This window comes from Glycomyces endophyticus, assembly GCF_039531525.1.
Lineage (GTDB): Bacteria > Actinomycetota > Actinomycetes > Mycobacteriales > Micromonosporaceae > Glycomyces > Glycomyces endophyticus.
This window is the reverse complement of the sequence record NZ_BAAAQF010000022.1, coordinates 113,737-169,932: the sequence shown is the minus strand read 5'-3', so window position 1 is coordinate 169,932 and position 56,196 is coordinate 113,737. Positions and strand designations below refer to the sequence as shown.

The following is a 56,196-nucleotide window of genomic DNA, read 5'->3' as shown; positions in this document are numbered from 1 at the left end:
AGATCGGCGGCTACCAGATCGTCAAGGCGATCGCCTGCGGCGAGGTCAAGCCGCATCGGATCGTCCAGCGCGACGCGAAGAGCTACTGCGCGATCATCATGGACGACAACAACCGCAAGCCCATCGCACGACTGCACTTCAACGGGCGGTCGAAGCGGTACCTCGGCCTGTTCGACGCCGACAAGGTGGAGACCCGGCACCCGCTGGACTCGCTCGAAGACATCTACCTCCACTCGGAGGCGATCCGGGAGACCGTGCGGCGCTACGCCCAACCCCTCGACTGAGGCTCCACATCGCACCGGAACCGCCCTCGCAGGTCCCTGAACAGGGAGTCCGCGAGGGCTTTCCTTTTTGGTGAGTGCGCGGGCGGAGCCCGTGCTCGTGCTCTGAGACGGGCACTTTCGTTGACTGACAAGGAGGTTTTTAAACCTCGGAGTCGATGTATATTGAATGTTATGGCATAATGGACGCATGCTGAAGATGGCGATTCTCGGATTCCTGCGGGACTTCCCCCTGCACGGGTACGACCTGAAGAACCGCGTGGCGAGCCTGGCCGGGCATGTGCGGCCGGTCGCGGACGGCACGCTCTACCCCACCATCAAGAAACTCGAGGACGCGCAGTGCCTCACCCGGCGCACGGCGCCGGGCTCGGTCGCCGCGCCCAGGCACATGCTGGAGATCACGCAGGCCGGCACCGACCAGCTGCGGCGGTGGCTGCGCGACCCCGAACCGGGGTTCATCACCGACGACAACAAGTGGTACGTGCTCCTCGCGTTCCTCCACCACCTCGAGAACCCCCGCGAGCAGGCGCTCGTGCTGGCCCGGCGCCGGGAGTTCCTCGACCAGCCCGCGCAGCTGTTCTTCGACGCGAACGGGACCCCGATCCCGCCCGAGCAGCTCGACTCCCCGTTCCGCAAGGGCCTCATGCAGATCCACCGGTCCACCAACCTCACCGAGATCGAGTGGCTCGACCGCCAGATCGCCGACCTGAACAAGCGGGCCGGCTACGCGGTGCGCCAGCGCGGGGGCGACTAGCGGCGGGCGTCCCACGGGATGGCGGCGATGCATGCATCGTTGCATGCAAGTGGTAGCGTCCTGACCCGTGACGGGACAGGCGGCGGCCGAACGCGCGTACGCGTACACCAAGCAGCGCATCATCACCGGCGAGCTCGCGGGTGGCGCGCGGCTGAGCGAGGGGCGGATCTGCGAGGAGCTCGACCTCAGCCGCACCCCCGTGCACGAGGCGTTCCTGCGGCTCGCGGCCGAGCGGCTCATCACACTGTCGTCAAGGCAGGGCGCGACGGTGCACCCCGTGTCGGTCACCGAGGTCGCCGACCTCGTCGAGACGCGCGGGGTCCTGGAGCGGACCGCGGTCGCGCGCGTCGCCGCGCAGGGCACGGGCCTCGCGGAGGTCGAGGCGGCCCTCGGCGCGCCGCTGGCGCGGCAGGAGGCCGCGCTCGCGGCCGGGGACCTGGCGGCGTACGTCGAGGCCGACTGCGACTTCCACGCCGCCGTCGTCGGCCTGTCGGGCAACCCGATCGCCGCGCACTTCTTCGACCTGCTGCGCGACCGGCAGCTGCGGCTGGCGTTCCTGGTGCTCTCCAGCAGCGACGTGGTCCTGGACCTGTCGTTCCGCGAGCACCGCGAGATGGCCGCGTGCCTGGGACGGCACGACGCCGCCGGATACCACGCGGTGCTGGACCTGCACCTCTCGCGCCACCAGGGCCTGGCGTGAGCGCCGTCGCGGCGCTGCCCGAGACGCTCGCGCCGCCGCGCGCGCGCCCGTGGCGGACCCTGTTCGCGGTCATGTTCTTCACCAGCTGGGCCGGGAACCAGTTCAGCCCGCTGCTGCTGCTCTACCAGGAGCGCCAGCACTACTCGACGGCCGCGGTGAACGGGTTCCTCGGCGTGTACGTGCTCGGCCTGGTCCCGGCGTTCCTGCTCAGCGGGGCGCTCAGCGACCGGTACGGGCGGCGCCCGGTCATGTTCGCGGGCGTCGTCGCGGCGGTCGCGGCCAGCACCGCCCTGGCGTTCGGCGAGTCCGGGGCGCTCATGATCTGCGTCGGGCGGTTCCTGGCGGGGGTCACGGTGGGGACGGCGACGTGCGTGGGCACGGCGTGGATGAAGGAGCTGTCGCAGTGGCCGCACGACCCGGGGGCCGACACCGGGGCGGGGGCGCGGCGGGCGACGCTGGCGTTCTCGATCGGGTCGGCGGCCGGGGCCGTGGTCGCCGGGCTCATCGCCCAGTGGGGGCCGTGGCCCGAGCAGCTGCCGTTCGTCATCCACGCGGCGCTGACGCTGCCGTTCGCGTGGCTGGTCCTGCGCGCGCCGGAGACGGCGACGACCGGGGGCGTGCCGGGGCCGCTGCGCGCGCAGCTGCGGGTGCCCGCGGCCGGGCACCGGCGGTTCACGCGGGTGGTGCTCGTGGGCGGCCCGTGGGTGTTCGCGGCCTCGGCGATCGGGTACGGGTACCTGCCGGTGCTGGTCGCGGACGCGACGGGCGGGTGGGGCATCGCGTACGCGACACTGCTGACGGCCCTCGCCCTGGCGGCGTCGGCCGCGGTGCAGCCCTTGGCGAAGCACATCGACCGGGACGACTCGGCGCGCGGGCTCCTCGCGGGCCTGGCGACGATCGTCGCCGGGGTGGTGCTGGCGGCCGCGGCCGCGCACTGGCAGTCGTGGCCCGTCGGCGTCGCCGCGGCGCTGCTGGCCGGCGCGGGGATGGGCACGGCGATGGTGTCGGGCCTCCTGGAGGTGCAGCGGATCGCCGCGCCGCAGGACCTGGCGGGGCTGACGGGCGTGTTCTACGCGGTGTCGTACCTGGGGTTCGCCTCCCCCGCGCTGCTCGCGGCGGTCGCGGCGGCCACAGGCGCCCCCGCGCCGGTGCTGCTGCTGGCGGTGGCGGCGCTCGGCGTCGGGTGCGCGGTGCTGCTGGCGCTGCGGTACCGGCGGTACCTGCCGGGCGTGGCGCGGCCGTCCCGGCCCGCGGCCGCGGAGGCGGAACCGGTCCGGTCGGGCGTGTAGGGTGGCGCCCATGCGCTTCGGCATCTCCCCGCCCGTCCGCTAGGGCGGGCATCTGAGCACCGCGACCGGCCACGGGCCGGTCGCGTCTCCATGGCGTGCCCGCAGACGAGAGCACTGTTCCACGACTCTCCTCTGGAGTTCGCATGTCTGCAAGCGACACCGTCATCGACGCGCGCCCCGATTCGGGCTCGGCCCGGCGCGGGCTCGCGTTCCTCACCGTCACCGGCCTCGCCTGGGGCACCACCGGCGCCGCCGCCGACCTCGTCTACGGCGCCACCGAGATCGGGCCGGCGGCCGTCTCGTTCTGGCGACACCTCGGGGGCCTGGTGCTCCTGGGCGCCTTCTGCGCCGTGCGGCGGACGCGCGCGCCGCGCCGGCCGCTGCGCGGCCGGATCGGGCACCTCGTCGGCGCCGGGCTCGGCATGGCGGTCTTCCAGACCGCCTACTTCGCGTCCGTGGAGGCCGCGGGCGTGGCCGTCGCGACGCTCCTGACGCTCGGCTCGGGACCGGTGCTCACCGCGTTCGGGGCCCGGCTGGCGCTGGGCGAGCGGCTAGGGCGCGGCGGCCTGCTCGCCGTCGCCGGGGCCGTGGCCGGGCTCGCGGTCCTGGTCGGGGGCGACGCGAGCGTCGACCCGGCCGGGGCGGCGCTCGCGCTGCTGTCGGCCGCCGGGTACGCGGTCGTGACGCTGCTCGGCCGCAGCGCCGGGCAGCGCGGCGAGGACCCGTTCACGATCACGATGTGGTCCTTCGGGGTCGGCGCGCTCGCGCTGGCCGTGCCCGCGTGGTCCGAGGGGCTCCTCCCCCAGGGCGGCGACGTCGTGCGGGCGTGGGCGCTCATGGCGTACCTGGCGGCGTTCACGACGGCGCTGGCGTACCCGCTGTACTTCGCGGGCGCGGCCCGGGTGCGGGCGGCGACGGCGTCGGTGATGATGCTCATCGAGCCGGTCACCGCCGCGGCCCTGGCCGTCGCGGTCCTCGGCGAGCCGCTGACGGGCGCGACCGTGGCGGGCGCGCTGATCCTGCTCGCCTCGATCACCGCGCTCGCGGCCGCGGAGTCGCGCGGGGCCCGCGGATAGGCGCAGGGGCCGGTCCGCGCGCGGACCGGCCCCTCAGTTTGCGGCTCAGGTGGCCTGGAGGAAGCCCGTCTCCAGCATGATCACGACAATCACGCCGAGGATGCAGCGGTACCAGACGAAGATGAAGACGCTGTGCTTGGCGACCCACTTGAGCATCCAGTGGACGGCGCCGAGCCCGACGATGAACGCGATGATCGTGGCGACGAGCATCTGCGCGCCGCTGGGCACCGACCCCTCGGTGGCGGGTTCGAAGACGTCGCCGAGGCTGAGGATGCCCGCGCCGAACACCGCCGGGATCGCCAGGAGGAACGAGTACCGGGCGGCCACGGCCCGGTCGAGGCCGATGAACAGGCCAGCGGTGATGGTGCCGCCCGAGCGGGAGACGCCGGGGATGAGGGCGGCGGCCTGGGCGAAGCCGAGGATGAGGCCGTCCTTCATGCGGAAGTCGTCCCAGGTGCGGGTCTTCTTCCCGACCAGTTCGGCGAGGGCGAGCAGGAGGCCGAAGAAGATGAGGCTGAAGGCGACGAGCCACAGGTTGCGGGCCCCGTCGCGGATGGCGTCCTTGAAGACCAGGCCGAAGAACACGATGGGGAGCGTGCCGATGATGACGTACCAGCCGAGCCGGTAGTCGGTGCCGCCGCGCTCCTCCTTGTTCCACAGGCCCTTCCACCAGGCCGTGAGGATGCGGACGATGTCCTTCCAGAAGTAGATCAGGACCGCCGTCTCGGTGCCCAGCTGGGTGACCGCCGTGAACGACGCCCCCGCGTCCTCGTCGAAGAACAGCGCCGAGGTGAGGCGCAGGTGGGCCGAGGAGGAGACCGGCAGCATCTCCGTCAAGCCCTGGACGATCCCGAGGACGATCGCTTCGAACCAGGTCATGTCGACCATGCGGACGCCTCCGTCCGTGCATGGCAGGGGGGAATGTGCATTCGCGCTTCTTTCGTCACATCGACGGCCAGGCGTCGCTTCCGCCGCATTGCGGCTCCCGGAGCGACTGGGACATCTTGCCAGACTCGCCACGGTGACCGGTCGGTGTACGCACGCCAGTGAGACCCACCGTACTGGTGGTCCACTGTGTCGGGTCAGTCGAGCTCACGCGGGCAGCTGAGTCCCTGCGCCGGGACGGCGAGGTCGACGAGGTACGCGGTGACCGGGCCGTCGACGCAGGCGTGGCCGAGGGCGTACGCGGTGTGCCCGGAGCCCTCGTAGGTGACCAGGACCGCGCTGTCGAGCCCGGCGGCGACCTCCTGGGCCCACCCGTACGGGGTCGCCGGGTCGGCGGCGGTGCCGATGAGCACCGTCGTCGGCGCGCCGTCGCCGTCGACCGCGGACGGGTTCGGCTCGGAGGCCCGCCAGGTCGCGCACGGCAGGTAGCTCCAGGCGATCCCGGCCCCGAACAGGGGCGAGCCGGCGTAGGCGCCGGCGGCGGCGTCGCGGTAGGCCCCGAAGTGGCCGGGGTTGTCGCGGTCGGCGCACTGCACGGCGTAGAAGTCGGCGTCGGCGTCGCGCTGGGGCACCGGGATCGGCGGCGGCCGCCGGGAGGCGGGTGCGGCGCCCTCGTCGCCGGCGAGGTCGCGCAGGTCCCGCGCGAAGCGCTCCGGGGAGCCGTCGGCGGCCGCGAGGACGCGCGCGAGAGCCGTCCACTTCGCCTCGCTGTACAGGCTCCGGGCGACCTGGTCGAGCATGTCGGCGACGGCGGCCGACCCGCCGAGGCGCTCCTGGACCCGGGTGAGGATCGCGGTGAGCTCGGCGTCGGCGTCGCCCGCGGCGGTGAGGGGGCAGCCCGCGACGGTGCGGCAGTGGTCGGCGAACGCCCGCCAGGCGGCCGCGAAGCCGGCGGCCTGGCCCTGGGCGAGGTCCAGGACGGTGCCGGAGGTGCGCACGACCCCGTCGAGGACCATGGCGCGCACCCGTTCGGGGTAGAGGTGCAGGTACATCTGCCCGATGTAGGTGCCGTACGAGTAGCCGAGGTAGGTGAGCCCGTCGTCGCCGAGGGCCGCGCGCATGACCTCGAGGTCGCGGGCGACGTCCATGGTCCCGATGTGCTCGAGCAGCAGCGGGTCGGTCTCGCGGGCGCACTCGCCGGAGAAGTCCATCGCGCCCGCTTCAAGGGCGTCGGCCTGGTCGCCGGTGACGGCGGCCGGGTCGGCGGCGGCGACCGCGGCGACCGCCGCGTCGAAGGCGGCCTCGGAGCCGCACGCGAGGCCGGCGCTGGCGCCGGTGCCGCGGGGGTCGAAGCCGACGACGTCGAACGCGTCGGTGACGGCCGCGGGCAGGAACGGGTACCGGGCGAGCTCGATCCCGGAGCCGCCGGGCCCGCCGGGGTTGACCACGAGCGAGCCGGTGCGGTCGGCGCCGGCGGCGGGGTGGCGGATCATCGCCAGGCGGATCTGGAGGCCGTCGGGGTCCTCGTAGTCGACCGGGACGCGGATCGACCCGCACTGGAGGGCCTGCGCCCAGGCGGCCGCGGCCGCGTCGAGGTCCTCGCCGCCGTACAGGGCCTGGAGGTCGCACTCGCCCCAGTCGACGCCGGTGACCTCGGCCTGGACGTCGGCGACGCCGGCGCGGGCCTTGGAGGAGCCGTTCCCGTCGTAGTCGGCGCCGCAGGCGGCCAGGGCGGCGCAGGCGAGGAGGGCCGCGGCGGCGGGCACGGCGGTGCGCCTCATGTGGACTCCCTCGGGTGCGCGGCGCGTCGGGTCCGCCGCGGCCGGCCGGCCCGGTCGCATGGCAGGTACCGGGTCGGTCGGCCGCGGCGAGGCGCCGATGAGGGGGACTCTACGGGCCACGTTTCCGGGAGGGGGCGGATTCTCCCGATCGGCACCGTTCGGGTGATTTCCGGGGGACGACGGCGGGGGCCGGAGGGGAATCGCTCCCTCCGGCCCCCGCCCGGGGTCAGGTCACCGGTACCACTTCTGCGCGGCGTTGCCGCTGCACGTGACGATCTGGAGGTTGGTGCCGTCGGCCGAGTTCGCCCACGGCACGTCCAGGCACTTGTTCGCCTGTGGGTTCACCAGGTCGTTCGCGCCGGAGAACACCCACTGCTGGGCGCCGGAGCCGTTGCAGGTCCACAATCGCACCGCGGTGCCGTCGGCGGTGCCGCCGTTGGCGACGTCGAGGCACTTGCCGAGCGCGCGGAGGGTCCCGTCGCCGGGGGCGGTCCACTGCTGGGCGGCGGTGCCGTTGCAGGTGTACAGCTGCACGGGGGTGCCGTCGGCGGTGCCGGCGGCCTCGACGTCGACGCACTTGCCGGCCAGGCCGGTGATGGCCCCGCCCGAGGACGTCGACCCGGAGTAGACGCGCACGTAGTCGATCTTCATCGTCTGCGGGAACTGCGTGCTGCCGTCGGGGTAGCCGGGCCAGTTGCCGCCGACCGCGACGTTCAGGATCATGAAGAACGGGTGGTCGAACACCCACTCGTTGCCGCCGATGTCCCCGGTGGTCTTGGTCTGGTAGGTGGTGCCGTCGACCGACCAGCTGATCGAGTTCGGCGTCCAGTTGACCGCGAAGGTGTGGAACGCGTTCGCGAACGGCTCGCCGATGGTGTAGGTCCCGGTGGGGCCGGCGCCGCCGGAGTAGCCGGGGCCGTGGAGGGTGCCGTGCACGCTGTTGGGCTCGTACCCGACGTTCTCCATGATGTCGATCTCGCCCGACTGCGGCCACCCGACCGAGCCGAGGTCGTCGCCGAGCATCCAGAACGCCGGCCAGATGCCCTGCCCGCGCGGGATCTGGATGCGGGCCTCGAAGGTGCCGTAGGCCTGGGTGAAGGTGCCGTTGGTGAGGAGCCGCGCGGAGGTGTACTGGCACGAGCCGTACCAGCACTGGTACCCGGCGGGGTTCTCCCTGCGCGCGGTGATGACCATGTTGCCGGCCCCGTCGTGGGCGGCGTTGCTCGTCGAGTTCGTGTAGTACTGGTGCTCGTTGTTGCCCCAGCCTCCCCCGCCGATGTCGTAGCGCCACTTGGACGAGTTCGGCGCGGTCCCGGCGGCGGCGTTGAACTCGTCGCTCCAGGTGAGCGCCTGGGCCTGGACCTGCTCTTGGACCTGCACCTCGTCGGGCTCGTCGGCGCCGGCGGCGGTGAGCCCCACGGTGACCGCGGCGGCCGCGGCCACGGCGGCGGTCGCGGTCGCCAGGAGGCGGCGGATGGGTCGGTGGACTCGGGGTGGTCTCACGGAGGCGTCCTCTCGTTCCGCGGAGGAGCGCGGTCACGGCGGGACTACACCGAGAGAGCGCTCTCTCTAAATAGTCCTATCTTTTTAACATCGGGATAGATCATTGTCAATAGGGCAAGCCGGGCAAGGGGGCGGGCGGGGGTCCGGGAGCAGCGCCGGTCCCCCGCCCGCGGGTCAGCCCTTGACCGCCCCGCCCAGTCCGGCGCTGGAGAGGAACAGGCGCTGGAACACCAGGAACAGCGCGATCGGAATGAGCGAGGAGATCGCCAGCGCGGCCAGGAAGACGTCGAGCTCGACGAACTGCTGGAGGGCCGGCAGGCGCACCGACAGCGGCTGGAGCGCCGGGTCGGGCAGCACCAGCATCGGCCACAGGAAGTCCTTCCAGGACGCGATGACGGCGAAGACCGAGACGACGCCGATCACGGGCCTGGACATGGGCAGGACGATGGACCAGAACAGGCGGTAGGGACCGGCGCCGTCCACGCGGGCCGCTTCGAAGATCTCCCGGGGGAGGTTTGCGAAGAAGCGCTGCATGAGCAGGACGTTGAAGGCGTTGGCGCCGGCGGGGAGCCACACGGCCCAGAACGTGTTCAGCATGGAGGTGCCGACGACGGGCGGGTCGAGGATCGTCAGGTAGAGCGGGACGAGCAGGACCACGCTGGGCACGAACAGAGTCGCCAGGACCGCGCCGGATATATAGCGGCCCAGGCGGGGCCGCAGGACCGCGAGGGCGTAGCCGCCGGTGGCGGCGACCAGGAGCTGGACGGCCCAGGAGCCGGCGGCGAGGGCGATGGTGTTGAAGAAGTACTTGTCGATCTCGACGCGGGTCCACGCCTCGGCCAGGTTCGCGAGGTCGATGCCGTTGGGCCACAGGGACATGGGGTGGCGGAGGGTGTCCTGTGTGGGGGTGACGGCGGCCTTGGCGAGCCAGAGCATGGGCCCGAGCCCGGCGATCGCGAGGATCGCCAGGAGCAGGCCGTGGGAGAGCCGGGTGCTCCAGCGGACGCTGGGGCGCTTGCGGTCGGTGGGGGCGAGCAGGCCCCGGTCGGTGGTGCTCTTGACCGTCGCCATCAGCTGCTCCAGGTTCGGGTGAGGCGGAAGTACAGCATGGAGAACGCGGTGAGGACCAGGGCGAGCATGAGGCTCAGGGCCGCCGCGGCGCCGTAGTCCCCGCCGAGGGAGTTGGTGAACGCGTACCGGTAGATCAGCAGCAGCAGCGTCAGGGTCCGGTTCGCGGGCCCGCCGTCGGTGAACAGGAACGGCTCCAGGAACACCTGGGCGGTGCCGATGATCTGGAGGATGAAGGTGATGAGCAGGACGCCGCGCAGCTGCGGGAGGGTGATGTGCCACAGCTTGCGCCAGACGCCGGCGCCGTCGATCTCGGCGGCCTCGTAGAGGCTGGGGTCGACGCCGACGAGGGCGGCGAGGTAGATGATGACGGTGCCGCCGGCGGCGGCCCAGGTCGCCTCCAGGACCAGGGACGGCATGACGATGTCGGCGTCCTGGAGCCAGGCGACGGGCGCGATGCCGAACCAGCCGAGGATGGTGTTGAAGACGCCGTCCTCGCCGGCGTCGTAGAACAGGCGCCACAGCAGGACCGCGACGACCGGCGGGACGACCACCGGCAGGTAGGCGAGGGCCGAGAACAGGCCGCGCATCTTGCGGACCTCGCTCATGAGGATCGCGGCGACCAGCGGGATCGGGTAGCCGAAGACCAGGGCCAGGAGCGCGAAGTACCCGGTGTTCTGGATGGCGGTCCACAGCAGCGGGTCGGCGAAGACCTGCTGGAAGTTGGCGAAGCCCACGAAGACGGGGTCGGCGACCAGGTTGGTGCGCTGGAAGCTCATGACGATCGCGCGTCCGATGGGGAGCCACGAGAAGACGCCGAAGACGACGAGCATGGGCGCCAGGAAGACGAGCGTGTGCAGGCCGGCGCGGGCGCGGGCGAGGCGGGAGCCCGGGCGGCCGGGCCGGGCCGCTGAGCGCGGCCCGGCCTGGTCTCCCGTGACACCGGCGGGGCGGGTGTCGGTGGTGGTCATGTCGGTTCGTTGCCCTCGGTTAGGCGGCGGCGTCCATGGCGGCCTGGGCGTTCGTCTGGGCCGTCTCCAGGAGCGCGTCGATGTCGGCGTTCTCGTCGGTGAGGATGGACTGGACGACGGTGTCGAGCGTGGCGTAGACCTCCTGGGTGGCGGTGACCGGCTCGGTCAGCAGCGGCTGGGTGAACACCTGGGAGGTGTAGGGGGCCATCTGCTCGACGGGGACGTTGACGTACTCGGCGATCCAGGTCTGCTGCTCGTCGTAGGTGGCCTGGTCGAAGACGGGGAGCTCGGGGGCGCCCACGGGCTGTCCGGTCTCGGCCTTGACCTCGGCGTCGGCGACGGCGGCGGCCTGGTCGGTGAGCTTCTCCATGTAGTAGAAGTCGATCCAGGCGACCGCGGCCTCCTGCTCCTCGGCCTCGGCGTTCGGGCTGACGGCGGCGAGGGTGCCGCCGCCGAGGACGCCGGCGTCGGGACCGGTGCCCAGCGGGAGCACGGTCAGGCCGTAGTCGTCGGGGTTGAGGCCGTTCTGGGTGAACAGGTTGCCGTAGTTGCCGCCGCCGGAGACGTACATGCCGATGCGGCCCGCGGCGAAGTCCTGGTTGATGGTCGCCCAGTCGTACTGGAGCGTGTCGCCCATGGAGTCGTCGGTCCAGCGCATGGTCTGGAGCTGGGTGAGGGCCTCGCGCATCTGCGGGGTGTCGATGGTGGCGGTGGCGCCGTCCTCGGTGCGGCCGCCGAGGGCGTTGACGACGGTGGTGAGGATCCAGCCGCCGGTGTTGTCGTTGGTCATCACCGAGTAGCCGGCCTCGCCGGTGGCGTCGCTGATGGCCTTGGCCGCGGCCTGGACCTCGGCCCACGTGGTCGGCGGGGCGTCGGGGTCGAGCCCGGCGGCCTCGAAGAGCGTCCGGTTGTAGTGGAGGCCCTGGCCGTAGGCGGCGATCGGGACGGCCCACAGGTTCCCGTCGGCGTCCTCGCCGGCGGCGGCGATGTTCGGGTTGAACGCGTCGCGGTACGGGAGGGCGTCGGTGTACGCCGAGACGTCGGCGATCTGGCCGCGCTCGATGAGGCCGCGCCCGTCGGTGAAGGGGATGGTGAACACGTCGGGGAGGGTGCCGCCGGCGAGCTGGGCGGTGAAGGTCCCCGCGGTCCAGGTGTACTCCTGGGTCTCCACGTCGATCTCGGGGTTGGCGTCCTCGAACTGGGCGACGCGGGCCTCGAAGGCGTCGATGGCCGCCTGCTCGAGTCCGGCGTCGATGGTGACGGTGATGTGGGTCTTGCCGTCGTCGGGCTCGTCCGAGCAGGCGGCCAGGCCGAGGGCGGAGACGCCCAGGGCGGTGAGGGCGGCCGCGGTCTTCGCGGTGCGAGAGGTAAGCATCGTTGCTCCTTGTCGGTTTCCATTGCGGGTGGTGAGAGGGGTCGCGGTCAGTCCCGCAGCCACGCGGCGGCGTCGCCGGGCAGGCGGCCGTCGCCGGTCGGGGCGCTGGCGAGCAGCACCTCGGTGTGGGCGGGCAGTGCCGCGGGGGCGTCGCCGAAGTTGACGACGCAGGTCAGGTCGGTCCCGCGCCGGAACGCGAGGGTGCCGGGCGCGGTGTCGAGCCAGGCGAACCCGTCGCCTCGCAGTGCGGGTTCGGTGCGGCGCAGACGGATCGCGTCGCGGTACAGGGCCAGGAAGGAGCCGGGGTCGGCTTCCTGGAGGTCGGCGGCGCGGGTCCCCCAGCCGGCGGGCTGGGGCAGCCAGGGGGCGGCGCCGTTCGCGTTGAAGCCGAAGGTGTCGCCCTCGGCGGTCCACGGCAGGGGGACGCGGCAGCCGTCGCGGCCGGGGTCGACGCCGCCGGAGCGGAAGTGCATGGGGTCCTCGCGGGCGCCCTCGGGGAGGTCCTCGACCTCGGGCAGGCCCAGCTCGTCGCCCTGGTAGACGTAGAGGACGCCGGGGAGGGCGGCGGTGAGCAGGGCCGCGGCGCGGGCGCGGCGGGCGCCGAGGGCGAGGTCGGTGGGGGTGCCGAAGCGCTTGGCGGCGAACGCGAACGAGGAGTCCTCGCGGCCGTAGCGGGTGACGGGCCGGGTGACGTCGTGGTTGGACAGGACCCAGGTGGCCGGGGCGCCGATGCCGTCGTGGGCGGCGAGGGTGGAGCGGATCGACCGCTCGAGCGCCGCGGCGTCCCAGGGGCGGGTCATGAAGTCGAAGTTGAACGCCATGTGCATCTCGTCGCCGCGCAGGTAGCGCACGAACCGCTCGGTGTCCTCGAGCCAGACCTCGCCGACCAGGAGGCGGTCGCCGCCGTAGGAGTCGGCGACCTTGCGCCAGCCGCGGTAGACGTCGTGGAGCTCGTCGCGGTCGAGGTGGGGGTGCTGGCCGGGCTCGTGGTGGGCGCCGACCTCGGGGAGCTCGGGGTCCTTGGCGATGAGGGCCGCGGAGTCGATGCGGATGCCGGCGACGCCGCGGTCGTACCAGAAGCGCAGGACGGCCTCGTGCTCGGCGACGACGTCGGGGTGGTTCCAGTTGAGGTCGGGCTGCTCGGGGGCGAACAGGTGGAGGTACCACTGGCCGGGCTCGCCGTCGGGGCCGGCGGTGCGGGTCCAGGTGTCGCCGCTGAAGCTGGAGGTCCAGCGGGTGGGCATCTCGTCGCCGCCGGGGCCCTTGCCGTCGCGGAACCAGAACCGGTCGCGGGCGGGGTCGCCGGGGGCGGCGGCGAGGGCCTCCTGGAACCAGGCGTGCTCGGAGGAGACGTGGTTGGGGACGACGTCGACGATGGTGCGGATGCCGAGCGCGTTGGCGTCGGCGATGAGGGCCTCGGCGTCGGCGAGGGTGCCGAAGGCGGGGTCGATCTCGCGGTAGTCGGCGACATCGTAGCCGCCGTCGGCCTGCGGCGAGCGGTACCAGGGGGTGAACCAGAGCGCGTCGACGCCGAGGGCGGCGAGGTAGGGCAGGCGCTCGCGCACGCCGGCGAGGTCGCCGGTGCCGTCGCCGTCGGCGTCCGCGAAGCTGCGCGGGTAGACCTGGTAGATCACCGCGTTCCGCCACCACTCGGGGGCGGACTGGGGCTGCTGTCGCGATTGCAAAGGTGGCTCCGTTCGTGCGTCGAGCGCGGCCTAGGGAGGGGGTCAGGGCATGGTGAACGCCCTGTACATGCTAGGTTTAGCGCTATACCTTGGCCGGAAGCTTAGCTCTTGGATGTCACACTTGTCAACGGCGGGGTACCGGCATCCGCTTGCTTGATGGAAGGAGCCCTCTTGGGCGTCACGCTGAAGGACATCGCGGCGGAGGCCGGCGTCAGCCTCATGACCGTGTCCAACGTGGTCAACGGGAAGGAGGCCCGCGTCTCCGCGGCCACGCGCGAGCGGATCATGCGCATCGTCAAGGAGCGCGGCTACGTCCCCAGCGCCTCCGCGCGCAGCCTCGCGGCCCGCTCCTCGCGCCTGGTCGGGCTCCTCGTCCCCGCCGTCGGCGAGTCGAGCCTGACCATCGACCCCCACACCGTCGAGGTCGTCGGCATGCTCGAGCGCGAGCTGCGGCGCCTGGACTACCACCTCATGCTGCGCGGGATCTCCCGCGGCGGCGAGATCACCGAGGCCCTGCGGTCGTGGAACCTCGACGGCGCGGTCCTCCTGGGCTTCAACGACGTCGTCATCGACCGGCTCACCGCCGCCGACGTCGGCGACGTGGCCCTGGTCGCCATGGACTCCTACTCGGAGAACCCGCTCGCCCTGGAGGTCCGCTCCGACGACTTCGGCGGCGCCGAGCTCGCCGCCCGCCACCTCATCGGGCTCGGGCACCGCCGGATCGCCTTCGCCGGCCCCGCGTTCTCCGACACCGGCGTCGTGCGCCAGCGCTTCGAGGGGTACCGGAAGGTCCTGGCGGAGGCCGGGATCGCGTTCGACCCCGCGCTGGCGTCCGAAGTGGAGACCACGCACGCGGCGGGCCTGGCCTACGGGCGGCGGCTCGCCGTCGAGCACCCGGAGGTCACCGCGGTGTTCACCACCGCCGACATCCTCGCGATCGGCCTCCTGGAGGGCCTTGCGGCCGAAGGGCGCTCGGTGCCCGGGGACGTGTCCGTGGTCGGGTACGACAACGCCGAGATCGCGGTGTACGTGACCCCGAAGCTGACCACGGTCGCCCAGGACCTCCCGGGGAAGGCCGCCGAGGCGGTCCGCCTCATGATGGACCGCCTCGCGGGGAAGGACCGCCCCGGGCGGGCGGTCTCTTTGGACGTGAAGCTGATCGAGCGCGGCACCGCCGGCCCGGCGCCGGGGCGGTGAGGCCCGGTCCGCGGGGCCCGGCAGAGCCCGCGGACCGGGAGTATCACCAGTTCAGGGACGCGCCGTTGGAGGCGATGACGTCCCGGTACCACTCGGCGCTGCGCTTGGGCGTGCGGCGCTGGGTGTCGTAGTCGACGCGGACGATGCCGAAGCGCTTGGAGTAACCCTCGGCCCACTCGAAGTTGTCGAGCAGGGACCACACGAAGTACCCCTGGAGGTTGACGCCCTGCTCGATCGCGCGGCCGGCCGCGCGCATGTAGCCGTCGAGGTAGTCGACGCGGTCGGCGTCGTCGACCGAGCCGTCGGCGGCCACGGCGTCCTCGAAGGACGCGCCGGACTCGGTGATGTACACCGGCAGGTCGGTGTACTCGGTGGACAGTCGGGTGAGGACCCGCCGCAGGCTCTCGGGGTGGATCTCCCAGCCGAAGGCGGTCACCGCGTGCTGCGGGGGCAGGCTGCGGTTGCCCAGGTGCTCGTCGGCGGGGTCGGCCTCGACGACGAAGCGGTGGTAGTGGTTGACGCCCACGAAGTCCAGGGGCGCGGCGATCGACTCCATGTCGCCGGGCCGGACCGCCTCGAACGCGCCGGTGGGCGCGAAGTGGGCGAGCATGTCCTCGGGGTAGGAGCCGCGGAACAGCGGGTCGAGGAACAGGCGGTTGCCGCCGCCGTCGGACAGGCGCGCGGCGCGCACGTCCTCGGGCTTGTCGGTGGCGGCCTCGATGTCGGTCATGATGACCGCCGAGCCCACTTTGCCCGCGGGGGCGTGCTCGCGGATCGCGGCGACGGCGAGGCCGTGGGCGACGTTGAGGTGGTGGGCCGCCCGCAGGGCCGCGGTGCGGTCCTGGCGGCCGGGGGCGTGGACGCCCACGTGGTAGCCGAGGAACGCCGCGCACCAGGCCTCGTTGATCGGGATCCACTCGTCGACGAGGTCGCCCAGGGCCTGCGCGGTGCGGGTGGCGTAGTCGCCGAAGCACTCGGCGACGGCGCGCTCGGGCCAGCCGCCCTCGTCCTCCAGGGCCTGCGGGAGGTCCCAGTGGTAGAGGGTCACCGCCGAGCGGATGCCGCGCTCGCGCAGGTCGGCGAGCTGCTCGCGGTAGAACGCGACGGCCTCGGGGTTGAGGTCGCCGCGCCCGCCGGGCTGGATGCGGGCCCACGACACCGACAGGCGGTAGGCCTTGAGGCCGAGGTCGGCGGCGATGGCGAAGTCCTCGCGCCAGCGGTGGTAGTGGTCGCAGGCGGTGTCGCCGGTGTCGCCGTTCTTCACCTTGCCGGGGGTCGCGGCGAAGGTGTCCCAGATGGACGGTCCGCGGCCGCCCTCGGCGGCGGCGCCCTCGATCTGGTAGGCGGCGGTCGAGGCGCCCCAGAGGAAGCCGTCGGGGAAGGGACTGGTGCTCATGCGGTGCTCCTTGGTGGTGGATTACTTGTCCACGCCGGTGACCACGATCCCCTGGACGAAGACCCGCTGGGCCGCGAGGAAGATCGCGACGGGCAGGGCCAGCGCCAGGAGCGAGGCGGCGAGGATGAGGTGGGGCTCGGAGTTGTAGACGCCGCTGAAGTAGCTCAGGCCCACGCCGATGGGGACGATGTCGCGGTTGCCCGCGAGGTAGAGCAGCGGTTCGAAGAAGTCGTTCCAGGCGTAGAAGAAGTGGAACAGGCTCACGGCCGTCAGCGCCGGGACCGACTGCGGGACGATGACGCGCAGGAAGGTCCGGATCGGGCCGGCGCCGTCGATGCGGGCGGCCTCCTCGAGCTCCCTGGGGATGGTGAGGAAGTACTGGCGCAGCAGGAACACGTTGAAGGCGTTGGCGAACAGCTGCGGGACGATGAGCGGCAGGTAGGTGCCGACCCAGCCCATCTGGAGGAACACGGCGTACTTGGGGACGAGGGTGACCGCCGGGGGCAGCAGGATCGTCGCCATGAGGAGGCCGAAGAGGAGGCCGCGCCCGGGGAAGCGGAAGCGGGCGAAGCCGTAGGCGACGACCGCGGAGGAGACCACGGTCAGGGCCATGGTGACCAGGGCGTACATGAGGGTCCAGCCGGTCAGGCGCAGGAACGAGATGGTGTCCCAGGCTTCGCCGAAGTTGCCCCACTGGGGGTTGAGGCCGGTGACCGGTTCGAGGGTGCGCCAGCGGCCCTCCCATTCGAGGGTGCCGGCGCCGGGGTCCTCGGGGTCGACGAAGACGCTGGACTCGCGGCCGGGCTCGACGAGGGCGAGGTCGCGGGTGGTGCCGTCGGGCATGGGGACGGCGTAGACGTCGTGGACCTCGCCCTCGTACTCGAAGGTGAGGGCCGAGACGGGCAGGATGCTGGCGTTGGGGTCGGAGACGCCGTCCTTGTCCTTAAGGGCGGTGGCGGCGCCGTAGCCCAGGGGCATGAGGAACACGACGGCGAGCAGGAGCGCGCCGAGGGTGGTCACGATGGTGGCGGTGATGCCGCGGCGACGGCGGCGCAGGGCCCGCTCGGCGGGCGGGAGGGCGTCGGCGGCCTCGGCGGGCCGCGCGGTGGCGGTGGCGGTCACTATCGCTCCGTTCCGTAGTGGACCCAGTACCGGGAGGTGCCGAAGAGCACGCCGGCGAAGACGGCGACGAGGATGAAGATGAGCCAGGCGAGGGCGGCGCCGTAGCCCATGTCGCCGAACACGAAGGCCTGCTGGTAGAAGTGCACGAGCAGGAAGCGGCTGGCGCCGCCGGGCCGGCCGGTGGCGCCGAAGAGGACCCACGGGACGACGAAGTACTGGAGGATCGCGACCGATCCGATGACCAGGTTGTAGAAGATGATCGGGGACAGCATGGGCAGCGTGACGCTGCGCAGCCGCCGCCACCAGCCGGCGCCGTCGATCTCGGCGGCCTCGTAGAGCTCGGTGGGGATGCCCTGGAGGCCGGCGAGGTTGACCATCATGGCGTTGCCGATGCCCCACAAGCCGATGAAGCTGAACGCGAACAGGACCAGGATCGGGTTGTCGAACCAGCGGATGCCGTCGGTGCCGGTGGCGTCGATCCCGCTGAGGCCGATGAGCCGGTTGACCCAGCCGGTCTGGGGGTTGAGGACCTGCTGCCAGATGAGGACGCCGGCGACGAGCGGGATCATCGAGGGCGCGTAGAACAGCAGCCGGAAGAAGCCGGTGAACTTCAGGTGCTTGGAGTTGAGCAGGAGCGCGAGCCCGAGGGCGACGACGACGCTGAGCGGCAGGAACAGCACGGTGAAGCGGAAGGTCGCGGCGAGCGCGGTCCAGGTGTCGGGGTCGGACAGGGCCCGCTCCCAGTTGGAGGTGCCGACGAAGCTGGTCGCGTCGGGGTCGGTGAGCTGGAAGTCCAGGGTGGAGAAGACGAGGGACGCGCCGATGGGGACGGCCCAGAACAGGACGAAGCCGATGAGCCAGGGGCTGATGAACGCGTAGCCCCAGCGCGCTTCGCGGCGCTGCATCGGCCCGGCGGGGCGGGTGGGACGGCCGCCTTTCCGCCGCCGCGCGGTCAGGACCGCGTCGGTGAAACCGGACATGGGTGTCGCCTTTCGAGAGGCTTGGAGGGAGGCGTGGGTGCCGGGCGGGCGGGGTGGCGCCCGCCCGGCGGGGAGGCGAGGCCCGGGGTGCCGCGGGCCTCGGGTGCGCGGCTACTCGGCGGCGTCGAAGACGGCCTGGAGGTCGGCTTGGAGGGCCGCCAGCTCGGTGGGGATGTCGAGCCCCTCCTCCTGGTTGAACCTGGTGGCGTACTCGGCGAGGACCGCCTCGGACTCCAGGAAGTTCGGCATGCCGCCCTCGTGGGAGGGGTTGTCGACGTAGGTCATGCCGTTGACGGCGACGTCCCAGTTGATGTCCTGGCCCTCGAAGTTGGCGGCGCCGACGCGGTCGAAGTACCCGTCCTGGAGGCTGATGCGGGCGGGCATGCCGCCGTAGGTCTGGGTGAGCTCCTCGGCGGCGTCGCCGATCAGGTGGGTGAGCACCTCGAACGCCTCGTCGGGGTGCTCGGTGTCCTTGGTGATGGAGAAGGTGTCGGCGTGGAGCTTGGCGGTGGTGGTGCCGTCGTAGGACGGGGCGACGGCGGTGTCCCAGGTGCCTTCGAACCCGGCCATGCAGCAGGTGGCGTACCACAGGTGGGTGTAGCCCATGGCGAGGTTGCCGGACTCGAACCAGGAGCCGGCGTTGAGCATGTCGGAGTCGCCGTAGGGGCCGTTGGGGATGAAGTGGTCGGTCCACATGCCGTCGTAGTACCACTGCTGGGCCTCGGCCCAGTGGGCCGGGATCTGCGCGTTGCCCTCGGCGTCGACGAGGGACCCGGCGCCGAAGAGCGTGGACTGGGCGCGGATGTCGGCGAAGACGTTGCCGAAGCCGAACTGGACGATGTTCGCCGGGTCGAAGTCGGGGCTGGTGGCGTCGTTGCCCTCGGCGTCGACGGTGAGCTGCTTGGCGAGCTCGGTCATGGTCGCGATGTCCCAGACGTGCTCGACGCCGTCGGCGTCGACGTAGGGGGCGCCGTACTCCTGGGGCGGGTAGGGCAGTCCGGCCTCGTCGAACAGGTCGAGGTTGATGTACATGAAGGACGGGAAGACCGCGAAGGGCAGGCCGATCTGGCCCTCCTCCTCGATGCGGTAGAAGTCGACCAGCGCGGGGTCGAAGTCGGTGAGGTCGTACTCGTTTTCCTCGATGTACGGGGTGAGGTCGAGCCAGGCGCCGGGGAAGGTGGAGCGGCCGCGGATGCCCATGGGGCCGACGATGTCGGGGGCGTCGCCGGTGGCGATGCGGGTGGAGAGGATGTTCGGGGCCTGGTCGGCGTCGACGATCTCCAGGACGAGCTCGATGTCGTCCTGGCTCGCGTTGAACGCCTCGACGACCGCTTCCTGGGCGGGGATGGTCGGGGCGTCCGAGCCCGCGCCCATGCCGACGAACCAGGTGATCTCGACCTTGTCGGAGGCGCTGGAGCCGCCCCCGTCGAGGCAGGCGGTGGCGGCGAGGAGGGCGGCGCCGCCGACGGCGGCGGCCTTGGCGGCTGCGGCGCCCCGGCCGCGGAGGGGAGGTGTGATCCTCATTGGTGCTCCTTGCTGCGGCCGCCGGAGGACGCCGGCGACCGGGAGGGATTTCGGAAGGTCCTGTTCGGAGGATCCTGGGTTCGGGGAGCGCTCTCCGACATGGCGCGGAGATGCCCCCCTGCGCCGACCGGGCCCTTGGGAGACCCGAATTCGGCGCGCTCCGGGCGGTGGCCCGGATGTAGGCTGGAGCAGTAGGTCTACGACTTACTGTTAAGACTTAGATTAAGTACGCTGACACGTGCCGTCAATCTCCCCGCAATAACGGCATGGTCCCGGACAGGTAACGACACGGAGTGGTGGACAGATGGAACGCCCCAAGCGGATGACCACGCGCGACCTCAAGCTGGGCAACCGGATGCTCCTGCTGCGAACGCTGTACTTCGACGGCCCGCTCACCCGCCGCGACCTCGCCCCCGCCACGAACCTGAGCACCGCCACCGTCTCCAACGCCACCGCCGAGCTCATGGCCGAGGGCATCCTCCGCGAGGCCGGGAAGGTCGACTCCGACGGCGGCCGCCCCCACATCCTCCTCGACGTCGACCCCGGGCACGCCCTCGTCGTCGGCGTCGACGTCGGCGAGACCCACGTCCAGGTCGAGCTCCTCGACCTCAAGCTCACCGCCCGCGCCGCCGCCCGGTACGCGCTCGAGACCGGCCGCCACGACCCGGCCACCGTCATCGAGCACGTCGCCGCCGGCGTCAAGGAGGTCCTGGCGGCCGCCGGGGGCGCCCCCGTCCTCGGCGTCGGCGTCGCCGTGCCCGGCATCGTCGAGTACGGCCCCGACGGCGTCGTCCACGCCCAGGCGTTCGGCTGGGACGCGGTCCCCCTGGGGCGCCTGCTCGCCGACCGCCTCGACCCCCTTCCCGTCCACGTCGAGAACGGCGCGATGACCCTGGGCCAGGCCGAGCTGTGGTTCGGCGCCGGCCGCGGCGCCGAGAACGCCATCATCGCCCTCATCGGCTCCGGCGTCGGCTCCTGCGTCATAGCCGAGGGCGCCCTCTACCGCGGCGCCGGCTCCAGCGCCGGCGAATGGGGCCACACCACCATGCGCGTGGACGGACGCGCCTGCCGGTGCGGTTCCCGCGGCTGCCTGGAGGCGTACGTCGGCGCCGAGGGCATCCTCGACCGCTACCTCGCCGCCGCCGGGGCCGTCGACCTCGCCGGCGGCGAGGAGGCCGCCCTCACCCGCCTCCTCGACGACCCCTCCCCCGCGGCAGCCGCCGTGGTCGACACCACCGTCCAGTACCTCGGGGCCGGACTCGCCGACCTCCTCAACCTGTTCAACCCCGAACTCATCGTCATCGGCGGCTGGGCCGGCCTCATGCTCGCCGGCCGCCACCTCGACGACATCACCGCCGCCACCGGCGAATACGCCCTCAAGCAGCCCTTCGCCAGCGCCCGCGTCGTCCCCGGCCTCCTCGGCCCCGACGCCGTCGCCAAGGGCGCCGCGACCCCCGTCATCGCCCAGTTCCTCGGCGGCGCCTGACCCGCCCGGAGCGGGCCCTGACACCTTTGACGCGTTCTTGACGGCCGATCCGGCGAAACGCGTGAATGATTAGCAGGTGCCACGTGGACAACTCAGGATCTACCTCGGCGCGGCCCCCGGCGTCGGGAAGACCTACACCGCGCTCGAGGAGGCCCACCGCCGCGCCGCCCGCGGGACCGACGTCGTCATCGGCTACGTCGAGACCCACGGGCGCGGCGCCACCGCCGAGCTGACCGGCGGCCTCGAGACCGTGCCGCGCCGGACCATCGAGTACCGCGGGGCGGTCTTCGAGGAGTTCGACGTGGACGCGGTCATCCGCCGCGCGCCCGCGGTCGCGCTCGTCGACGAGCTCGCGCACTCGAACGTGCCCGGGTCGCGCAACGAGAAGCGCTGGCAGGACATCGACGAGCTCCTGGACGCAGGCGTCGACGTCATCTCCACGGTGAACGTGCAGCACCTCGAATCGCTCAACGATGTGGTCGCCCAGATCACCGGGGTGCCGCAGCGGGAGACCGTGCCCGATGAGGTGGTGCGGCGCGCCGACCAGGTGGAGCTGGCCGACATCACCCCGGAGGCGTTGCGGCGCAGGATGGTCCACGGGAACGTGTACCCGCCGGAGAAGGTGGACGCGGCCCTCGCCAACTACTTCCGGGTGGGGAACCTGACGGCGCTGCGGGAGATCGCGCTGCTGTGGCTGGCCGACAAGGTCGAGGACCAGCTGGAGGCGTACCGGGCGGCGCAGCACATCACCGCGGTGTGGGAGTCCAAGGAGCGCGTCGTCGTGGCGCTGTCGGGCGGCGACGAGGGCGACACGCTCATCCGCCGGGCCGCGCGCATCGCCGCGCGATCCGGGGGCGCGGACCTCAAGGCCGTGTACGTGGCGTCCGGCGACGGGCTCACCAGCGCGAAGTCGGCGCGGAACCTCGCCCGCCAGCGCAACCTCGTTGAGGCGCTCGGCGGCTCGTACCACCAGGTGGTGGGCGACTCGATCCCGGACGCGCTGCTGGAGTTCGCGCAGGGCGCCAACGCGACCCAGCTGGTGCTGGGGGCGTCGCGGCGGGGCCGGTTCGCGCAGGCGATCTCGCGCGGCGTCGGCGTCACGACCACGGCCCGGTCGGGGAAGATCGACGTGCACCTGGTCAGCCACGAGCGCGTGGCCCCGGTCAAGCGGGCCCGGTCGGGGCGGTACCTGATCGGCGCGGCCCGGCGGCGGCTCGGGATCGGCCTGGCGTTCCTGGGCATCCCCGCGCTGGTGGTGGTGCTCATCCCCTTCCACGAGGAGCTGTCGCTGACGACGATGATCCTCATCGTCCTCACCGCGGTCATGGCGTTGACGCTGACCGGCGGCATGTGGCCGGCGCTGCTGGGGGCGCTGCTGGGGTTCTTCCTCCTCAACTACTTCTTCGCGACCCCCTACTACGAGTTGAAGATCCACGACCGGGAGCAGCTGATCGCCCTGGTCATCTTCGTGGCCCTGGCGCTGGGTGGGGCGGCGGTGGTGAACCTGTCGGCCGCGCGGGCGCGCCTGGCGGCGCGGGCCAGCGCGGAGGCGCAGACCCTGGCGACCCTGGCGGGCAACGTGCTGCGCGGCGGGAGCCGCCTCGACGACCTCCTGGAGCAGCTGCGCGAGACGTTCGGGCTCGAATCGGTGACGCTGCTGGAGCGGAGCGAGCCGGGCGCGGGCCCGGACGAGCGGCGCGATCCGCGGGCGTGGCGGGTGGTCGCGCACGCGGGGGCGGCATGCGGGTCGCCGGGCGCGGCCGAGAACGACCTGCCGATCGACGACGAGCTGGCGATGGCCCTGCGCGGGCACACGCTGGAGGCGGCGGACCGGCGGATCGCGCAGGCGTTCGCGATGCACGCGGCCGCGGCGCTGGAGCGCGAGCGCCTGGAGCGGCAGGCGGCGACGGTGCAGCGGCTGACGGACGCGGACAAGCTGCGGACGGCGCTGCTGGCGGCGGTCTCGCACGACCTGCGCACGCCTTTGGCGTCGGCGCGGGTGTCGGTGTCGAGCCTGAAGTCCACCGGGGAGCTGTTCACGCCCGGTGAGCGCGAGGAGCTGCTGGACTCGGCCGAGCAGTCGCTGGCGCGCCTGACGGGCCTGGTGGACAACCTGCTGGACATGAGCCGGCTCCAGGCGGGCGTGCTGGGTGCGGACCCGGTGCCGATCGCGCTGGACGAGGCGGTGCCGTGGGCGCTCGACGAGATCGGGGAGCCCGCGGCGGACGTGCGCCTCGACGTGGCCCCGGACCTGCCGGAGGTGCTGGCCGATCCGGGCCTGCTCCAGCGGATCCTGGTGAACGTCATCGCGAACTCGCTGCGGTTCAGCCCCGAGGACGTGCCGCCGCGGGTGACCGCGGGCATCCACGGCCCCGCGGTCGAGCTGCGCGTGGTCGACCGCGGGCCGGGCGTCCCCGACGAGGACCGCGAGATCATGTTCCGCCCGTTCCAGCGGCTCGGGGACCGGGACAACACGACGGGCGTCGGCCTGGGGCTGGCGCTCTCGCGCGGCCTGGCCGAGGCGATGGGCGGCACGCTGACCGCGGAGGCGACTCCCGGCGGCGGGCTGACGATGGTGCTGGCGCTGCGGATCGCGGCGTCCGACGGAGAGGGTGCCGAGTGATCAAGGTCCTGGTGGTGGACGACGAGCCGCAGATCGCGCGGGCGTTGCGGATCAACCTGTCGGCGCACGGGTACGAGGTGACGACCGCGGCCGACGGCGCGCAGGCGCTGCGGGCCGCGGCGGCGGTCGTGCCGGACCTGGTGGTGCTGGACCTGGGGCTGCCGGACATGGACGGCTCGGAGGTCATCGAGGGCCTGCGCGGCTGGTCGAAGGCGCCGATCCTGGTCCTGTCGGGCCGGGCCGCGAGCGCCGAGAAGATCGCGGCCCTGGACGCGGGCGCGGACGACTACGTGACCAAGCCGTTCGACATCGGCGAGCTGCTCGCGCGCGTCCGCGCCGCGACGCGCCGCTCGGGTCCGGGCTCGGACTCGCCGGTGACGGCGATCGGCCCGGTCACGGTGGACCTGGCGGCGCGGGAGGTCCGCAAGGACGGCGACGAGGTGCGCCTGACCCCGACCGAGTGGCAGCTCCTCGAAGTGCTGCTGCGCAACCCGGGCAAGCTGGTGAGCCAGCGCGAGCTCCTCCACCGCGTGTGGGGCCCCAACTACGACCGCGAGACGAACTACCTGCGCCAGTACATGGCCCAGCTGCGCCGCAAGCTCGAAGCGGACCCGGCCCGCCCGGTGCACCTGCTCACCGAACCCGGGATGGGGTACCGGTTCCGGCCGTAGGGGGCACAGTGGACCGGAGGTCCCGGTCCGCGGGGGCGGCACGGCGCTCCTAGAGTGGGGTGCTCACCGAGAGAGCGGAGCGGGACATGAGTGCGTCGGAGCGCATCGGGGAGCAGGCGGGGTCGCGGGCGGCGGTGGCGCTGTGGGCGGCGGCGGTGCTGTTCCTGGCCGTTGGGGTCGCGAAGCTCGCCCTGTACGCGGACTTCACCGCGGACTCGGGCGCCGGCTGCCGGTCCGAGCAGAACCCGGGCTTCACCGCCGCGTGCGAGCAGTTCGCGCCGGTCGCCTGGTACGGGCCGTACTGGCTGGCGGTCGCCGGGTCGATCGTGTTCGCGCTCCTGTTCGCCGCCGCCGCGGTCCTCGCCGACCGGGGCCGGCGCCCCGTCCGGTTCGCCATGGCCGCCACGCTCCTCGCGATCGCGCTCGCGGTCGTCCCCGGGGTCTTCGACCTCGACTGGCGGTTCGCGGTCGCGGCCGCCTCCGAGGCCGACGCGTGGGTCGCCGAGTACGTGCGCGACGGCGTGCCGTCCTGGTACGGCCCGGTCGAGACCGCCCTCCTGGTCCTCGCCGCGGTCGCCGCGCTCCTGGGCGCGGAGTGGCTGCGCCGCTCCCCCGCCCGTCAGTAGCCGATCGTCGCGGCCACGGTCTGCCCGCCGGACTCGGCGAGGTCGACGGTGAGGCGCGGCCGGTCGCCCGTTGCGCTGCACGGGGAGTCGGGCCGCGGTGCGCGGTTCAGCGGGGGTCGGGGACCAGGTCGTCGGCGCGGGTGCGGCAGCGGGCGACGTAGGCGGTGGTGTGGCGGTCGAGGGCGGCGGCGAGGCGGGGGTCGGGCTGGGCGTCGCGGGCGGCGGTGAAGCAGGCGAGGGCGGCGGCGGCGATGGGGCCGTCGCGGAGGGCGGCGGTGGCGGCGCGGAGGTAGAGGTCGGCGGCGGTGGCGCCGTGCCAGAGCGGTTCGAGGGCCGCGGTTGCGGCAGCGGCGGCCGCGGGGTGGTCGAGGAGGGTCGCGGCGAGGGCGACGGGGACGATCCAGTCGGGGCCGGGCTGGGCGTCGATCATGCGCAGTTCGAGGTAGCGGCCGCGGGGGCGCACGGGCGGGAACAGGGTCGTCAGGTGGTAGTCGAGGTCCTCGCGGGTGGGCGGGCGCAGGTGGACGGCGTGGAGCCAGTCGCGGAAGGTGAGGCCGCGGGGGACGGTCCAGCGGCCGGGGCCGCGCACGGCCATGACGCGGGCGTCGAGGGCGTAGCGGGCCCAGGCCTCGCGGGGGTCGCCGGGCGGGACGGGGCGGGCGCGGGTGGGGTCGATCGCGGTCCACACGTGCTGGCGGGTGGAGCGCCACAGGCTCGGCTCGCCGCGGCGCAGCGGGGAGTTCGCGAACGCGGCGATGAGGACGGGGGCGAGGCGGTGGGCCAGGGCCCAGCGCTCGGCGAGGCCGTGCGGGCCGGACCCGTCGTGCCCGGTGTCGAGGCAGACCTGGACGGAGGCGGTGTTCGCCATCATCCAGCGCCCGGCGCGGCCGTCCTGGTCGAACAGCTCCTCCATGGCCTGGTAGCGGGGGCTGCGGATCACCCTGCGGGGCAGGCGGACCGGGTCGAGGCCGAGGCCGATGAGCTCCAGGCCCTCGGCGGCGAGCGCGGCGGTGACGCGGGCGCGGTCAGCCTCGAGCTCGTCGAAGCACTCGCGCAGGCCCGCGGGCCTGGTGCTCAGCTCGAGGGCGCCGCCGGGCTCGAAGCTGAGCCGGGTACATCGCGGCAGGGCGTCCCGGACCCCGAGCAGGGCGGTGACGGACTCGGGGTCGGGGCGGCGGCGCCGGTCGGCGGTGCTGGTGAGGTGCCACTCGACCTCGGCGCCGACGCGGGCGGGGGCGACGGGCTCGAAGGCCCGGGAGGCGATGCGCTCGAACGCCTCGTCCTCGGTGAGGGGCGCGGTGGTGCGGTCGCGGAGCGTGGCGTCGGACATGCGGTCTCCTCGTCTGAGGCGGCGGGCCGTCGGCCCGTGCGAGTATTCCTATCGGATCTATAGGATATGTGGATGGTACGGCCCGCGGGCGATCAGCGCAACCGCAACCGGGCGAAGTGGACTACCGCGGCATCCAGGCCTCGTCGGCGTCGGTGAGCTCGTTGACGCGGACCGGGAACTCCCCGGACGCGGCCTGGGCCAGGGAGACCTCGTCGAGGACCGAGCGCACCGCGGCCCGCGCGGCGACCCACAGCCGCGGCAGGTTCACCGCGGCCCCTTCGTAGCTCGTCTCCTCGGGGCGGCGGCCGCGGACCCCGGAGAGGGGGCCGTCGACGGCGCGCAGCACCTCCCCCACCGAGACCTCCTCGGGGTCGCGCGAGAGCCGGTAGCCGCCCTCCACCCCGCGCGCGCTGTCGACGAGGCCGGCCCGGCGCAGGTCGCCGAGGATCACCTCCGCGAACTTGCGCGGCAGGGCCTGCGCGGCGGCGAGCGAGCTGGCGGAGACGGTGCGCGGATGGCCGGTGGCGAGCGTGACGGCGATGCGGACGGCGTACTCGCCGCGAGCGGAGACCTGCATGGCAGGCGGCTCCCTTCTCGTGAACTGGGGCGAACGGGAACGTGTACTTGAATCCTACTTGATAGATAGGATATGCTGTCGGCGTGAACCGCACCAGCGAACCGGTGAGACCGAGGTGGACCAAGAGGCGCCACATCGATTTCGCGCGTTCCGATTCCGCGCTGTGTCGCCCGGGCGGCGCCGCCGCGGGGGTGCGCTGAATCCGCACCACCCGACGACGCCCGCCCGTCCCGGAATCCTCTGTCGAGAACGAACGAAGGCGCCGCCATGACTCCCGTCCAGACCCGCACCCGCCCGCCGGCCCACCGCCGCGCGGGCACCGCCGTCATCACCGTCACCGTTGAGATCCCCGCCGACGACCCGCGCCTGGCGCGCCGCCTCACCGCGGCGCTCGGAGTGCTCGCGCAGGGGGGCGGGCGGGTCGCCGTCACCGCCGAGGGGGCGCCGCCGGCCGCGCCCGAGCCGGCGCCCGAGGCCCCGGTCCCGGCGCCCGCGCTCGTGATCGACACCGCCGGCCGCGAGGTCACCGTCCACGGCGAGGTCGTCCCGCTGACCCGCCTGGAGTTCGAGCTCCTCGCCTTCCTGGCCCGCCATCCCGGGATGGTCCACACCCGCACCGAACTCCTCCAGTACGTCTGGGACACACCGGACACGGGCCTGCCGGGCCGCACCGTCGACGTCCACGTGCGGCGCCTGCGCGCCAAGCTCGCCGAGTTCGACGCGCTGGTGGTGACCGTCCGCGGGGTCGGCTACCGGTTCACGCGCAGCCGCGACGTGGAGTACCGGACCGCCCCGGCCGGGTCCGGCGCGGACCGGCTTCTCACCATCTAAGATATCCTAGTATTTCTATAGGAATACTGGTAGTGTTGTCCTCATGACGACCGCCGGCCTGCTGACGCGGCGGCGCGAGATCGACCAGATGCGCGCCGCCAGCGCCCTCTGTCGACCCCGAATGCCGTAGTCGGGACCCGCCCCCCGAGGGCCGCTCCCGACCCCGCGCACCTCCACCCGGCCGCTCCGAGGCCGATCCCCCACGGGCGCAGAGCCCTGTTCCAGCACGCCCTCCAGCGGCGTGCCCCCGCACCCTCCCCACCGGAAGGACCGCACCGTGACCGACACCTTCACCGTGACCGCAGTGGTCGGCAACCCGAAGCGCCTCTCGCGCACGCTGACCACCGCCGAGGCCCTGGCCGCGGCCGTGGCCGGCCCCGGGGCGCCGACCGCCTCGACCGACCTCGCCGAGCTCTACCTCGACGGGATCGAGCCGCCGCACGACGGCTTCGACCACGCCCTCGCCCGCCTCCGCGCCGCGGACGTGGTCGTCGTGGGCACCCCCGTCTACAAGGCCTCCTTCACCGGCCTGCTCAAGCTCTTCCTCGACCAGCTCCCGCCCGGCGCCCTCGACGGCGCCGTCGCGGTCCCGGTGACGATCGCGGCCTCCGCCGAGCACCGGTTCCTCGCCGACCTCCAGCTGCGCCCGGTCCTGGCCGAGCTCGGCGCGAGCCTGCCCGTCCCCTCGCTCACCCTGCGGGAGAACGAGCTCCCCGAACTGGACGCGCACCTGGCGAAGTGGACCGGCGCGCACCTGCCGGCGCTGCGGGCGGGGGCGGCGGCATGAGCACGCAGCTGCACGCCGGCGTCGAGGCGGCCTCGTTCCGGTCCCTGTTCCGCGCCCACCCCGCCGGCGTCACCGTGGTGCTCGCCGACCCCGGGGACGGCCCGGCCGGGTTCACCGCCACCTCGCTCACCTCGGTCTCGCTCGACCCGCCGCTGGTGTCCTTCGCGATCGCGTCGGGCTCCTCGGCGTGGCCGGCGATCCGCGAGACCGCCAGCCTCACCGTGAACTTCCTCGCCGCCGAGCAGCACGCCATCGCGACCCGGTTCGCCACCAGCGGCATCGACCGGTTCGCGGGCACCGCGTGGTCGCGGCTGGACACCGGCGAGCCCGTGCTCGCCGACGCCCCCGCGCACCTGCGCGCGGTCGTCACCGACCGCATCCCGGCCGGCGACCACCACATCGTCCTGGCCCTGGTGGTCGGCGCCTCCCCCGGGGCCGACCACGAGCCGCTGGTGTACCACGCGGGCGGCTACTGCGCCGCCGCCCCGCTCGACTGACCTCCTTCCACCCCATCGCTTCGAAAGGCCAATCCCCATGCCGTCCAAGACCACCCGACGCACACTCCTGGCGGGCGCACCCGCCGTCGCCGCACTCGCCCTCGCCGCGTGCTCCCCCGAGGACGCCGGCCCCGTGCTCGCCGCCGACGCCGACCTGCCGACCGCGGTGCCCGAGGGCACGAAGCTCGTCATCGGCGACCCGTCCCAGCAGCTCGCGTTCGAGCTGTCGGGGCTGGCGTCCCTGCTCACGTTCGACGTGGAGTGGGCGAACATCTCCGGCGGCCCCAAGTCCGCCGAGGCGTTCCGCGCCAAGTCCCTCGACATCTCCTCGGTCGCCGACATCCCGCCGATCCACACCAACTGGACGGGCCTGCCGACGCGGATCGTGGCCGCCGCCGGGCGCATCGACCCGCTGGAGCACCCGATCTACGACCTCGGGGTCGCCCCCGGCGCCGGCGTCGCGTCCCTGGAGGACCTGGCGGGCAAGCGGATCGCCTACTCCCCCGGGCAGGCGCAGGGCGCGCTGATCCTGCGGGTCCTCGACGCGGCCGGGCTGAGCCAGGACGACGTCGAGCTCGTGGAGCTGCCGTCCACCGCCGACACCTACTCGAACGCCTTGGCGGGCGGGGAGGTCGACGTGGCGCCGATCGGCGGCACCCAGGTGAAGTCCTACCTGAACAAGTACGGCGCGGACGGGGCGACGACCATCGCGCACGGCCTGCGCGACGACCCGTGGGTGCTGTACGCGCCCGTGGAGGTCCTCGAGGACGCCGACAAGGCCGCCGCGATCGCCGAGTACGTGCGCCTGTGGGGCGCGGCGAAGCTGTGGACGCGGGCGAACCGCGAGGAGTGGGTGAACGCCTGGTACGTCGAGCACGAGGGACTGAGCGCCGAGGACGGGGAGTACCTGTTCGACCGCGAGGGCGAGCCGGACTTCCCCGAGACGTGGGACGAGACCATCGCGCGCCACCAGGAGACGATCGAGGTCGTCGCCGAGGGCACCGGCAACGAGGTGCTCGACGCCGACGACCTCTACGACCGGCGCTTCGAGCCGCTGGTGGCCGAGGGCATCGCCGAGTACGGCGACGGCGGCGCGTGATGACCGCCGTCAGCGCCGAGCAGGCGCGCACGACCGCCGTACCGCCGGTCGACGACGAGGAGCTGGCCGCCGGCCGCGCCTCGCGCCCGAGGGGCAAGCGCCGCCTCGGGCCCGGCAAGCCGATCAAGCTGGGGTACCTCGTGGGGCCGCTCCTGCTGCTGGGCGTGTGGATCTGGGGGTCGGCCCAGGGCTGGATCGACCCGCGGGTGCTCACCGCGCCGTGGACCGTGGCCACCACCGCGTGGGACCTGTGGGAGTCCGGGCGCCTGGGCCCCGACCTGCTGGTCTCGGCCCGCCGCTTCGCGCTCGGGCTCGTGTTCGGCGTCCTCGCCGGGCTCGTGCTCGCGCTCGTGTCGGGGCTGAGCCGGTGGGGCGAGGCCGTGGTGGACGGGCCGGTGCAGATCAAGCGGTCCATCCCCAACCTCGCGCTGCTGCCGCTCCTGCTGCTGTGGTTCGGCATCGACGAGCGGATGAAGATCATCACGATCGCGCTCGGCGTGCTCATCCCGATCTACATCCACACCCACAACGGGCTGCGCTCGATCGACGGGCGCTACGCCGAGCTGGCCGAGACGCTGCGGCTGCGGCCGGCCGCGTTCGTCGGCCGGGTGGTCCTGCCCGGGGCGCTCCCGGGGTTCCTGCTGGGCATGCGGTTCGCCGTGACGTCCTCGTGGCTGTCCCTGGTGGTGGTCGAGCAGGTCAACGCCACCAGCGGCATCGGGTACATGATGCTGCTGGCCGGCACGTACGGGCAGACCGACGTCATCATCGTGGGCCTGGTCCTGTACGCGCTCCTGGGGCTCGCCTCCGACACCGTCGTCCGCTTGATCCAAAGGAGGGCCCTGTCATGGCGCCGCACCCTGGAGGACTGACGGCCACCGCGGCCGTGCAGATCCGCGACCTGCACCGCTCCTTCACCGACGACCGCCCGGTCCTGTCGGGACTGGACCTCACCATCGAGGCCGGCGAGTTCGTGGCGCTCCTGGGCCGCTCCGGCTCGGGCAAGTCCACACTGCTGCGGGCCCTGGCCGGGCTCGACCAGGACGCCTCGGGGACCGGCGACATCGACGTGCCCGAGCAGGTCTCGGTGGTGTTCCAGGACTCCCGCCTGCTGCCGTGGCAGCGGGTGCTGCGCAACGTCGTCCTGGGGCTCGAGGGCCCCGGGGCGGTGGCGCGCGGCCGGGAGGCCCTGGCCGAGGTCGGCCTGGCCGGACGCGAGCGGGCCTGGCCCCGGGAGCTGTCCGGCGGCGAGCAGCAGCGCGTGGCCCTGGCCCGCTCGCTGGTGCGCGAACCCGAACTGCTGCTCGCCGACGAGCCGTTCGGGGCCCTGGACGCCCTGACGCGCATCAAGATGCACGGGCTGCTGCGGGCGCTGTACGAGCGGCACCGCCCCGCGGTGCTGCTGGTGACGCACGACGTGGACGAGGCGATCGTGCTCGCCGACCGGGTGCTGGTCCTCGACCACGGCGTGGTCAAGACCGAGCGGCGCATCGACCTCGACGGCACCCGCGACCCCTCCGACCCCGCGTTCGCGGCGGTCCGGACCGAACTGCTCGCCGCGCTCGGCCTCGCCGGCGGCGCCGCGATCACCGAGGAGGAATCATGAGCACCGAGCCCAAGCGGCTGCACCTGAACGCGTTCCTGATGAGCACCGGGCACCACGAGGCGTCCTGGCGCCTGCCGGAGTCCGACCCGTACTCGACCACGTCGATCGCGCACTACGCGAAGCTCGCGCAGACCGCCGAGCGCGGAAAGCTCGACTCGATCTTCTTCGCCGACTCGCCCTCGCTGTGGGGCACGATCGGGCGCCGGCCCTCCGGGTCGCTGGAGCCGACGGTGGTGCTCGCCGCCATCGCGGCCCTGACGACGCACATCGGACTCATCGCGACGGCCTCGACGACCTACAACGAGCCGTACAACCTGGCGCGCCGGTTCGCCTCGATCGACCACATCTCCGGCGGGCGGGTCGGGTGGAACATCGTCACCACCGCGACGCTCGACGCGGCGCGGAACTTCAACCTGGACGAGCTGCCGTCGCACGCGGCCCGGTACGCGCGGGCCGAGGAGTTCCTCCAGGTCGCCAAGAAGCTGTGGGACTCCTGGGACGACCGGGCGGTCCTGGCCGACAAGGAGGAGGGCCTCTGGGGCGACGACCGGCTGCTGTACCCCGCGGCGCACGCGGGCGAGCACTTCCAGGTCGCCGGCGCGCTCAACGTCCCCCGCACCCCGCAGGGGCACCCGCTGCTGGTGCAGGCCGGGTCCTCGGAGGACGGGAGGTCGTTCGCGGCCAACCACGCCGAGGCGATCTTCACCGCGTGGCAGACCATCGAGGAGGCGCAGGCGTTCTACGCCGACGTCAAGCGCCGCGCGAAAGACGCCGGGAGGGACCCCGACGGCGTGCTGGTCCTGCCGGGCATCGTCCCGGTCCTGGGCTCGACCGAGGCCGAGGCGCGGCTGCTGGAGGAGGAGCTCGACCGGCTCATCGTCCCCGAGTACGCGCTGGGCAACCTCGCCAAGCAGCTCAAGCTCGACCCGTCCGAACTCGACCTGGACCGGGAGCTGCCGGCGGTGCTGCCCACCGAGGACGAGATCGAGGGCGCCAAGAGCCGGTTCACGCTCATCGTGGACCTGGCCCGCCGCGAGCACCTGACGGTGCGCCAGCTCATCGGCCGCCTCGGCGGCGGCCGCGGGCACCGGACGTTCACCGGGACGCCCGAGCAGGTCGCCGACGCGATCCTGGACTGGGCCGACCACGGCGCGGCCGACGGGTTCAACATCATGCCCGCCGTCCTGCCCTCGGGCCTGGAGGCGTTCGTGGACCAGGTGGTGCCGATCCTCCAGGCCAAGGGCCGCTTCCGGACCGAGTACGAGGCGACGACGCTGCGGGGCCACTACGGGCTCGCGCGGCCCGAGAACCCGCGGCGGGCCGAGGCGGTCGAGTCGGCCGTCCGCGGCGTCCTCGCCCACACCCGCTAGGGCATAAGGGACGGAACCGTCCCAATTATCGGAACGACCGCGGGACGGCTCGCGTTTCGCGAGCCAGACCGCGGTCCTCCCGCCCACATGGCGGGACCCGGGTTGCCTCGGAACGCGAGGCAACCCTACAATTCCCACTAGATTAGTCGGAGTAATCGGACTACTAGGAAAGCCTCCTTCCCGATCGAACCAGAAAGCATCCCCATGAGCTCTGCCAGCCCGCGCCCCCTCAAGCGCCGCAGCGTCATCGCGGCGGCCGCCGCCCTGCCCGCCGTCAGCGCGCTCGCGGCCTGCGGCACCGACGACGAGAACCCCGACGAGGCCGCGGCGGACGCCGACAGCGCCACCGCCTCCGGCACCATCCGCCTCGGCTACTTCGGGAACGTCACCCACGCCCCCGCCCTCGTCGGGCTCGAGGCCGGGGTCTTCGCCGACACCCTGCCCGAGGCCGTGACGATCGAGGAGACCGTCTTCAACGCCGGCCCCTCCGCGATCGAGGCGCTCTTCGCCGACGCCATCGACATCTCCTACATCGGCCCCAACCCCGCCATCAACGGCTGGGCCCAGTCCGGGGGCCAGGCCCTCCACATCATCGCCGGATCCACCTCCGGCGGCGCCGGCCTCGTCGTCAAGCCCGAGATCACCGTGGTCGAGGACCTGCGCGGCAAGGCCCTGGCCACCCCGCAGCTCGGCAACACCCAGGACGTGGCGGCCCGCTACTGGCTCAAGGAGCAGGGCTTCGCGACCGACGAGAACGGCGGCGGCGACGTCTCGGTCACCCCCATCGACAACTCCGAGGTGGCCGCGGCCTTCGACGACGGCACCGTCCAGGCCGCCTGGGCCGTCGAGCCGCGCTACTCGGACCTGCTGCTCAAGCACGGCGGCGTGGAGTTCCTCAACGAGCGCGAGCTGTGGGACGGCGGCGAGTTCGTCACCACCCACATCATCGTCTCCAAGACGTTCCTCGACGCCCAGCCCGCGCTGGTCAAGGCGTTCCTCGAAGGCCACCTGGCGGCCCTCGACTACATCGCGGCCAACCCCGACGAGGCCCAGGTCAAGTCCAACGACCGCATCGAGGCCCTGACGGACAAGCGCCTCGACGACGAGGTCATCGCCGCGGCCTTCGCGAACCTGAGCTTCACCGCCGACCCCATCGCCGCCTCCCTCCAGGGCAGCAAGGAGCACGCCGTCGAGATCGGGCTCCTCGACGAGGTCGACCTCACCGGCATCTACGCGCTCGACGCCCTCAACCAGGTGCTCGCCGACCGCGGCGACGCCGAGGTCTCGGCAGGTGACCTGGCATGAGCCCCACCCGCACGGTGAAGCCGAGAGGCGCCGGTGCGGCCGACGACACCGCCCGGGCCGCGGGCGCCGTGGTGCTGACCGACGTGGTCAAGCGCTACGGCCGCGGCCCGGGCGCCGTCACGGCCCTCGACGGCGTCTCGCTCGCCGTCGAGCCCGGCAGCTTCGTCTGCCTCCTCGGCGCCTCCGGCTGCGGCAAGAGCACCCTGCTCTCGCTGGTGGCCGGGCTCGACGAGATCTCCGGCGGCCGGATCGACCACGTCGACCAGCCGGTCGCCATGATGTTCCAGGAGTCGGCGCTGTTCCCGTGGCTGACGGTCCTGGGCAACGTCGAAATCGCTCTGCGCGTGCGCGGCGTCGGTCGGGCTGAACGACGCCGTCGCGCGCTGGAGCTGCTGGAGACGGTGCGGCTCACCGGGTTCGCGCACAAGCGCCCCCACGAGCTGTCCGGCGGCATGCGCCAGCGCGTGGCCCTCGCCAGGGCCCTGGCGCAGGACGCCTCGGTGCTGCTCATGGACGAGCCGTTCGGCGCGCTCGACGCGATGACCCGCGACCTCCTCCACGACGAGCTGGAGCGGATCTGGCGCGAGCGGGGCCTGACGGTGCTGTTCGTGACCCACAACGTGCGCGAGGCGGTGCGCCTGGGCGACCGGGTGGTGCTGCTGTCCTCGCGTCCGGGCCGGGTGCTCAACGTGTACGACGTGGAGCTGCAGCGGCCGCGGCGCATCGACTCGGCGCCCGTGGCGGCGCTCGCCGCCCGGATCACCGACGCGCTGCGCGAGGAGGTGGGCCGCCATGCCAACTGAGACGGTGAAGTCGAAGACCGAGGACACCTCGCGCGACTGGGTGTCGGGCCTCGACGAGCTGGAGAAGACGCCGATCACCGAGACGCGGTGGGGGCGGTTCGCGTCCCGGCTGTGGGCGGGGACGTGGCCGAAGGTCCTGGCCCTGGTCCTGGTGGTCGGGGGCTGGCAGCTGCTGTTCCTCAGCGAGTGGAAGGCCCCGTGGGTCCTGCCGGCGCCGCTGACGGTGTGGGAGGACCTGGTCGCGTACGCCGCGACGCCGGACTACCTGCAGGCCATCGCGATCACGCTGCAGCGGGCCCTGACGGGGTTCGCGCTGTCGGTGGCGGTCGGGTCGGTGCTGGGCATCGCGGTGGCGCGGTTCAAGCCGCTGCGGGCGGCGATCGGGTCGCTGATCACCGGGCTCCAGACGATGCCCTCGATCATGTGGTTCCCGCTGGCGATCCTGCTGTTCAAGATCTCGGAGTCGGCGATCCTGTTCGTGGTGGTGCTGGGGGCGGTCCCGTCGATCGCCAACGGCATCATCTCGGGGATCGACTACGTGCCGCCGGCGTGGAAGCGCGTGGGGGCGGTCCTGGGCATGAAGGGCTTCCAGCTCTACCGGCACGTGATCCTGCCGGCGACGCTGCCGTCGTTCGTGTCGGGCCTGAAGCAGGGCTGGGCGTTCGCGTGGCGCTCGCTCATGGCCGGCGAGCTGCTGGTGATCGTGGCCGGGCAGGGCTCGATCGGCGCGCTCATGCAGGGCGCCAGGGAGTTCAACGACTCGGCGCGGGTGCTGACGTGGATCGTCACGGTCCTGGTGATCGGCATCCTGGTCGACACGGCGTTCAAGGCGGCCGACAACCGCATCAGGAAGTCCTGGGGCCTGGCGGCCGACCGCTAGCCCCTCCAACTGCACACGAGTCTCCCCGCGCAGGGTGTTCGCACCTTCCCCCTGCGCGGGGACCCCTACCGGAATACCCTGGGGCACTTCATGACCACAATTCCCATTAAACGCATAGGACAACTAGATATTCGTGGTGCGGCCGCCCAGCTGCGCCTGGACCGGCTCCGCATCCTCATCGGACCGGTCGCACTGGTGGCGCTGTGGCAGATCGGCTCGGCCACCGGGCTCATCCCCGAGCAGACCCTCGCCGCCCCCTCCACCGTCATCGCCGCCGGCGCCGAACTGGTCGAGACCGGGCGCCTCCAGGAGCACCTGCTGGTGTCCCTCGGCCGGGCGGCGACCGGCCTGGCCCTGGGCGTGGCGATCGGCGCGGCTCTAGCGGTCGTGGCCGGCCTGTTCCGCCTCGGCGAGGACCTCATCGACGGTCCCATGCAGATCCTGCGGGCCATCCCCGCGCTCGCGCTCGTGCCGCTGGCGATCGTGTGGTTCGGCATCGGCGAGGAGGTCAAGGTCTTCCTCGTGGTCTTCGCGACCGCGTTCCCGGTGTACGTGAACACGCACGCCGCCATCCGCGGCCTGGACCCGCGCTACGCCGAGCTCGCGCGCAGCGTCGAACTGGGCCGCATCGGCCTGGTGCGCACGGTGATCCTGCCCGGCGCGCTCCCGGGGTTCTTCACCGGGCTGCGGTTCGCGACCGCGATCTCCTGGCTGGTGCTGGTGGTCTCCGAGCAGATCAACGCCACCAGCGGCATCGGCTTCCTCATGACCCAGGCCCGCAGCTTCGCGCAGACCGACGTCATCGTCGTCGGCCTCGTCGTCTACGGCCTCCTCGGCCTGGTCTCCGACCGGCTCGTCCGCTTCACCGAAGGGAGGGTCCTGCCGTGGCGACGGACCTTCGACGCGCGGTAGCCGCCCCGGCCGCCGTGGCCGTCACCGCACTCGACAAGTCCTTCGGGACCCAGCACGTCCTCACCGGCGTCGACCTGCGCATCGCCCCCGGCGAGTTCACCGCGCTCCTGGGGCGCTCGGGATCGGGCAAGTCCACGCTCCTGCGCATCCTGGCCGGCCTCGACGAGGACTACGACGGCGAGGCGACCGTCCCGAACCGGCGCGCCGTGGCCTTCCAGGACGCCCGCCTCCTGCCGTGGAAGCGGGTCCTCGACAACGTGCTCCTGGGACAGAAGGGCAAGGCCGCCAGGGCACTGGGCCTGGCGACGCTCGACGAGGTCGGGCTCGCCGACAAGGCGCGGGCCTGGCCCCACACGCTCTCGGGCGGCGAGGGCCAGCGGGCCGCGCTCGCCCGGGCCCTGGTGCGCGAACCGGAGCTGCTGCTCCTCGACGAGCCGTTCGGCGCGCTCGACGCCCTCACCCGGTTGAAGATGCACGCGCTGCTGCGCCGGCTCTGGGCCGCGCACCGCCCGTCGGTGCTGCTGGTCACCCACGACGTCGAGGAGGCGATCGCGCTCGCCGACCGGGTCCTGGTCCTCACCGAGGGCCGCATCTCCCTCGACGCCCGCGTCGAGCTGCCCGCGGAGGCGCCGCGGCGCTCCCGCGAGTTCGCCGACCTCCGCGACCGGCTCCTGGCGGAGCTGGGCGTCGCCGAATCCGAACGCTGAGAAGGAATCGCACATGACCATCCCCGAGCACGCCCGCGGCTACGAGGGCTTCGGCGGCGAGATCGGCCGCACCGCCGCCGAGTCCACCCCCTGGTGGCCCCAGGAGCCGACCGCGCCCGCCGGCGCCCCGAACATCATCGTGGTCCTCCTCGACGACATGGGCTACAGCGACATCGGGCCCTTCGGGTCCGAGATCGACACCCCGAACCTCGACCGGCTCGCCGCCGGCGGCGTGCGGCTGACGAACTACCACACAACCCCCGTGTGCTCCCCCGCCCGCGCGGCCCTGCTCACCGGCCTGAACCCGCACCGGGCCGGGTACGGGTCCGTGGCGAACTCCGACCCGGGCTTCCCCGGGCTGCGCCTCGAACTCGCCGACGACGTGCTCAGCCTCCCGGAGGCGCTGCGCGCCAACGGGTACGCCACGTACGCGATCGGCAAGTGGCACCTGGCGCGGGACGCGAACCTCGCTCCGGGCCGCACCAAGGACTCCTGGCCCCTCCAGCGCGGCTTCGACCGCTACTACGGGTCCCTGGAGGGCCTGAACTCGTTCTTCCACCCCAACCAGCTCACCGTCGACAACGACGCGTCCACCGTGGAGGAGTACCCCGACGGGTACTACCTCACCGACGACCTCACCGACCGGGCCGTCGCCCTGCTGAAGGACCTGCGCGCCCACGACGCCGAGAAGCCCTTCTTCCTGTACTTCGCGCACGTCGCCATGCACGGGCCCCACCAGGCCAAGGCCGAGGACATCGCCAAGTACCGCGGCCGGTACGGGCACGGCTGGGACGCGGTGCGCCGCGCCCGCTTCGCCAAGCAGCTCGCCGAGGGCCTGTTCCCGGAGGGCACCGAGGCCGCGGCCAACACCGAACCGGGCTTCGACGTGCCCGCCTGGGACGACCTCGACGCCGACGAGCGCGACCGGTACGCCCGGTACATGGAGGTGTACGCGGCCATGGTCGACTCCGTCGACCAGTCCGTGGGCAGCCTCCTCGACACCGTCGAGGCGCTCGGCGAACGCGACAACACGATCGTGGTCTTCACCTCCGACAACGGCGGCACCGCCGAGGGCGGACCGGTGGGCACCCGCTCGTACTTCTCCCAGTTCGTGCACCACCCCGTGCCCGCCGACTGGGAGCGCGACGTCGCCCACGACCCCGGCCTCATCGGCTCCGCGAAGCTCGGCGTCCACTACCCGCGCGGCTGGGCGCAGGCCTCCAACACGCCGTTCCGGTTCTACAAGGGCCAGACGTTCGCCGGCGGGGTCCGCGTGCCGCTCATCGTGTCCTGGCCCGCCGGGCTCGCCCGCGCCGACGGCGACGACGGCGTGCGCCACCAGTACGGGTACGTCACCGACCTGTTCCCGACCCTGCTCGACCTCGCCGGGCTCGACGCGCCCGCGCAGCGAGCCGGGCGCGACGCCCAGGACCGCGACGGCGTCAGCCTCGCCGAGGTCCTGCGCAAGCCGGAGCTCGCCAGCCCCCACACCGAGCAGTACGCCGAGTTCGGCGGCCACCGCGGCTACTACCGGGACGGCTGGAAGCTCGTCACCCTCCACCGGGCCGGGACCCCGTTCGACGACAACGAGTGGGAGCTGTACGACGTCGCCGCCGACCCCACCGAGATCCGGAACGTCGCCGCCGACCACCCCGGCCTGGTGCGGGAGCTGGCGGCGGCGTGGGAGGCCGCGGCCTGGAGCAACACCGTGTTCCCGCTCGGCCAGGGCTTCGGCGCCCCGCGCCGCCGCCCCGCCCACGCCCGCCTGGCCGAGCCCGTCCGGCTCCTGCCCGGCACTCCGGTCCTGGAGCGGTTCCGCTCCGCGCAGCTGATCCAGTATCGGTCCTTCACCGTCGACGCCGAACTCGCCGACGACGGCGGCGACGGCGTCCTGGTCGCCCACGGCGACCCCCAGGGCGGGTACGTCCTCTACGTCGAGGACGGCCGCGTCCACTTCGGGTACAACCAGTTCGGGCGCGTCAGCGCGGTCAGCGCCGACCTCCCCGCCGGGACCCGCCTGATCCGCCTGCGCGCCGAGGCGACCCCCCGCCTGCGCTGGGACTTCCACGTCGCCGTCGGCGACGGCGTCCGCGAGCCCGTGCCCGTCGCCGAGCTCCCCGGCCGCTTCCAGCTCGTCGGCATGGCCCCCTGGACCGGCATCTCCGTCGGCCGCGACGCCCGCGGCCCCGTCCTGTGGGACCTGCGCGAACGCCGCGGCCTGTTCCCCTTCAACGGCGAGCTCACCGCCGTCACCTACACCCCCGGGCCGCTCGCGTTCGGCCCCGAGGAGATCAAGGCCATCCAGCGCGAAGCCGAACTCGCCGCCGACTAGCACCCCACGACCACCTTCGAAAGGCACCACCGATGACCACTCGCAGAACCCTCCTCGGCGCCACCGCCGCCGCACCCCTCGCCGCGCTCGGCCTCGCCGCGTGCTCCGACGACGGGGGCGGCGGGGTCGTGCTGCGGGTCGGCGAACTCGGCGCCACCCCGGTCACGCAGGAGCTGTTCAAGTCCGCGGGCCTCGACACCGACCTGCCTTACACGATCGAGTGGAAGCAGTTCGTCAACGCCGGACCCGAGTACGTCGAGGCCGCCGGCGCGGGCGCGGTGGACGTCGGCTTCACCGCCGACACGCCGCTGATCTTCGCCGCCTCCAACGGCGTCCCGCTCAAGGCCGTCGCCGCGACCACTGTGGACGACCCCGCGACGTCCTTCAACGCGATCCTCGCCGCACCCGGCGCCGGCATCGCGACCGTGGCCGACCTCAAGGGCCGCAGAGTGTCCTTCCAGGAGGGCACCATCACCCAGTACCACGTGGTCAAGGCCCTCGAATCGGTCGGCCTCGGACTCGACGACGTCGAGACCGCGAACCTCCCGGTCGTGGACGCCAACACCGCGCTCGCCAACGGCGAGATCGACGCGGTCGCGACCCTCGGCATCTACTGGTCCCAGGCCGAACTCGCCGGGGCGACCCTGATCGCCACCGGCGCCGACTACTTCCCGAGCATCGGCCTGCTCTCGGCCCGCACCGAGATCATCGAGGACGCGGCCTACACCGACGCCCTCGCCGACTACATCGACCGGTACGGCCGGGCCCAGCAGTGGCGCTACGCGAACCTCGACGCCTGGACCGAGCAGTACGCCGCCCTCACCGGCCTCCCCCTCGACGTGGTCGCCGCGACCGAGACCCGCGCCCCGGTGACCCTCGGCCCGGTCACCGACGCGATCATCGCGTCCCAGCAGGACCAGGCCGACGGCTACGCCTCCCTCGGCATCATCGACCCGCTCGACGCCGCCGACCAGTTCGACACCGCGTTCTCCGGCGCCTTCGAGGCGTAGAAGCGCCGCGCGGCGCCTCGCTCCCGACGTCACCTGAACCCCCTCCCCGCGGACACCGGGGCCGGGTCCCCGATCAGCTCGCGGGGACCCGGCCTCGGCACCACCACCGAGGTGAACGGCGGCCGAAGGGACGGGGACGGTTGTGTGAGGTGCCGCCGCGCCGGTGGTTCCAGGTGCTTCGCGGCGGTTACGGTTGGCGCGGGCGCAAGGGGGCGCCGCGAATGCCCGTGCGAAGGGAAGGCCCGCCGTGATCTACAACCTCTTCGACTCCGCCGCCGCCTACCGGCCGACCGAGGCCGAGCAGGCCGGGCCGGTGCCGCCGATCGAGGCGGTCCTGTTCGACTTCAGCAACACCATCTTCCAGCTCATCGACGTCCCGACCTGGCTGCGCCGCGTCGCGGCGGCGACCGGGCGCGCCCTCGACGCCGAGACCCTGGAGAAGACCGCCGGGCAGCTGTACGAGACCTACCGCATCCCCGAGGTCCTCGCCGCGCAGATCGGGCGCGACGAGTCCGCCGCCCGGCACCGGGCCGCGCTGTACGCGTGGTTCGAGCGCGTCGACTACCTCCAGGGGATCGAGACCGCCGCCTACGAGCTCATCGCCGCCCCCGACGCGTGGGTGCCGTACCCCGACACCGAGCCGCTCCTGCGCGAACTGCGCCGCCGCGGGATCAAGACCGGGATCGTCTCCGACTTCCCGTGGGACGTCGGCGTCCACATGGAGCACTTCGGGCTCGAGGAGCTCGTCGACGTGCGGGTCGTGTCGTACCAGTACGGCACCGAGAAGCCCGACCCCGTGCTGTTCCGCGCCGCCTGCGAGCGGCTCGGCGTCGACCCGCGCGCGACGCTCATGGTCGGCGACAACCCCGCCAAGGACGGCGGCGCCGCGGCCTCGGGCCTGCGGGCGTTCATCCTCCCCGGGGAGGCCCGCACCGGCGAGCGCGGGCTGCGGCACGTCCTCGGGTTCCTGGACTAGTCCTTCGCCTTCGGCTTAGCGCGCAGGTGCGCGCGCTCGCCCTGCGCGCCGAAGAGGCTGAGGAACTCCACCGACTCCTCCCCCGCGCGCCCGAACCAGTGCGGGGTCCGCGTGTCGAACTCCGCGGCCTCGCCGGGCTTCATCACGAAGTCGTGCTCCCCCAGCACCACCCGCAGCCGCCCGTTGAGGACGTACATCCACTCGTAGCCCTCGTGGACCTGCGGGTCCGGTTCGCTCGGTTCCCCGGCGGGGATGATGAGCTTGTACGCCTGGATGCCGCCGGGCCGCCGCGTCAGCGGCAGGTGGACCATGCCGTGGCGCACGACCGGGCGCATGTGGATGCGCGGGTCGCCCGTCGGCGGGGCGTCCACCAGCTCGTCGAGCGTCACGCCGTGGGCCTTGGCGAGCGGCAGCAGCAGTTCGAGCGTGGGCCGTCGCGCGCCCGACTCCAGGCGCGAGAGGGTGCTCACCGAGATGCCCGTGGTCGCGGCGAGGTCGGCCAGCGTCGCCTCCCGCTCCTTGCGCAGCGCCCGCAGACGCGGCCCCACCGCGTCGAGCGCACCGTCCAGATCCATGTCCCCCATGTTGCCATACCGGCAAGAACGTTTGCCAATATTGCAGGGTCCGTTCTACGGTTCAGGCAGGAGGTGGTCGAGATGACCGATGAACTGCAGGACCGCTACGACGTGGTGGTGATCGGCGGCGGCGCCGCCGGACTCAACGGCGCACTCATGCTCGGACGGGCCCGCCGCACCGTCGCCGTGATCGACGCGGGCGAGCCCCGCAACGCCCCCGCCGACGGCGTCCACGGGCTCCTCGGCCGCGAAGGCGTGCCGCCCGGCGAACTGCTCGCCGCCGGCCGCGAGGAGGTCCGCCGCTATGGCGGCCACATCGTCGCCGGCCGGGTGTCCAAGGCGCTCGAGCGCGACGGGGCGTTCACCGTGGCGCTGGAGGACGGCCGCGAGATCGCCGCGCGGCGGCTCCTCGTCGCCGCCGGGGTCGTCGACCGGCTCCCCGACATCCCCGGCCTCGCCGAACGGTGGGGCCGGAACGTGATTCACTGCCCGTACTGCCACGGCTGGGAGCACCGCGACCGGGCCATCGGCGTCATCGGATCGACTCACATGGCCGTCCACCAGGCGCTCCTGTTCCGCCAGTGGACCGACGACCTGGTGCTGTTCACCCACACCGCGCCCGAGCCGACCGCCGAGGAGCGCGAGCAGCTCGCCGCCCGCGGCGTGCGCGTCGTCGAAGGGGAGATCGCCGCGATCGAGGCCGGCGGCGCCCGCATGCAGGACGGCCGCCTGGTCGAACGCGAGGTGTACGCGACCGCCACCCGCATGGAGGCCCGCGCCGGGTTCCTCGCCGGCCTCGGGCTCGAACTCGTCGAGCACCCCTCGGGGGCCGGGGTCCACCTCCCGGCCGACGGCTTCGGGAAGACCGCCGTCCCGGGCGTCTACGCGGCCGGGAACGTCACCGACCTCATGGCGCAGGTCGGGCCCGCGGCGGCGGCCGGGGCCATGGCCGGCGCGCTCATCAACGCCGACCTGATCGAGGAGGAGACCGCCGAAGCGGTGGCACTGCACCGCCTCGGCGCATAAGAGGGGGCGCCGGACCGGCGCCGTCTAGCCGTCCGCCCGGCCGAGCTCGTCGCCGAGCACGAACGCACCGCCGGTCGGGTCCTCGGCGAGGATCTCGGCGGTCTCGATGACCTCGGTGTGCTCCACCGGCGGATGGATCGGGTACTCGGGGACGTTCATCAGGTCTCGGTCGCTCATGGCCGCGCCTTTCGATCGGGAGGTCCGCCTCCAATGTATCCGGCGCACGCGAAGGCCCCGGTCCGCCACCGCGGACCGGGGCCCCTCCCGGTCTACTCCGGACGCGGCGGCTTCGCCGCGCCGCCGGTCGCCAGCCGCATCAGGTCCGAACCGAGGTCGATGTCCAGCTCCGTGCCCCCGGCCGACCCGTACTCGTGCTGGTAGGACCGCCACGACTCCGTCCGCACGTGCTCGGCGAACCCGGACTCCATCAGCAGCACCAGCTCGATCGCCGCGCGCCCGATCCGGTCCCCCAGCTCGGAGGAGTTCCAGTCCTCCGTCGCCGCGAACACCGACGTCGGCACCGTCAGCGTCCGCAGGTACGCGAACAGCGACCGCATCTGCTCGTCCACCACCAGCGCGTGCCGCGCCGTCCCCGCCGTCGCCGCCAGCACCACCGGCTTGGCGATCAGCAGATCATTGTCGAGCACGTGGAAGAACGAGCTGAACAGCCCGCTCGGCGCCGCCTTGTACACGGGCGCGCTCGCGACGACGCCGTCGGCGCGGCCGAGGACCTCGATCGCACGGGTCATCTTGGGGCCCATGAGCTGCGAGACGATCGCGGTGGTGATCTCGCCCGCCAGCTCGCGCAGGTCGATCACGTCGACGGCGACGGCCGCGCCGCGCTCGGCGGCGAGGGCGCCGACGCGGGACGCGATCCGGTCGGCCAGCATCCGCGTCGACGACGGGTCGCTGGTGCCGCCGCTGACGACGGCGAGCCGGTAGGGCTCCTTCGGGGTGTTCACAGCACGGCCTCCTTCGGGGTCCGGTGGGTGTCCTGGGCCGGGGCCTGACCCCCGGCGAGCTTGCGGCCGATCGACTCGAGCGCGCGCATCTCCTCGTCGGTGAGGACGTCGGCGACCGCGCGGGCCACGTCGACGGCGTGCCGGCCGCCGACCAGGCGCTGGGCCTCGCGGCCGGCGGCGGTCAGCCCCAGCCGCAGGCCGCGCCCGTCCTCGGGGTCGGCGGTCCGCTCGACCAGGCCGCGGTCGGCGAGCCGCTCGACCAGCCGCGACAGCGCGGGCTGGCTGAGCAGGACGCCGCGGCCCAGCTCGAACAGGCGGATCGGCCCCTCGTGCTTGGACAGGGTGTAGAGCACGTCGTACTCGCGCATCGACAGCTCGTCCCAGATCGGCTCGGCCGCGAACCGCTTCATGAGCGCCGCGTGGGCGGTCAGCAGCGACTCCCACGAGTCGTTGGCGAGCCGGCTTCGTGAGCGGGTCACCGGTCCTCCTAGATCTCCGGGTACTCGGCGGCGGGCGCCGAGTCCTGGTAGGGCGAGGCGCCGGTGACGTTGTCGCCGCGGTTGGCGTTCGGGCGCGGCTGGCGGGCCTCCCCGTCGCCGTACTTGGCGGCCACGAGCCCGGCGTGGGTCGGGGCCTCGGCCGACTCGGGGTCGCGCCGGGAGGCGAGCTCCTTGCGCAGCACCGGGACGACCTCGCCGCCGAGCAGCTCGAGCTGGTCGAGGACCATGCCCAGCGGCATCCCGGCGTGGTCGATGAGGAACATCTGGCGCTGGTAGTCGCCGAAGGCGTCGTGGAAGGTCAGGGTCTTGTCGATGACCTCCTGCGGGCTGCCCACGGTGAGCGGCGTGCCCTGGGTGAACTCCTCCAGGGTCGGGCCGTGGCCGTAGACGGGGGCCTCGTCGAAGTAGGGGCGGAACTCCTTGACCGCGTCCTGGCTCTTCTTCGCGATGTAGGCCTGGCCGCCGACGCCGACGATCGCCTGCTTGCGGGTGCCGTGGCCGTAGTGCTCGAAGCGCTGCCGGTAGAAGTCGACGAGGCGCTTGGAGTGCGAGGTGGGCCAGAAGATGTGGTTGGCGAAGTAGCCGTTGCCGTAGAACGCGGCCTGCTCGGCGATCTCGGGCGTGCGGATCGAGCCGTGCCACACGAACGGCGGCGTGTCGTCGAGCGGGCGCGGCGTGGAGGTGAAGCCCTGGAGCGGGGTGCGGAACTGGCCCTCCCAGTCCACGACGTCCTCGCGCCACAGCTTGTGGAGCAGGTTGTAGTTCTCCAGCGCGAGCGGCAGGCCCTGGCGGATGTCCTGGCCGAACCAGGGGTAGACCGGCGCGGTGTTGCCGCGGCCGAGCATGAGGTCCATGCGGCCCTTGGCGAGGTGCTGGAGCATCGCGTACTCCTCGGCGATGCGCACCGGGTCGTTGGTGGTGATGAGGGTGGTCGCGGTCGAGAAGATCAGCCGCTCGGTGAGGGCGGCCATGTGCGCGAGCAGCGTGGTCGGCGAGGAGGAGAAGAACGGCGGGTTGTGGTGCTCGCCGATGGCGAACACGTCGAGGCCGACCTCTTCGGCCTTGACCGCGATCTTCACGATCGCGTCGATCCGCTCGGCCTCGCTCGGGGTCTCGCCCGAGACGGGGTCGCGCGTGATGTCACTGACTGAGAAGATCCCGAACTGCATCGGATCGCCTGCTCTCCCCGCCGCGGCGGGCTCGAAGTTCATGCGTTTGCATCTACCTTAACGGCACGGCTCCGAGGAGTATTCCGGTTCGGGGCGGCGAGGCGCGCCTCACAGCCGCGGGGTCAGGCGAGCGGCGGGCAGGCGGGGTCGCCGCCGGGGAGGGCGGCGTCGCGCACGCAGGCGCCGAGGTCGGCGGCGAGGCGCGAGGCCTGGGCGACGGCGCGTCCGTAGACCGCGACGACCATCGCGGCGAGGTCGGTCTCGCGCATGGAGCGGATCGCCGGGCCGAACTCGATGCCGACGACCGCGCCGGACAGGTCCACCGTGACGGTGACCTCGCCGTCGTCGGAGGCGGCGCGCACCGTGGCGCGGCCGATCGCCCCGCTCGCGGAGGCGACGCGCCGGCGCAGCGTCCCCAGGCGCCCGGTGAGGTCGCGCAGGCGGGCCTCCAGTTCGCTGGTGACCAGGGCGTCCTCGGCGAGGCTGTCGTGGCGGCGGCGTTCGGCGATGTCCATGTCGGTCCCCTGTCGCGGGTGCGGTCGCGGTCGGCTGAAGCGTAGGCACCGCTGCGGGTTCGTGTCCGTCACCGCCGCATCAGGATCGGGGCCGGGCCCGTCAGGAACGCGTCACCGGTGCTCCGGGAGCGGGTCGGCGATGCCCCAGCCTTCGGCGACGAGCGCGTCGACGGCCCGCAAGGCCTGGTCGAGGCGGGCCTCGCGGGAGCCGTGGAGGCGCACGTGGCGGCGGCCGGTGCGCTCGAGCTCCTCCTGGAAGCGGCCGGTCATCCAGGGGCGCAGGTGCTCGCCGTCGCGCAGGCCGTCGTCCTCGAAGGGCACGCCCTCGTGGTCGGTGAGGAGGTACAGGTGGTGGGGCAGGGCGTCGGCGAGCGGGTCGAGGGCCGGGTTGCGGCCGCCGAGGTAGCGCTCGTGCCAGACCGCGGTCGCGAAGGCGTCGGTGTCGCAGACCAGGACGGGGCCGCCCAGGCGGGCCTCGGCCTCCTCGATCTCGTTCTGGCGGGCGGCGATGAGCGGGAAGTCGGCGGTGTCGAACCGGACGTCGGACCAGGTCGCGCCGGGCCGCTCGGCCTGGAGCCGGCGCAGCTTCTCCTCGCTGAAGGTCCGGCCGTACTCCGGCACGCACCGCGTCTGGGCCCAGGCGCCGCCGCGGGCGCGGCAGGCCGCGGCGAGGTCCTCGGCGACCGTGGTGGTGCCGGTGGACTCGGCGCCGACGGCGACCACGCGCAGGGCGAGCCCGGCGCGCACGGGCCCTTCGAGGAAGTGCCAGTTCCCGGCCGGGTCGGCGCGGATCGCGGTGCCGGAGATCGGCACGGCGCCGCGGTCGAGGTCGACGAGCACGTGCGCGGCGCCGAGGCGGCGGGCGAGCTCGGGGCCGTAGGACTCGGAGGTGAAGAGCGCGTCGATGCGCTCGGGGACGGCGGCCTGGAAGACGTCGACGTGGGCCTGCCAGACCGCCTCGTCGTGGAGGTCCATGTGGACGTTGTCGACGGCGCCGATGACCCGGGCGGCCGGGAAGGCCTCCTGGAGCCAGGCGACGCGGCTCGCCAGGGGGATCGACTCGACGTCGGCGTGGCTGACGAGGACCGTCAGGCGCTCGCACCCGGCGAGCGCGGCGCGCACGAGGTGGAAGTGGCCGGCGTGGGGCGGGTAGAACTTGCCCAGCACCAGGCCGTGCTCGGGGAGGCTCACGCGGGGGCCTCCACCGCGGCGGCGCGGGCGTGGAGGTCCTTGCGCCAGTTCAGGAGGCCGAGGACGCACAGCGCGAGGAACCCGACGTAGAGGATCGCGGTGAGGTAGAGGCCCTTGTAGGCGTACAGCGGGATGTAGACGAGGTCGGCGGCGATCCACAGCCACCAGGACTCGAGCCGCTTGCGGGTCTGGCCGTAGGTGGCCAGGAGCGACAGGACGGTGGTGAGGGCGTCCCAGAAGGGCACGTCGGAGTCGGTGGCGCGGACCAGGAGCAAAGTGATGGCGGCGAGGCCGAGGAGCCCGGCGCCGGCGAGGGCGGCCCACTCGGTGCGGGAGGTGCGGCTGACCGGGAGGGCGTCGTCGGCGGGGCCGCCGCCGCGGACCCAGTTCCACCAGCCGTAGGCGCCGAGGGCGATGAAGACGAGCTGGAGGCCGGCGTCGGCGTAGAGGCCCCACTGGGTGAACAGGACGATGAACATCAGGCAGTTGAAGATGCCGATGCCCCAGTTGGCGAGGTGCTGGCGGGCCACCAGCCACACGCAGAGGGCGCCGGAGACGAAGCCGAGCACCTCGATGAGGGTGGTCGGCACGCCGAAGGCGTCGAACAGGACGGGGTTGGGCACGGCGTCGAACATCCGGCGGGTCCTCCCAGGGGACGGCAAGGGGCGCTTCGGATGACGACTCTACGTCGGTGATGCCGCCGGGTCCGATGCGGCATGCATCGGACCCGATATAAATCTATTGGACCGGTTTGCGTTCGCCCGCGGTGACGGCGACGGTGAGCCGGTTCGGGCCCGGCGGGAGCGGGCAGGTGCCGAAGTCGGTGAACGCGCAGGGCATGTTGAGCGCCCGGTTGAAGTCGAGCTCTACGGTCCCGTCCGGGCCGGGCGCGGCGGTGGTGAGCTGGCGGAACGAGGCGGTCTCGGCGCCGTTGGTGGGGTCGCGGAAGAGCAGCCACAGGCGCCCGTCCCCCGCGTCGGCGGCGACGAGCTCCTGGGCCTCGCCCGCGAGGTCGAAGCGGACCGTGCCGAGGGTGCCGAGGGACTGGTCGACGCCGGGGCGGACCGAGCCGACGTCGAGGCGCTCGGGGGCGGCGGCGAAGCGGGCCGGGACCGACCACGCGGGGTCGGGATCGTAGGCGGGGACGCCGGTGAAGCCGGTGCGGGTGGGGGCGAGGGGGTCGCGCACGCGGACGGCGTGGCGGCCGCCGCGCGGGGCGAGTTCGAGGCGCTTGCCGCCGTAGTCGATCCAGGCGGGCCCGACGGGGGTCGGGAGCACGGCGGTGCCGTCGATCGGGGCGCCGTCGGCGACGAGCCGGTCGGCGGCCGCGGCGGTGACGGTGACGGCGGTCCCGTCGGAGCTCCAGCGGCCGGGCAGGCCGTCGAGGGCCGCGGGCTCGGCGTCGAGCCAGTGGAAGGCGGTGAGGCTGAGCCAGCCGTGGGGCTCGGCCAGCGCGGCCTCGCGGCGGTCGTGCCAGGCCTGCCAGTCGCGGGCGAAGTCGTCGGTCACGCGGTGCTCCTCGGTGTCGGTCGGTCCCGGGTTCAAGGGCGGGGAGGGCCGGGAAATTCCCGCCGGGCGGACTCTTGACAGGGCGGCGCGGGGACCCGGTAGAGTGAATCGACTTTACCGATAAATAAGAAGTAGCCGGGAAGGCCCTGATGAGCAGCACCGTCAACGCCGTCGTGAACCTCGACCTCGAAGGCCCCGTCATCAACCGCCACGTGTACGGCCACTTCGCCGAGCACCTGGGCCGCTGCATCTACGGCGGCTTCTACGTGGGCGAGGACTCCGACCTCCCCAACGAGGGCGGCATCCGCCTCGACGTCGTCGAGGCCCTGCGGGCGCTCGACATCCCCAACCTGCGCTGGCCCGGCGGCTGCTTCGCCGACGAGTACCACTGGCGGGACGGCATCGGCCCGAAGGCGGACCGGCCGGTCATGGTCAACACCCACTGGGGCGGGGTCGAGGAGAACAACCACTTCGGCACCCACGAGTTCATGGCCCTGTGCGAGCTGCTGGGCACCGAGCCGTACATCTCCGGGAACGTCGGCTCCGGCACCGTCCAGGAGATGAGCGAGTGGGTCGAGTACCTCACCCGCGACGGCGACTCCCCCGCGGTGCGCGAGCGCAAGGCCAACGGCCGCGAGGAGCCGTGGAAGGTCAAGTACTGGGGCCTGGGCAACGAGACGTGGGGCTGCGGCGGGAACATGAGCGCCGAGCAGTACGCGCTCGAGGCGCGCCGCTACGCGACCTACTGCCGCGACTACGGCGACAACAAGCTGTACCGCATCGCCGCCGGGGCCTCGGACTTCAGCTACGCGTGGACCGAGACGCTCATGAAGCAGCTCTCGCACCTGGGCTGCCAGCGCGTGGAGCGCCCGCTGTACCAGGCGGTCTCGGTGCACTACTACACGATCGCGGGGACGTGGGCGGAGAAGGGCTCGGCGACGGCGTTCACCGAGGAGGAGTACTACACGACCCTCGCCAAGGCCGCGCGCACCGACGAGCTGTTGACCGGGCACGCCAACGTCATGGACCTGTACGACCCGAAGAAGGAGATCGGGATCGTGCTGGACGAGTGGGGCACGTGGTGGGACGTGGAGCCGGGCACGAACCCTGGGTTCCTGTACCAGCAGAACACGATGCGCGACGCGCTCGTGGCGAGCCTCCACTTCGACGTGTTCCACCGGCACGCCGACCGCCTGGTGATGGCGAACATCGCGCAGACGGTGAACGTGCTCCAGGCGATGATCCTCACCGACCCCGACTCGGGCGCGCTGGTGCTGACGCCGACGTACCACGTGTTCCGGATGAACAAGGGCCACCAGGACGCCGCGAGCCTCCAGGTCCACGTCGTGGGCGAGGCCCCGGTGCGGGAGGTGGACGGCGCGGCGCTGTCGACGGTGTCGGTCTCGGCCTCCCGCAAGGACGGCCGCCTGCTGGTGTCGCTGTCGAACCTCGACGCGTCGGAGGCGGCCGACGTCGCGATCGACCTGCGCGGCGGGTCGGTCGCGGGTCTGGAGTCGGAGATCCTCACCGCCGGTGCGGTGCACGCGCACAACACGCCCGAGGAGCCCGGGGCCGTGGCCCCGCGCGCCCACGACGGGGTGCGGATCGAGGGCGGCCGGCTGCTGGTCCACCTGCCCGCGCACTCGTTCGTGACCGTCGCCGGGGACGTGGCGTAGTCGGTCGCTCGCACTAGGGTGAGAACATAGGAGGATCGTCGAATCCCGAAAGGCGGTACCCGAGTGGTGACCATGAGCGACGTGGCGCGCCTCGCCGGCGTGTCCAAGATGACCGTGTCCAATGTGGTCAACAACCGGGCCGGGGTCTCGGAGCCCGTCCGGCTGCGCGTCCTCGATGCGATCCAGCAGTCCGGGTACCGCCTGAACGTCAACGCCCGCACCTTGAAAGCCGGGCGCACCGGGGTGATCGGGCTCGCGGTGCCCGGCGTCGACCAGGCGTACTACGGGATGCTGGGGGCGCTCGTGATCGACGCGGCGCGCGCCCGCGGCTTCCACGTGGCGATCGAGCAGACCGGCGGGAGCGACACCGGCGAGGTCGAGGCGGTCGCCCAGTCGCACAAGCTCCAGTTCGACGGGCTGATCCTGAGCGCGGTGGTCCTCGACCCCCGCGACCAGGGGCACTCGTGGGGCGACTTCCCGATCGTGATGCTCGGCGAGCGCGACTTCGGCGCGAGCATCGACCATGTGGGCATGGCGAACGAGGCGGGCACGCGCGCCGCCACCGAGCACCTCATCGCGCAGGGCTGCACCAGGATCGCGAACGTCACCGGGTGGTCCCTGGAGGGCGTCCACGTGGTCTCGCGCCGCTACCAGGGCTATGTGGACGGCCTCGCGGCCCACGGGATCGAGTTGGACACCTCCCTCGTCGCGCTCTCGGGCATGTCCATGGAGGACGGCCGCCGGGCGGTCAGGCGCCTCCACGCGTCCGGGGTCCCGTTCGACGGGGTGGTGGCCGTGACCGACACGGTCGCGATGGGCGTCATCAGGGGCCTGGCCGACCTGGGCCTGCGCGTGCCCGAGGACGTGCGCGTCGTCGGCTTCGACGACATCCCCGAGTCGGCGTACACGACCCCGGCGCTGTCGTCGGTCTCCCCGGACCACCGCTGGATGGCCGAGAAGGCCGTCTCCCTCATCGCCGCCCGCCTGGAGCACCCCGCCCGGCCGCCGGAGGAGCACACGGCCCCCTTCGAGCTGAAGGTCCGCGAGTCGACCAGGTAGACACGGGACCGGCCCGGCGCGTCCGCGCCGGGCCGGTCCGCTCTATCGGAGGGCTAGGTCAGTGAGCCGGTGACGTTGCCGCCGGACTCGGTGACGTAGTAGGTGACGGTGCGCCCGCTCCAGAAGTGGAACGTCAGGGTGACCTTCTGGCCGTCGTTGACCTCGGACCAGAACGCGGTCGGGAGGGTGACGGCGCCGGCGGTGTAGTCGGGGTTGAACGCGCGGCCGAACTCCTTGTAGGAGGTCCAGTTCTGGGGGCCGGCCGGGGTGCCGTCGGCGTACTTCGCCTCCATGGTCGCCAGCTGGTCGCCCTTGAACTGGGTGGGGATCGCGAAGGTGGCCGAGGCGCCCGTGGCGGCCGACATGGTCGGCTGGTCGTAGGAGACGACGCTGATGCGCCAGGGCGCGCCCTGGGAGAAGACCGCGTGGACGGTGCCCCTGACGCCGTAGGACCGGTCGCCCAGCAGCGCCGCGAGCCGGCTCGCCTTGATGGTGAGCGTGGAGCCCGAGATCGTGTAGTCGGTCCCCTGGACGAGGCTGGTCGAGCCGACCCGCAGGCCCTGGAACGTGGTCCCGTTCAGGTTGAGGGTCAGCGAGACGTCGGCGACGGTCGCGGTGCGGCCGACGTAGACCTGGTCGGTGCTCGCGGTGCCCGAGCGGGTGCTCCAGGCGGCCTTGAGCATCGTGAAGAGCTCGGGGTCCTTCCAGGTGAACGCGGTCCGGTCGAAGTGCTGGCCGTTGTCCCACAGCTGCAGGGTGATGCCCTTCTGGCGGGCGTAGTACCCGGCGTACTCGAAGAACTTCAGCTTCTCGCCCTGCTCGACGGTGCCGGTGTGGGTGTCGAACCCGAGGAGGCCGTACTCGCCGATGAGGACGGGGATGCCGTTGGCGATGAACTCGTCGTGGGCCCGGTTGAAGTAGCCCTCCAGGTCGGCCTTGACCTCGTCGTTGAACTTCGTGTACCCGGCGATGTTCACGCTGAAGGGCCAGAAGCCGTAGTAGTGGATGGTCGCGGCGATGTGCTCGTCGTCGAGGGCGGCGATGGTGGCGCTGAGCGCGTCGAGGCGGCCCTGGTCGGCGTTGGTGTGGAGGGTCGGCAGGACCAGGACGCGGTCGGCGTTGCCGCCGCCGGAGGCGCGGACGATCGAGTGGAACGAGGTGTTCAGGTCGTCCAGGAGCGCGTAGGCGGTGGTGTCGTCGACGTTGTTGAACTGGGGCTCGTTGACGCTCTCGAACAGCAGCTCCGGCGGGGCGTCGCGGAAGCGGCCGGCGAGGGCGGTCCAGATCGCCTCGTAGCGGTCCTCCACGACGGTGCGGTTGGTGTTCATGTCCGCCATCCAGATCCACGAGTCGTGGTGGATGTTGATGAGCACGTACAGGTCGGCGTCGAGGGCCCAGCCCACGACCTCCTCGACCCGGTCGAGGTAGGCGTCCTCGACGGCGTACGGCGCGGACTTGGACTGGTGGTTGTCCCACGTGACGGGGATGCGGATGCTGTTGTAGCCCTGGGCGGCAACGTTGTCGATGAGCGCCTCGGTGACGCGCGGGTTGCCCCAGGCGGTCTCGTCGGCCCCGACCGCGTCGAGGGAGTTGCCGAGGTTCCAGCCCGGCTGCATGGCCGCGACGGTCTCCATCGCGGAGATCCCGCCGGTGGGCGGCGGGGTGGTGGTGGGCGGGGTGCTGGGCTCGCCGACCGAGCCGGTGCACGCGGTGCCGTTGAGGCTGAAGGAGGCCGGGACGCCGTTGGTTCCGGACCAGGAGCCGTTGAAGCCGAAGGAGACCGAGCCGTTGGTGGGGATGGACCCGTTGTAGCTCATGTTCTTCGCGGTGACGGTGTCACCGGAGTTGGTGGTGGTCGCGTTCCACGCCTGGGTGACGCGCTGGCCGTTCGGGAACGTCCAGACCAGGCTCCAGGAGCTGACGGCGGTGCCGAGGTTGGTGATCTTCACGTCCCCGGTGAAGCCGCCGCCCCACTGGCTGGCGATCTTGTAGTCCACTTTGCAGCCCTCGGCCGCGTACGCGGCGGAGGGGGCGAGGATGCCGAGCCCGGCGGCGAGGACGGCGAGGGCGGCCACCGCCAGCGCCATCCATTTGCGGGTTCGTCGCTTGACGCCTTGCATGGTGCTCCTTCTGTCCGCGTCGGCTGCCGGGGAGGACGCGGGGCCGCGGGAACCCATCGAGAATCCTCGATGCAAGACTAAGTTGTGAGACTAAACTTTGTCAATCGCTCCCAAGCGGTGAAATCGGATCAGAGGAGGATCGCGGCGAACTCGTAGGCGAGCCAGGCGGCGAAGACGAGCAGGATGAGGCCGGAGGCGCGGTCGAACCAGACGCGGCGCTCCTTGGTCATGACGCCGCGCAGCCCGGTCGCGGCCCCGGCGAGGATGAGGAACCAGGTCCAGGACGCGGCGACCGCCCCGGCGGCGAAGACCGTGCGCGAGGCAGCGGCCTGCGCGGCGATGGCGGCGCCGAGGACGCCGACGGTGTCGAGGATGGCGTGCGGGTTGAGCAGCGAGACCGCGGCAGTGCGGCGCAGGGTGCGCAGCGGCGACCAGGAACCGGTCTCGTCGGCGATGTCGGCGGGCTTGGCGCGCAGGGACTTCACGCCGAGGTAGGTCAGGAACGCGGCCCCGGCGGCGAGCATGGCCGGGCGCAGGCCCGGGACCGAGTCGAGCAGCGCGGAGGCGCCGGTCGCGCCGAGGACGATGAGGAGCGTGTCGCACAGCCCGGCCCCGGCCACGGCCCACAGCGCCCTCGGCATCCCGAGGGCGACGCCCTGGCCGAAGACGAACACGTTCTGGGCGCCGATGGGGACGATGAGCGCCAGGCCGAGGGCGAGGCCGGCGAGGAAGGCCGCGGTCACGGGCGGGCGGGGGCGTTCGAGGGCATCGGACGAGTCTAGCGGGGCGGCAGTGGCGCGGAACCGCCCGCGCGGGGCGGTGGACCCGTCCGGTGCGCCGGGAGCGGCCCGTACCGGGCCCGCCTCCGCGCGGCGTCGTGTCGCCGGACGCGGGGCCGAATCGGGTTGCCGTGCGCCGCTGCGGTCGCTTAGGCTGCGGCGCAATGACGAAGTAGAGCGGGAGCACGCGCGCGGCGCACGGAGGGACTCGCCCGGAGGGCGGCCCCCGGAGCGCGGCCGGAGCGTGCACGGCGCACCGCCCCGCCGAGGCGGCCCGGTGCATTCCCGCTTCCCGCTTCGTCATGAGAGGGGTCCTCGATGGCCCTGTCCCGCCGTGCCGCGCGCCCCCGCGCGGTCGAAGTCGTCTTCCTCCCAGGGCTGCGCCGCAGCGTCGCCGACGAGATCCGCTCGCTGCTTCCCCGCGTCCAGCCCGCGCCGGTGCCGGGCCGCGAGGACGCGCTCCGGTTCGCGTACCCGGGGCCGCTGGAGCGGCTCACCGCGCTGCGCACCGCCGTCGCTGCGTTCACCGTGCTCACCTTCGGCGTGGCCCGGCCCGCGCAGCTCCTGCACGCCGACCACCTGCGCCGCATCAGGGCGGCCGCGAGCGAGGTGGACGGGGTGCGGTCGTTCCGCATCGAGGCCGCCGGGAGCGGCTCGGCCGTCTTCGGGCGGCTCGCCGAGGCGATCGCCGGCGCGACGGGCCTGGCGCACCGGCGCGGCGACGGGGACCTCGTGCTGCGGTTCCGGCCCTGCCCCGACGCCGACGGCTGGGACGTGCTGGTGCGGACCTCCGCGCGACCGATCTCGGCCCGGGCGTGGCGGGTGGCGGACTACCCGGGCGCGGTGAACGCCACGATCGCGGCCGCGATGGTCCGGATGCTGCCGCACCGGCCCGAGGACCGGTTCCTCAACCTCATGAGCGGGTCCGGGACGCTGCTGGTCGAGCGGCTCCTGGCGGGCCGGGCCCGCGCGGCGGTCGGGGTCGAGCGGAGCGCGGCCGCGAACGCCGCGTGCCGGGCGAACCTGGCGGCCGCCGGGGTCGCGGCGGAGCTCGCGGCGGCCGACGTGGCCTCACCGGACCTGCTGGGCGGCAGGCGTTT

General features: G+C 72.9%; 53 protein-coding genes (2 of these 53 cut by a window edge). 29 read left to right on the top strand and 24 right to left on the bottom strand.

Annotated elements, in window-relative coordinates; genetic code table 11:
• The 5 genes from ABD419_RS21450 to ABD419_RS21430 all read left to right on the top strand — a co-directional run.
• A protein-coding gene (locus tag ABD419_RS21450; RefSeq protein ID WP_344490918.1) for a type I restriction endonuclease crosses the window boundary here: on the top strand, positions 1-284 show its 3' portion. The gene continues 820 nt to the left of window position 1, outside the view; 284 of the gene's 1,104 nt are visible here — the last part of the coding sequence; its start codon lies beyond the left edge, outside the window; it ends in the stop codon at positions 282-284.
• A 187-nt stretch (positions 285-471) separates the two neighbouring features.
• Entirely contained in the window at positions 472-1,035 is a 564-nt protein-coding gene (locus ABD419_RS21445; RefSeq protein ID WP_344490915.1) for a PadR family transcriptional regulator, read from the top strand.
• Between the two features lie 67 nt (positions 1,036-1,102).
• Complete coding sequence (locus ABD419_RS21440; RefSeq protein ID WP_344490912.1) at positions 1,103-1,735, top strand: GntR family transcriptional regulator; 633 nt, start codon at positions 1,103-1,105, stop codon at positions 1,733-1,735.
• Complete coding sequence (locus ABD419_RS21435; protein WP_344490909.1) at positions 1,732-3,024, top strand: MFS transporter; 1,293 nt, start codon at positions 1,732-1,734, stop codon at positions 3,022-3,024. The genes ABD419_RS21440 and ABD419_RS21435 overlap by 4 nt, the downstream gene beginning before the upstream one ends.
• A gap of 143 nt (positions 3,025-3,167) precedes the next feature.
• Positions 3,168-4,100 carry a DMT family transporter gene (locus ABD419_RS21430; RefSeq protein ID WP_344490906.1) on the top strand — a complete coding sequence of 311 codons (933 nt, stop codon included), beginning with the start codon at positions 3,168-3,170 and terminating at the stop codon, positions 4,098-4,100.
• A gap of 45 nt (positions 4,101-4,145) precedes the next feature.
• On the opposite strand, the gene ABD419_RS21425 is transcribed toward ABD419_RS21430, so the two are convergent.
• The 7 genes from ABD419_RS21425 to ABD419_RS21395 all read right to left on the bottom strand — a co-directional run bounded on the left by ABD419_RS21425 (position 4,146) and on the right by ABD419_RS21395 (position 13,368).
• Positions 4,146-4,979, bottom strand: a complete 834-nt coding sequence (locus ABD419_RS21425; RefSeq protein ID WP_344491094.1) for an undecaprenyl-diphosphate phosphatase — start codon at positions 4,977-4,979, stop codon at positions 4,146-4,148.
• 203 nt (positions 4,980-5,182) lie between these two features.
• Positions 5,183-6,766: an alpha/beta hydrolase gene (locus tag ABD419_RS21420; RefSeq protein ID WP_344490905.1), complete on the bottom strand. Its 1,584-nt coding sequence runs from the start codon at positions 6,764-6,766 to the stop codon at positions 5,183-5,185.
• A gap of 231 nt (positions 6,767-6,997) precedes the next feature.
• On the bottom strand, positions 6,998-8,269 hold the full coding sequence (locus ABD419_RS21415; protein ID WP_344490903.1) for a ricin-type beta-trefoil lectin domain protein: 1,272 nt from the start codon (positions 8,267-8,269) through the stop codon (positions 6,998-7,000).
• Between the two features lie 174 nt (positions 8,270-8,443).
• Positions 8,444-9,340 (bottom strand): carbohydrate ABC transporter permease, encoded by an 897-nt coding sequence (locus ABD419_RS21410; RefSeq protein WP_344490900.1) that lies wholly within the window; start codon positions 9,338-9,340, stop codon positions 8,444-8,446.
• Entirely contained in the window at positions 9,340-10,308 is a 969-nt protein-coding gene (locus ABD419_RS21405; RefSeq protein ID WP_425556153.1) for a carbohydrate ABC transporter permease, read from the bottom strand. The genes ABD419_RS21410 and ABD419_RS21405 overlap by 1 nt, the downstream gene beginning before the upstream one ends.
• Positions 10,309-10,327: 19 nt before the next feature.
• Positions 10,328-11,683, bottom strand: coding sequence for an ABC transporter substrate-binding protein (locus ABD419_RS21400; RefSeq protein ID WP_344490898.1), 1,356 nt, complete (start codon positions 11,681-11,683; stop codon positions 10,328-10,330).
• A 47-nt stretch (positions 11,684-11,730) separates the two neighbouring features.
• Entirely contained in the window at positions 11,731-13,368 is a 1,638-nt protein-coding gene (locus ABD419_RS21395; RefSeq protein WP_344490895.1) for a glycoside hydrolase family 13 protein, read from the bottom strand.
• Between the two features lie 171 nt (positions 13,369-13,539).
• On the opposite strand from ABD419_RS21395, the gene ABD419_RS21390 reads away from it, so the two are divergent.
• On the top strand, positions 13,540-14,565 hold the full coding sequence (locus tag ABD419_RS21390; protein WP_344490892.1) for a LacI family DNA-binding transcriptional regulator: 1,026 nt from the start codon (positions 13,540-13,542) through the stop codon (positions 14,563-14,565).
• A gap of 43 nt (positions 14,566-14,608) precedes the next feature.
• Here ABD419_RS21390 and ABD419_RS21385 read toward each other — a convergent pair whose 3' ends face one another.
• The 4 genes from ABD419_RS21385 to ABD419_RS21370 form a co-directional block, all read right to left on the bottom strand.
• A complete protein-coding gene (locus tag ABD419_RS21385) occupies positions 14,609-15,961 on the bottom strand; it encodes a GH1 family beta-glucosidase (RefSeq protein WP_344490889.1) in 1,353 nt (450 codons plus the stop codon).
• 21 nt (positions 15,962-15,982) lie between these two features.
• On the bottom strand, positions 15,983-17,083 hold the full coding sequence (locus ABD419_RS21380; RefSeq protein ID WP_344490886.1) for a carbohydrate ABC transporter permease: 1,101 nt from the start codon (positions 17,081-17,083) through the stop codon (positions 15,983-15,985).
• Positions 17,083-18,063: a carbohydrate ABC transporter permease gene (locus tag ABD419_RS21375; RefSeq protein WP_344490884.1), complete on the bottom strand. Its 981-nt coding sequence runs from the start codon at positions 18,061-18,063 to the stop codon at positions 17,083-17,085. The genes ABD419_RS21380 and ABD419_RS21375 overlap by 1 nt, the downstream gene beginning before the upstream one ends.
• Before the next feature lie 111 nt (positions 18,064-18,174).
• Complete coding sequence (locus tag ABD419_RS21370; RefSeq protein ID WP_344490881.1) at positions 18,175-19,587, bottom strand: ABC transporter substrate-binding protein; 1,413 nt, start codon at positions 19,585-19,587, stop codon at positions 18,175-18,177.
• 304 nt (positions 19,588-19,891) lie between these two features.
• Here ABD419_RS21370 and ABD419_RS21365 point away from each other — a divergent pair, with 304 nt between their 5' ends.
• The 4 genes from ABD419_RS21365 (at position 19,892) to ABD419_RS21350 (ending at position 24,993) form a co-directional block, all read left to right on the top strand.
• Positions 19,892-21,073 carry an ROK family transcriptional regulator gene (locus tag ABD419_RS21365; protein WP_344490878.1) on the top strand — a complete coding sequence of 394 codons (1,182 nt, stop codon included), beginning with the start codon at positions 19,892-19,894 and terminating at the stop codon, positions 21,071-21,073.
• Between the two features lie 76 nt (positions 21,074-21,149).
• The gene (locus tag ABD419_RS21360) at positions 21,150-23,696 is read left to right on the top strand and encodes a sensor histidine kinase (protein WP_344490876.1); all 2,547 of its coding nucleotides are present in this window, start codon (positions 21,150-21,152) and stop codon (positions 23,694-23,696) included.
• Positions 23,693-24,367, top strand: coding sequence for a response regulator (locus ABD419_RS21355; RefSeq protein ID WP_344490874.1), 675 nt, complete (start codon positions 23,693-23,695; stop codon positions 24,365-24,367). The genes ABD419_RS21360 and ABD419_RS21355 overlap by 4 nt, the downstream gene beginning before the upstream one ends.
• Before the next feature lie 86 nt (positions 24,368-24,453).
• A complete protein-coding gene (locus ABD419_RS21350) occupies positions 24,454-24,993 on the top strand; it encodes a hypothetical protein (protein WP_344490871.1) in 540 nt (179 codons plus the stop codon).
• 106 nt (positions 24,994-25,099) lie between these two features.
• On the opposite strand, the gene egtA is transcribed toward ABD419_RS21350, so the two are convergent.
• Together egtA and ABD419_RS21340 are read right to left on the bottom strand one after the other, a co-directional pair.
• Positions 25,100-26,323 (bottom strand): ergothioneine biosynthesis glutamate--cysteine ligase EgtA, encoded by a 1,224-nt coding sequence (egtA, locus tag ABD419_RS21345; protein ID WP_344490869.1) that lies wholly within the window; start codon positions 26,321-26,323, stop codon positions 25,100-25,102.
• A gap of 121 nt (positions 26,324-26,444) precedes the next feature.
• On the bottom strand, positions 26,445-26,900 hold the full coding sequence (locus ABD419_RS21340) for an RrF2 family transcriptional regulator (protein WP_344490867.1): 456 nt from the start codon (positions 26,898-26,900) through the stop codon (positions 26,445-26,447).
• 267 nt (positions 26,901-27,167) lie between these two features.
• Here ABD419_RS21340 and ABD419_RS21335 point away from each other — a divergent pair, with 267 nt between their 5' ends.
• The 15 genes from ABD419_RS21335 to ABD419_RS21265 all read left to right on the top strand — a co-directional run bounded on the left by ABD419_RS21335 (position 27,168) and on the right by ABD419_RS21265 (position 42,015).
• Positions 27,168-27,731: a winged helix-turn-helix domain-containing protein gene (locus tag ABD419_RS21335; protein ID WP_344490864.1), complete on the top strand. Its 564-nt coding sequence runs from the start codon at positions 27,168-27,170 to the stop codon at positions 27,729-27,731.
• 277 nt (positions 27,732-28,008) lie between these two features.
• The gene (locus tag ABD419_RS21330; protein WP_344490861.1) at positions 28,009-28,518 is read left to right on the top strand and encodes an NADPH-dependent FMN reductase; all 510 of its coding nucleotides are present in this window, start codon (positions 28,009-28,011) and stop codon (positions 28,516-28,518) included.
• Complete coding sequence (locus ABD419_RS21325) at positions 28,515-29,015, top strand: flavin reductase family protein (protein ID WP_344490858.1); 501 nt, start codon at positions 28,515-28,517, stop codon at positions 29,013-29,015. Before ABD419_RS21330 ends, ABD419_RS21325 begins: the two co-directional genes overlap by 4 nt.
• A gap of 37 nt (positions 29,016-29,052) precedes the next feature.
• The gene (locus ABD419_RS21320) at positions 29,053-30,114 is read left to right on the top strand and encodes an ABC transporter substrate-binding protein (protein WP_344490855.1); all 1,062 of its coding nucleotides are present in this window, start codon (positions 29,053-29,055) and stop codon (positions 30,112-30,114) included.
• Complete coding sequence (locus tag ABD419_RS21315) at positions 30,114-30,986, top strand: ABC transporter permease (protein ID WP_344490853.1); 873 nt, start codon at positions 30,114-30,116, stop codon at positions 30,984-30,986. Before ABD419_RS21320 ends, ABD419_RS21315 begins: the two co-directional genes overlap by 1 nt.
• The gene (locus tag ABD419_RS21310; RefSeq protein ID WP_344490851.1) at positions 30,962-31,720 is read left to right on the top strand and encodes an ABC transporter ATP-binding protein; all 759 of its coding nucleotides are present in this window, start codon (positions 30,962-30,964) and stop codon (positions 31,718-31,720) included. The genes ABD419_RS21315 and ABD419_RS21310 overlap by 25 nt, the downstream gene beginning before the upstream one ends.
• Positions 31,717-33,090, top strand: a complete 1,374-nt coding sequence (locus ABD419_RS21305; RefSeq protein ID WP_344490848.1) for an LLM class flavin-dependent oxidoreductase — start codon at positions 31,717-31,719, stop codon at positions 33,088-33,090. Before ABD419_RS21310 ends, ABD419_RS21305 begins: the two co-directional genes overlap by 4 nt.
• 204 nt (positions 33,091-33,294) lie before the next feature.
• The gene (locus tag ABD419_RS21300) at positions 33,295-34,395 is read left to right on the top strand and encodes an ABC transporter substrate-binding protein (RefSeq protein WP_344490845.1); all 1,101 of its coding nucleotides are present in this window, start codon (positions 33,295-33,297) and stop codon (positions 34,393-34,395) included.
• Complete coding sequence (locus tag ABD419_RS21295) at positions 34,392-35,198, top strand: ABC transporter ATP-binding protein (protein ID WP_344490842.1); 807 nt, start codon at positions 34,392-34,394, stop codon at positions 35,196-35,198. Before ABD419_RS21300 ends, ABD419_RS21295 begins: the two co-directional genes overlap by 4 nt.
• On the top strand, positions 35,188-36,078 hold the full coding sequence (locus ABD419_RS21290) for an ABC transporter permease (protein ID WP_344490839.1): 891 nt from the start codon (positions 35,188-35,190) through the stop codon (positions 36,076-36,078). Before ABD419_RS21295 ends, ABD419_RS21290 begins: the two co-directional genes overlap by 11 nt.
• 90 nt (positions 36,079-36,168) lie before the next feature.
• Positions 36,169-36,990 carry an ABC transporter permease gene (locus tag ABD419_RS21285; RefSeq protein WP_344490836.1) on the top strand — a complete coding sequence of 274 codons (822 nt, stop codon included), beginning with the start codon at positions 36,169-36,171 and terminating at the stop codon, positions 36,988-36,990.
• On the top strand, positions 36,963-37,697 hold the full coding sequence (locus ABD419_RS21280; RefSeq protein ID WP_344490833.1) for an ABC transporter ATP-binding protein: 735 nt from the start codon (positions 36,963-36,965) through the stop codon (positions 37,695-37,697). The genes ABD419_RS21285 and ABD419_RS21280 overlap by 28 nt, the downstream gene beginning before the upstream one ends.
• Before the next feature lie 13 nt (positions 37,698-37,710).
• Positions 37,711-40,029: an arylsulfatase gene (locus ABD419_RS21275; RefSeq protein ID WP_344490830.1), complete on the top strand. Its 2,319-nt coding sequence runs from the start codon at positions 37,711-37,713 to the stop codon at positions 40,027-40,029.
• 32 nt (positions 40,030-40,061) lie between these two features.
• A complete protein-coding gene (locus tag ABD419_RS21270) occupies positions 40,062-41,039 on the top strand; it encodes an ABC transporter substrate-binding protein (protein WP_344490827.1) in 978 nt (325 codons plus the stop codon).
• 247 nt (positions 41,040-41,286) lie between these two features.
• Complete coding sequence (locus tag ABD419_RS21265) at positions 41,287-42,015, top strand: HAD family hydrolase (protein ID WP_344490824.1); 729 nt, start codon at positions 41,287-41,289, stop codon at positions 42,013-42,015.
• Here ABD419_RS21265 and ABD419_RS21260 read toward each other — a convergent pair.
• Positions 42,012-42,599 carry a helix-turn-helix domain-containing protein gene (locus ABD419_RS21260; protein ID WP_344490821.1) on the bottom strand — a complete coding sequence of 196 codons (588 nt, stop codon included), beginning with the start codon at positions 42,597-42,599 and terminating at the stop codon, positions 42,012-42,014. The genes ABD419_RS21265 and ABD419_RS21260 overlap by 4 nt on opposite strands.
• 72 nt (positions 42,600-42,671) lie before the next feature.
• Between ABD419_RS21260 and ABD419_RS21255 the strand changes: the two genes are divergently transcribed.
• Positions 42,672-43,616 (top strand): NAD(P)/FAD-dependent oxidoreductase, encoded by a 945-nt coding sequence (locus tag ABD419_RS21255; RefSeq protein WP_344490818.1) that lies wholly within the window; start codon positions 42,672-42,674, stop codon positions 43,614-43,616.
• A gap of 24 nt (positions 43,617-43,640) precedes the next feature.
• Here ABD419_RS21255 and ABD419_RS21250 read toward each other — a convergent pair whose 3' ends face one another.
• The 8 genes from ABD419_RS21250 to ABD419_RS21215 form a co-directional block, all read right to left on the bottom strand.
• Entirely contained in the window at positions 43,641-43,793 is a 153-nt protein-coding gene (locus ABD419_RS21250) for a hypothetical protein (protein WP_344490815.1), read from the bottom strand.
• Between the two features lie 92 nt (positions 43,794-43,885).
• The gene (locus ABD419_RS21245; protein ID WP_344490812.1) at positions 43,886-44,578 is read right to left on the bottom strand and encodes a CE1759 family FMN reductase; all 693 of its coding nucleotides are present in this window, start codon (positions 44,576-44,578) and stop codon (positions 43,886-43,888) included.
• On the bottom strand, positions 44,575-45,057 hold the full coding sequence (locus ABD419_RS21240) for a MarR family winged helix-turn-helix transcriptional regulator (RefSeq protein ID WP_344490809.1): 483 nt from the start codon (positions 45,055-45,057) through the stop codon (positions 44,575-44,577). The genes ABD419_RS21245 and ABD419_RS21240 overlap by 4 nt, the downstream gene beginning before the upstream one ends.
• 8 nt (positions 45,058-45,065) lie before the next feature.
• Positions 45,066-46,247, bottom strand: a complete 1,182-nt coding sequence (locus tag ABD419_RS21235) for an LLM class flavin-dependent oxidoreductase (RefSeq protein ID WP_344490806.1) — start codon at positions 46,245-46,247, stop codon at positions 45,066-45,068.
• A gap of 122 nt (positions 46,248-46,369) precedes the next feature.
• On the bottom strand, positions 46,370-46,762 hold the full coding sequence (locus ABD419_RS21230; protein WP_344490804.1) for a YbaB/EbfC family nucleoid-associated protein: 393 nt from the start codon (positions 46,760-46,762) through the stop codon (positions 46,370-46,372).
• Between the two features lie 111 nt (positions 46,763-46,873).
• On the bottom strand, positions 46,874-47,953 hold the full coding sequence (locus ABD419_RS21225; RefSeq protein WP_344490801.1) for an AAA family ATPase: 1,080 nt from the start codon (positions 47,951-47,953) through the stop codon (positions 46,874-46,876).
• Positions 47,950-48,588 carry a nicotinamide riboside transporter PnuC gene (gene pnuC, locus ABD419_RS21220; protein WP_344490798.1) on the bottom strand — a complete coding sequence of 213 codons (639 nt, stop codon included), beginning with the start codon at positions 48,586-48,588 and terminating at the stop codon, positions 47,950-47,952. The genes ABD419_RS21225 and pnuC overlap by 4 nt, the downstream gene beginning before the upstream one ends.
• 103 nt (positions 48,589-48,691) lie before the next feature.
• Positions 48,692-49,462 carry a DUF1684 domain-containing protein gene (locus tag ABD419_RS21215; RefSeq protein WP_344490795.1) on the bottom strand — a complete coding sequence of 257 codons (771 nt, stop codon included), beginning with the start codon at positions 49,460-49,462 and terminating at the stop codon, positions 48,692-48,694.
• 149 nt (positions 49,463-49,611) lie between these two features.
• Here ABD419_RS21215 and ABD419_RS21210 point away from each other — a divergent pair, with 149 nt between their 5' ends.
• The gene (locus ABD419_RS21210) at positions 49,612-51,138 is read left to right on the top strand and encodes an alpha-N-arabinofuranosidase (protein ID WP_344490792.1); all 1,527 of its coding nucleotides are present in this window, start codon (positions 49,612-49,614) and stop codon (positions 51,136-51,138) included.
• 72 nt (positions 51,139-51,210) lie between these two features.
• Positions 51,211-52,197 carry a LacI family DNA-binding transcriptional regulator gene (locus ABD419_RS21205; protein WP_344490789.1) on the top strand — a complete coding sequence of 329 codons (987 nt, stop codon included), beginning with the start codon at positions 51,211-51,213 and terminating at the stop codon, positions 52,195-52,197.
• 53 nt (positions 52,198-52,250) lie between these two features.
• On the opposite strand, the gene ABD419_RS21200 is transcribed toward ABD419_RS21205, so the two are convergent.
• Together ABD419_RS21200 and ABD419_RS21195 are read right to left on the bottom strand one after the other, a co-directional pair.
• The gene (locus ABD419_RS21200; protein ID WP_344490786.1) at positions 52,251-54,317 is read right to left on the bottom strand and encodes a cellulase family glycosylhydrolase; all 2,067 of its coding nucleotides are present in this window, start codon (positions 54,315-54,317) and stop codon (positions 52,251-52,253) included.
• A 128-nt stretch (positions 54,318-54,445) separates the two neighbouring features.
• Positions 54,446-55,060 (bottom strand): LysE/ArgO family amino acid transporter, encoded by a 615-nt coding sequence (locus ABD419_RS21195; RefSeq protein ID WP_344490783.1) that lies wholly within the window; start codon positions 55,058-55,060, stop codon positions 54,446-54,448.
• A 354-nt stretch (positions 55,061-55,414) separates the two neighbouring features.
• On the opposite strand from ABD419_RS21195, the gene ABD419_RS21190 reads away from it, so the two are divergent.
• Positions 55,415-56,196 carry the 5' portion of a methyltransferase gene (locus ABD419_RS21190; protein WP_344490779.1) on the top strand. It continues 256 nt past the right edge of the window, so the window shows 782 of its 1,038 coding nt (coding positions 1-782); its start codon is at positions 55,415-55,417; the stop codon falls past the right edge of the window.

Coding starts and splice junctions, on each gene's coding strand:
- ABD419_RS21445 (WP_344490915.1), top strand. CDS start 472: ATGCTGAAGATGGCGATTCTCGGATTCCTGCGGGACTTCCCCCTGCAC.
- ABD419_RS21430 (WP_344490906.1), top strand. CDS start 3,168: ATGTCTGCAAGCGACACCGTCATCGACGCGCGCCCCGATTCGGGCTCG.
- ABD419_RS21425 (WP_344491094.1), bottom strand. CDS start 4,979: ATGACCTGGTTCGAAGCGATCGTCCTCGGGATCGTCCAGGGCTTGACG.
- ABD419_RS21420 (WP_344490905.1), bottom strand. CDS start 6,766: ATGAGGCGCACCGCCGTGCCCGCCGCCGCGGCCCTCCTCGCCTGCGCC.
- ABD419_RS21410 (WP_344490900.1), bottom strand. CDS start 9,340: ATGGCGACGGTCAAGAGCACCACCGACCGGGGCCTGCTCGCCCCCACC.
- ABD419_RS21405 (WP_425556153.1), bottom strand. CDS start 10,308: ATGACCACCACCGACACCCGCCCCGCCGGTGTCACGGGAGACCAGGCC.
- ABD419_RS21400 (WP_344490898.1), bottom strand. CDS start 11,683: ATGCTTACCTCTCGCACCGCGAAGACCGCGGCCGCCCTCACCGCCCTG.
- ABD419_RS21385 (WP_344490889.1), bottom strand. CDS start 15,961: ATGAGCACCAGTCCCTTCCCCGACGGCTTCCTCTGGGGCGCCTCGACC.
- ABD419_RS21375 (WP_344490884.1), bottom strand. CDS start 18,063: ATGTCCGGTTTCACCGACGCGGTCCTGACCGCGCGGCGGCGGAAAGGC.
- ABD419_RS21370 (WP_344490881.1), bottom strand. CDS start 19,587: ATGAGGATCACACCTCCCCTCCGCGGCCGGGGCGCCGCAGCCGCCAAG.
- ABD419_RS21365 (WP_344490878.1), top strand. CDS start 19,892: ATGGAACGCCCCAAGCGGATGACCACGCGCGACCTCAAGCTGGGCAAC.
- ABD419_RS21350 (WP_344490871.1), top strand. CDS start 24,454: ATGAGTGCGTCGGAGCGCATCGGGGAGCAGGCGGGGTCGCGGGCGGCG.
- egtA (WP_344490869.1), bottom strand. CDS start 26,323: ATGTCCGACGCCACGCTCCGCGACCGCACCACCGCGCCCCTCACCGAG.
- ABD419_RS21340 (WP_344490867.1), bottom strand. CDS start 26,900: ATGCAGGTCTCCGCTCGCGGCGAGTACGCCGTCCGCATCGCCGTCACG.
- ABD419_RS21335 (WP_344490864.1), top strand. CDS start 27,168: ATGACTCCCGTCCAGACCCGCACCCGCCCGCCGGCCCACCGCCGCGCG.
- ABD419_RS21325 (WP_344490858.1), top strand. CDS start 28,515: ATGAGCACGCAGCTGCACGCCGGCGTCGAGGCGGCCTCGTTCCGGTCC.
- ABD419_RS21320 (WP_344490855.1), top strand. CDS start 29,053: ATGCCGTCCAAGACCACCCGACGCACACTCCTGGCGGGCGCACCCGCC.
- ABD419_RS21315 (WP_344490853.1), top strand. CDS start 30,114: ATGACCGCCGTCAGCGCCGAGCAGGCGCGCACGACCGCCGTACCGCCG.
- ABD419_RS21310 (WP_344490851.1), top strand. CDS start 30,962: ATGGCGCCGCACCCTGGAGGACTGACGGCCACCGCGGCCGTGCAGATC.
- ABD419_RS21305 (WP_344490848.1), top strand. CDS start 31,717: ATGAGCACCGAGCCCAAGCGGCTGCACCTGAACGCGTTCCTGATGAGC.
- ABD419_RS21300 (WP_344490845.1), top strand. CDS start 33,295: ATGAGCTCTGCCAGCCCGCGCCCCCTCAAGCGCCGCAGCGTCATCGCG.
- ABD419_RS21295 (WP_344490842.1), top strand. CDS start 34,392: ATGAGCCCCACCCGCACGGTGAAGCCGAGAGGCGCCGGTGCGGCCGAC.
- ABD419_RS21290 (WP_344490839.1), top strand. CDS start 35,188: ATGCCAACTGAGACGGTGAAGTCGAAGACCGAGGACACCTCGCGCGAC.
- ABD419_RS21285 (WP_344490836.1), top strand. CDS start 36,169: ATGACCACAATTCCCATTAAACGCATAGGACAACTAGATATTCGTGGT.
- ABD419_RS21275 (WP_344490830.1), top strand. CDS start 37,711: ATGACCATCCCCGAGCACGCCCGCGGCTACGAGGGCTTCGGCGGCGAG.
- ABD419_RS21270 (WP_344490827.1), top strand. CDS start 40,062: ATGACCACTCGCAGAACCCTCCTCGGCGCCACCGCCGCCGCACCCCTC.
- ABD419_RS21260 (WP_344490821.1), bottom strand. CDS start 42,599: ATGGGGGACATGGATCTGGACGGTGCGCTCGACGCGGTGGGGCCGCGT.
- ABD419_RS21255 (WP_344490818.1), top strand. CDS start 42,672: ATGACCGATGAACTGCAGGACCGCTACGACGTGGTGGTGATCGGCGGC.
- ABD419_RS21250 (WP_344490815.1), bottom strand. CDS start 43,793: ATGAGCGACCGAGACCTGATGAACGTCCCCGAGTACCCGATCCATCCG.
- ABD419_RS21235 (WP_344490806.1), bottom strand. CDS start 46,247: ATGCAGTTCGGGATCTTCTCAGTCAGTGACATCACGCGCGACCCCGTC.
- ABD419_RS21230 (WP_344490804.1), bottom strand. CDS start 46,762: ATGGACATCGCCGAACGCCGCCGCCACGACAGCCTCGCCGAGGACGCC.
- pnuC (WP_344490798.1), bottom strand. CDS start 48,588: ATGTTCGACGCCGTGCCCAACCCCGTCCTGTTCGACGCCTTCGGCGTG.
- ABD419_RS21210 (WP_344490792.1), top strand. CDS start 49,612: ATGAGCAGCACCGTCAACGCCGTCGTGAACCTCGACCTCGAAGGCCCC.
- ABD419_RS21205 (WP_344490789.1), top strand. CDS start 51,211: ATGAGCGACGTGGCGCGCCTCGCCGGCGTGTCCAAGATGACCGTGTCC.
- ABD419_RS21200 (WP_344490786.1), bottom strand. CDS start 54,317: ATGCAAGGCGTCAAGCGACGAACCCGCAAATGGATGGCGCTGGCGGTG.